57 protein-coding genes and 1 pseudogene (1 of these 58 cut by a window edge) are annotated in these 53558 nt (G+C 68.3%); 26 read left to right on the plus strand and 32 right to left on the minus strand.

Annotation, left to right across the window (positions count from 1 at the left end):
* The 6 genes from ACRARE_RS10300 to ACRARE_RS10325 form a co-directional block, all read left to right on the plus strand.
* Positions 1-113, plus strand: the end of a protein-coding gene (locus ACRARE_RS10300; protein ID WP_432656349.1) for a hypothetical protein. The gene continues 931 nt to the left of window position 1, outside the view; the window shows 113 of its 1044 coding nt (coding positions 932-1044); its start codon lies beyond the left edge, outside the window; the stop codon is at positions 111-113.
* On the plus strand, positions 76-2205 hold the full coding sequence (scpA, locus tag ACRARE_RS10305; protein WP_432656350.1) for a methylmalonyl-CoA mutase: 2130 nt from the start codon (positions 76-78) through the stop codon (positions 2203-2205). The genes ACRARE_RS10300 and scpA overlap by 38 nt, the downstream gene beginning before the upstream one ends.
* A 132-nt stretch (positions 2206-2337) precedes the next feature.
* The gene (locus ACRARE_RS10310) at positions 2338-2877 is read left to right on the plus strand and encodes an NADPH-dependent FMN reductase (protein WP_432656351.1); all 540 of its coding nucleotides are present in this window, start codon (positions 2338-2340) and stop codon (positions 2875-2877) included.
* Positions 2878-3004: 127 nt separating this feature from the next.
* Positions 3005-3499, plus strand: a complete 495-nt coding sequence (locus ACRARE_RS10315; protein ID WP_432656352.1) for a GNAT family N-acetyltransferase — start codon at positions 3005-3007, stop codon at positions 3497-3499.
* A gap of 100 nt (positions 3500-3599) precedes the next feature.
* On the plus strand, positions 3600-4286 hold the full coding sequence (locus ACRARE_RS10320) for a TerB family tellurite resistance protein (protein WP_432656353.1): 687 nt from the start codon (positions 3600-3602) through the stop codon (positions 4284-4286).
* A gap of 56 nt (positions 4287-4342) precedes the next feature.
* A complete protein-coding gene (locus ACRARE_RS10325; protein ID WP_432656354.1) occupies positions 4343-4750 on the plus strand; it encodes a hypothetical protein in 408 nt (135 codons plus the stop codon).
* A 156-nt stretch (positions 4751-4906) separates the two neighbouring features.
* On the opposite strand, the gene ACRARE_RS10330 is transcribed toward ACRARE_RS10325, so the two are convergent.
* From ACRARE_RS10330 to ACRARE_RS10345, 4 genes are all read right to left on the minus strand, one after another.
* A complete protein-coding gene (locus ACRARE_RS10330; RefSeq protein ID WP_432656767.1) occupies positions 4907-6460 on the minus strand; it encodes a Ppx/GppA family phosphatase in 1554 nt (517 codons plus the stop codon).
* 55 nt (positions 6461-6515) lie between these two features.
* The gene (locus ACRARE_RS10335; protein ID WP_432656355.1) at positions 6516-8696 is read right to left on the minus strand and encodes an RNA degradosome polyphosphate kinase; all 2181 of its coding nucleotides are present in this window, start codon (positions 8694-8696) and stop codon (positions 6516-6518) included.
* Positions 8697-8769: 73 nt separating this feature from the next.
* Complete coding sequence (locus ACRARE_RS10340) at positions 8770-9468, minus strand: P-loop NTPase family protein (protein WP_432656356.1); 699 nt, start codon at positions 9466-9468, stop codon at positions 8770-8772.
* A gap of 3 nt (positions 9469-9471) precedes the next feature.
* Complete coding sequence (locus ACRARE_RS10345; RefSeq protein WP_432656768.1) at positions 9472-10572, minus strand: AI-2E family transporter; 1101 nt, start codon at positions 10570-10572, stop codon at positions 9472-9474.
* A 136-nt stretch (positions 10573-10708) separates the two neighbouring features.
* Here ACRARE_RS10345 and proS point away from each other — a divergent pair, with 136 nt between their 5' ends.
* Positions 10709-12046, plus strand: a complete 1338-nt coding sequence (gene proS / locus ACRARE_RS10350; RefSeq protein ID WP_432656357.1) for a proline--tRNA ligase — start codon at positions 10709-10711, stop codon at positions 12044-12046.
* Between the two features lie 449 nt (positions 12047-12495).
* Here the strand turns inward: proS and ACRARE_RS10355 are convergent, their stop codons facing one another.
* The 13 genes and pseudogenes from ACRARE_RS10355 to ACRARE_RS10415 all read right to left on the minus strand — a co-directional run bounded on the left by ACRARE_RS10355 (position 12496) and on the right by ACRARE_RS10415 (position 20967).
* Complete coding sequence (locus tag ACRARE_RS10355) at positions 12496-13431, minus strand: 2-hydroxyacid dehydrogenase (protein ID WP_432656358.1); 936 nt, start codon at positions 13429-13431, stop codon at positions 12496-12498.
* A gap of 289 nt (positions 13432-13720) precedes the next feature.
* Positions 13721-14488, minus strand: a pseudogene (gene trmD / locus ACRARE_RS10360) (tRNA (guanosine(37)-N1)-methyltransferase TrmD); the annotation flags it as partial.
* A 144-nt stretch (positions 14489-14632) separates the two neighbouring features.
* Positions 14633-15160 (minus strand): ribosome maturation factor RimM, encoded by a 528-nt coding sequence (rimM, locus tag ACRARE_RS10365; protein ID WP_432656359.1) that lies wholly within the window; start codon positions 15158-15160, stop codon positions 14633-14635.
* 66 nt (positions 15161-15226) lie between these two features.
* A complete protein-coding gene (locus ACRARE_RS10370) occupies positions 15227-15358 on the minus strand; it encodes a hypothetical protein (RefSeq protein ID WP_432656360.1) in 132 nt (43 codons plus the stop codon).
* A 267-nt stretch (positions 15359-15625) separates the two neighbouring features.
* Entirely contained in the window at positions 15626-16003 is a 378-nt protein-coding gene (gene rpsP, locus ACRARE_RS10375) for a 30S ribosomal protein S16 (protein ID WP_432656361.1), read from the minus strand.
* A 146-nt stretch (positions 16004-16149) separates the two neighbouring features.
* Entirely contained in the window at positions 16150-16449 is a 300-nt protein-coding gene (locus ACRARE_RS10380) for a chorismate mutase (protein WP_432656362.1), read from the minus strand.
* Entirely contained in the window at positions 16442-17044 is a 603-nt protein-coding gene (locus ACRARE_RS10385; protein ID WP_432656363.1) for a GNAT family N-acetyltransferase, read from the minus strand. Before ACRARE_RS10385 ends, ACRARE_RS10380 begins: the two co-directional genes overlap by 8 nt.
* The gene (locus ACRARE_RS10390; protein WP_432656364.1) at positions 17041-17595 is read right to left on the minus strand and encodes a GNAT family N-acetyltransferase; all 555 of its coding nucleotides are present in this window, start codon (positions 17593-17595) and stop codon (positions 17041-17043) included. Before ACRARE_RS10390 ends, ACRARE_RS10385 begins: the two co-directional genes overlap by 4 nt.
* The gene (locus ACRARE_RS10395) at positions 17592-18143 is read right to left on the minus strand and encodes a GNAT family N-acetyltransferase (protein WP_432656365.1); all 552 of its coding nucleotides are present in this window, start codon (positions 18141-18143) and stop codon (positions 17592-17594) included. The genes ACRARE_RS10390 and ACRARE_RS10395 overlap by 4 nt, the downstream gene beginning before the upstream one ends.
* Position 18144: 1 nt before the next feature.
* Positions 18145-18699, minus strand: coding sequence for a GNAT family N-acetyltransferase (locus tag ACRARE_RS10400; protein ID WP_432656366.1), 555 nt, complete (start codon positions 18697-18699; stop codon positions 18145-18147).
* The gene (locus ACRARE_RS10405) at positions 18696-18893 is read right to left on the minus strand and encodes a hypothetical protein (RefSeq protein ID WP_432656367.1); all 198 of its coding nucleotides are present in this window, start codon (positions 18891-18893) and stop codon (positions 18696-18698) included. The genes ACRARE_RS10400 and ACRARE_RS10405 overlap by 4 nt, the downstream gene beginning before the upstream one ends.
* Before the next feature lies 1 nt (position 18894).
* The gene (ffh, locus tag ACRARE_RS10410; protein WP_432656368.1) at positions 18895-20424 is read right to left on the minus strand and encodes a signal recognition particle protein; all 1530 of its coding nucleotides are present in this window, start codon (positions 20422-20424) and stop codon (positions 18895-18897) included.
* Positions 20425-20793: 369 nt separating this feature from the next.
* The gene (locus tag ACRARE_RS10415) at positions 20794-20967 is read right to left on the minus strand and encodes a hypothetical protein (RefSeq protein WP_432656369.1); all 174 of its coding nucleotides are present in this window, start codon (positions 20965-20967) and stop codon (positions 20794-20796) included.
* 212 nt (positions 20968-21179) lie between these two features.
* Between ACRARE_RS10415 and ACRARE_RS10420 the strand changes: the two genes are divergently transcribed.
* Positions 21180-22067 (plus strand): LysR family transcriptional regulator, encoded by an 888-nt coding sequence (locus ACRARE_RS10420; RefSeq protein WP_432656370.1) that lies wholly within the window; start codon positions 21180-21182, stop codon positions 22065-22067.
* Positions 22064-23038: a DMT family transporter gene (locus tag ACRARE_RS10425; protein ID WP_432656371.1), complete on the plus strand. Its 975-nt coding sequence runs from the start codon at positions 22064-22066 to the stop codon at positions 23036-23038. The genes ACRARE_RS10420 and ACRARE_RS10425 overlap by 4 nt, the downstream gene beginning before the upstream one ends.
* Here the strand turns inward: ACRARE_RS10425 and ACRARE_RS10430 are convergent.
* Positions 23035-23397, minus strand: a complete 363-nt coding sequence (locus ACRARE_RS10430) for an ArsR/SmtB family transcription factor (protein WP_432656372.1) — start codon at positions 23395-23397, stop codon at positions 23035-23037. The two genes, ACRARE_RS10425 and ACRARE_RS10430, sit on opposite strands and share 4 nt — an antisense overlap.
* Before the next feature lie 316 nt (positions 23398-23713).
* On the opposite strand from ACRARE_RS10430, the gene ACRARE_RS10435 reads away from it, so the two are divergent.
* The 5 genes from ACRARE_RS10435 to ACRARE_RS10455 all read left to right on the plus strand — a co-directional run bounded on the left by ACRARE_RS10435 (position 23714) and on the right by ACRARE_RS10455 (position 26324).
* Positions 23714-24043, plus strand: coding sequence for an AtpZ/AtpI family protein (locus tag ACRARE_RS10435; RefSeq protein WP_432656373.1), 330 nt, complete (start codon positions 23714-23716; stop codon positions 24041-24043).
* 1 nt (position 24044) lies between these two features.
* Complete coding sequence (locus ACRARE_RS10440) at positions 24045-24809, plus strand: F0F1 ATP synthase subunit A (RefSeq protein ID WP_432656374.1); 765 nt, start codon at positions 24045-24047, stop codon at positions 24807-24809.
* Positions 24810-24885: 76 nt separating this feature from the next.
* Positions 24886-25122 (plus strand): F0F1 ATP synthase subunit C, encoded by a 237-nt coding sequence (locus ACRARE_RS10445; protein WP_010142019.1) that lies wholly within the window; start codon positions 24886-24888, stop codon positions 25120-25122.
* A gap of 93 nt (positions 25123-25215) precedes the next feature.
* Positions 25216-25758, plus strand: coding sequence for a F0F1 ATP synthase subunit B' (locus ACRARE_RS10450; RefSeq protein WP_432656375.1), 543 nt, complete (start codon positions 25216-25218; stop codon positions 25756-25758).
* A 5-nt stretch (positions 25759-25763) separates the two neighbouring features.
* On the plus strand, positions 25764-26324 hold the full coding sequence (locus ACRARE_RS10455; RefSeq protein ID WP_432656376.1) for a F0F1 ATP synthase subunit B: 561 nt from the start codon (positions 25764-25766) through the stop codon (positions 26322-26324).
* Between the two features lie 123 nt (positions 26325-26447).
* On the opposite strand, the gene ACRARE_RS10460 is transcribed toward ACRARE_RS10455, so the two are convergent.
* The gene (locus ACRARE_RS10460; protein WP_432656377.1) at positions 26448-27218 is read right to left on the minus strand and encodes a FadR/GntR family transcriptional regulator; all 771 of its coding nucleotides are present in this window, start codon (positions 27216-27218) and stop codon (positions 26448-26450) included.
* A gap of 152 nt (positions 27219-27370) precedes the next feature.
* Between ACRARE_RS10460 and ACRARE_RS10465 the strand changes: the two genes are divergently transcribed.
* A complete protein-coding gene (locus ACRARE_RS10465; protein ID WP_432656378.1) occupies positions 27371-27793 on the plus strand; it encodes a hypothetical protein in 423 nt (140 codons plus the stop codon).
* Here ACRARE_RS10465 and ACRARE_RS10470 read toward each other — a convergent pair.
* Genes ACRARE_RS10470 through ACRARE_RS10480 form a run of 3 tightly spaced genes read right to left on the minus strand, consistent with a single transcriptional unit; the run spans position 27790 to position 29002 of the window.
* The gene (locus ACRARE_RS10470; RefSeq protein ID WP_432656379.1) at positions 27790-28266 is read right to left on the minus strand and encodes a GNAT family N-acetyltransferase; all 477 of its coding nucleotides are present in this window, start codon (positions 28264-28266) and stop codon (positions 27790-27792) included. The genes ACRARE_RS10465 and ACRARE_RS10470 overlap by 4 nt on opposite strands.
* A 4-nt stretch (positions 28267-28270) precedes the next feature.
* Positions 28271-28741 (minus strand): GNAT family N-acetyltransferase, encoded by a 471-nt coding sequence (locus ACRARE_RS10475; protein WP_432656380.1) that lies wholly within the window; start codon positions 28739-28741, stop codon positions 28271-28273.
* 21 nt (positions 28742-28762) lie between these two features.
* A complete protein-coding gene (locus tag ACRARE_RS10480; protein ID WP_432656381.1) occupies positions 28763-29002 on the minus strand; it encodes a hypothetical protein in 240 nt (79 codons plus the stop codon).
* A gap of 306 nt (positions 29003-29308) precedes the next feature.
* Here ACRARE_RS10480 and ACRARE_RS10485 point away from each other — a divergent pair, with 306 nt between their 5' ends.
* Positions 29309-32764 carry a chromosome segregation SMC family protein gene (locus ACRARE_RS10485; protein WP_432656382.1) on the plus strand — a complete coding sequence of 1152 codons (3456 nt, stop codon included), beginning with the start codon at positions 29309-29311 and terminating at the stop codon, positions 32762-32764.
* Between the two features lie 328 nt (positions 32765-33092).
* On the opposite strand, the gene ACRARE_RS10490 is transcribed toward ACRARE_RS10485, so the two are convergent.
* From ACRARE_RS10490 to ACRARE_RS10500, 3 genes are all read right to left on the minus strand, one after another.
* Entirely contained in the window at positions 33093-34277 is a 1185-nt protein-coding gene (locus ACRARE_RS10490) for a lytic murein transglycosylase (RefSeq protein WP_432656383.1), read from the minus strand.
* Between the two features lie 87 nt (positions 34278-34364).
* Entirely contained in the window at positions 34365-35279 is a 915-nt protein-coding gene (gene cbiB / locus ACRARE_RS10495) for an adenosylcobinamide-phosphate synthase CbiB (protein WP_432656384.1), read from the minus strand.
* Positions 35276-36214, minus strand: a complete 939-nt coding sequence (locus tag ACRARE_RS10500; RefSeq protein WP_432656385.1) for a threonine-phosphate decarboxylase — start codon at positions 36212-36214, stop codon at positions 35276-35278. Before ACRARE_RS10500 ends, cbiB begins: the two co-directional genes overlap by 4 nt.
* Before the next feature lie 311 nt (positions 36215-36525).
* Here ACRARE_RS10500 and ACRARE_RS10505 point away from each other — a divergent pair, with 311 nt between their 5' ends.
* Entirely contained in the window at positions 36526-37002 is a 477-nt protein-coding gene (locus ACRARE_RS10505) for a hypothetical protein (protein WP_432656386.1), read from the plus strand.
* Positions 37003-37032: 30 nt separating this feature from the next.
* On the opposite strand, the gene ACRARE_RS10510 is transcribed toward ACRARE_RS10505, so the two are convergent.
* Positions 37033-38022: a glutathione S-transferase family protein gene (locus ACRARE_RS10510; RefSeq protein ID WP_432656387.1), complete on the minus strand. Its 990-nt coding sequence runs from the start codon at positions 38020-38022 to the stop codon at positions 37033-37035.
* 313 nt (positions 38023-38335) lie between these two features.
* Here ACRARE_RS10510 and ACRARE_RS10515 point away from each other — a divergent pair, with 313 nt between their 5' ends.
* Both ACRARE_RS10515 and ACRARE_RS10520 read left to right on the plus strand, forming a co-directional pair.
* Positions 38336-38689 (plus strand): hypothetical protein, encoded by a 354-nt coding sequence (locus ACRARE_RS10515; protein ID WP_432656388.1) that lies wholly within the window; start codon positions 38336-38338, stop codon positions 38687-38689.
* Between the two features lie 194 nt (positions 38690-38883).
* Entirely contained in the window at positions 38884-39378 is a 495-nt protein-coding gene (locus ACRARE_RS10520) for a MarR family winged helix-turn-helix transcriptional regulator (protein WP_432656389.1), read from the plus strand.
* Between the two features lie 338 nt (positions 39379-39716).
* Here ACRARE_RS10520 and ACRARE_RS10525 read toward each other — a convergent pair whose 3' ends face one another.
* Positions 39717-40553, minus strand: a complete 837-nt coding sequence (locus ACRARE_RS10525; protein ID WP_432656390.1) for a 3-oxoadipate:acetyl-CoA acetyltransferase — start codon at positions 40551-40553, stop codon at positions 39717-39719.
* A gap of 186 nt (positions 40554-40739) precedes the next feature.
* Here ACRARE_RS10525 and ACRARE_RS10530 point away from each other — a divergent pair, with 186 nt between their 5' ends.
* Entirely contained in the window at positions 40740-41315 is a 576-nt protein-coding gene (locus tag ACRARE_RS10530; protein ID WP_432656391.1) for a fasciclin domain-containing protein, read from the plus strand.
* A 113-nt stretch (positions 41316-41428) separates the two neighbouring features.
* On the opposite strand, the gene ACRARE_RS10535 is transcribed toward ACRARE_RS10530, so the two are convergent.
* The gene (locus tag ACRARE_RS10535; RefSeq protein ID WP_432656392.1) at positions 41429-41911 is read right to left on the minus strand and encodes an SH3 domain-containing protein; all 483 of its coding nucleotides are present in this window, start codon (positions 41909-41911) and stop codon (positions 41429-41431) included.
* A 212-nt stretch (positions 41912-42123) separates the two neighbouring features.
* Entirely contained in the window at positions 42124-43812 is a 1689-nt protein-coding gene (locus tag ACRARE_RS10540; protein ID WP_432656393.1) for an acyl-CoA dehydrogenase family protein, read from the minus strand.
* Between the two features lie 173 nt (positions 43813-43985).
* Here ACRARE_RS10540 and ACRARE_RS10545 point away from each other — a divergent pair, with 173 nt between their 5' ends.
* Positions 43986-44738, plus strand: coding sequence for a sulfite exporter TauE/SafE family protein (locus ACRARE_RS10545; RefSeq protein WP_432656394.1), 753 nt, complete (start codon positions 43986-43988; stop codon positions 44736-44738).
* A gap of 229 nt (positions 44739-44967) precedes the next feature.
* On the opposite strand, the gene rimK is transcribed toward ACRARE_RS10545, so the two are convergent.
* The 3 genes from rimK to ACRARE_RS10560 all read right to left on the minus strand — a co-directional run bounded on the left by rimK (position 44968) and on the right by ACRARE_RS10560 (position 48777).
* Positions 44968-46350 carry a 30S ribosomal protein S6--L-glutamate ligase gene (rimK, locus tag ACRARE_RS10550; RefSeq protein ID WP_432656395.1) on the minus strand — a complete coding sequence of 461 codons (1383 nt, stop codon included), beginning with the start codon at positions 46348-46350 and terminating at the stop codon, positions 44968-44970.
* Positions 46351-46552: 202 nt separating this feature from the next.
* Positions 46553-47173 carry a DUF3859 domain-containing protein gene (locus ACRARE_RS10555; protein ID WP_432656396.1) on the minus strand — a complete coding sequence of 207 codons (621 nt, stop codon included), beginning with the start codon at positions 47171-47173 and terminating at the stop codon, positions 46553-46555.
* 5 nt (positions 47174-47178) lie between these two features.
* Positions 47179-48777 carry a phosphoenolpyruvate carboxykinase gene (locus ACRARE_RS10560; RefSeq protein ID WP_432656397.1) on the minus strand — a complete coding sequence of 533 codons (1599 nt, stop codon included), beginning with the start codon at positions 48775-48777 and terminating at the stop codon, positions 47179-47181.
* A 461-nt stretch (positions 48778-49238) separates the two neighbouring features.
* On the opposite strand from ACRARE_RS10560, the gene ACRARE_RS10565 reads away from it, so the two are divergent.
* Genes ACRARE_RS10565 through ACRARE_RS10585 form a run of 5 tightly spaced genes read left to right on the plus strand, consistent with a single transcriptional unit; the run spans position 49239 to position 53536 of the window.
* Complete coding sequence (locus tag ACRARE_RS10565; RefSeq protein WP_432656398.1) at positions 49239-49940, plus strand: response regulator transcription factor; 702 nt, start codon at positions 49239-49241, stop codon at positions 49938-49940.
* A 12-nt stretch (positions 49941-49952) separates the two neighbouring features.
* Positions 49953-51692 carry a sensor histidine kinase gene (locus ACRARE_RS10570; RefSeq protein WP_432656399.1) on the plus strand — a complete coding sequence of 580 codons (1740 nt, stop codon included), beginning with the start codon at positions 49953-49955 and terminating at the stop codon, positions 51690-51692.
* A 1-nt stretch (position 51693) separates the two neighbouring features.
* Entirely contained in the window at positions 51694-52143 is a 450-nt protein-coding gene (locus tag ACRARE_RS10575) for an HPr kinase/phosphorylase (protein ID WP_432656400.1), read from the plus strand.
* A gap of 41 nt (positions 52144-52184) precedes the next feature.
* Positions 52185-53090, plus strand: coding sequence for an RNase adapter RapZ (gene rapZ, locus ACRARE_RS10580; protein ID WP_432656401.1), 906 nt, complete (start codon positions 52185-52187; stop codon positions 53088-53090).
* Positions 53091-53137: 47 nt separating this feature from the next.
* Positions 53138-53536, plus strand: coding sequence for a PTS sugar transporter subunit IIA (locus ACRARE_RS10585; protein WP_432656402.1), 399 nt, complete (start codon positions 53138-53140; stop codon positions 53534-53536).
* Positions 53537-53558: the final 22 nt, after the last annotated feature.

Raw genomic sequence — 53558 nt, forward strand, 5'->3', positions numbered from 1 at the left:
AGACAGGACCACATGGCGTGGCGCAGACGGGCAGGATAGACCCGCGCGCGCGCCTCAGGCAAAGAGGACAAGGCGATGACATCGAAGAAGGACGCATGGGCCAAGCGGGCTGAGAAAGAGCTGCGCGGTCGTCCGCTGGAGGATCTGACCTGGCATACGCTGGAGGGGATCGACATCAAGCCGCTTTACACCGAGGAGGACGTGAAGGACCTGCCGCACCAGGGCACCATGCCCGGCGAGGCGCCCTTTACCCGGGGTGTGCGCTCGACCATGTACGCCGGCCGCCCCTGGACGATCCGGCAATACGCGGGCTTCTCGACGGCAGAGGAATCCAACGCCTTCTACCGCCGCAACCTGGCTGCCGGTCAGCAGGGGGTTTCGGTGGCCTTCGACCTGGCCACGCACCGCGGCTATGACAGCGACCACCCCCGCGTGGTGGGCGATGTGGGCAAGGCCGGTGTGGCCATCGACTCGGTCGAGGACATGAAGATCCTCTTCGACGGCATCCCGCTGGACCAGGTCTCGGTCTCGATGACCATGAACGGCGCGGTGATCCCGATTCTGGCGAACTACATCGTCGCCGGTGAGGAACAGGGCGTCGACCGCGCGCTGCTGTCCGGCACCATCCAGAACGACATCCTGAAAGAGTTCATGGTGCGGAACACCTACATTTATCCGCCCGAACCCTCGATGCGGATCATCTCGGACATCATCGAATACACCTCGAACGAGATGCCGAAATTCAACTCGATCTCGATTTCCGGCTACCACATGCAGGAAGCGGGCGCGAACCTGGTGCAGGAGCTGGCCTATACCCTGGCCGACGGGCGCGAATATGTCCGCGCCGCCATCGAGGCCGGGATGGACGTGGACAAGTTCGCGGGCCGTCTGTCCTTCTTCTTTGCCATCGGCATGAACTTCTTCATGGAGATCGCCAAGCTGCGCGCCGCGCGCACCCTGTGGTATCGCGTGATGGAAGAGTTCGGGGCCAAGAACGACCGCTCGAAGATGCTGCGCACCCACTGCCAGACCTCGGGCGTGTCGCTGCAAGAGCAGGACCCCTACAACAACGTCATCCGTACGGCCTATGAGGCGATGTCGGCGGTCCTGGGCGGCACCCAGTCGCTGCACACCAACGCCCTGGACGAGGCGATCGCCTTGCCCACCGACTTTTCGGCCCGCATCGCCCGCAACACCCAGCTGGTGCTGCAAGAAGAGACCGGGGTGACCAAGGTCGTGGATCCCCTGGCGGGCTCTTACTACATCGAAAGCCTGACCGAAGAGCTGATCGAAAAGGCCTGGGCCCTGATGCAGGAGGTCGAGGAGATGGGCGGCATGACCAAGGCCGTCGCCTCGGGGATGCCGAAACTGCGCATCGAGGAAAGCGCGGCCCGGCGTCAGGCCGATATCGACCGCGGCAAGGAAGTCATCGTCGGGGTCAACAAGTACCGCAAGGACAAGGAAGACCCGATCGACATCCTGGATGTCGACAACGTCAAGGTCCGCGAAAGCCAGATCGCGCGGCTGGAACAGATCCGCGCCACCCGCGACGAGGCCGCCTGCCAGGCTGCCCTGGACGAGGTGACGCGACGCGCGAAGGAAGGCGGCAACCTGCTAGAGGCCGCCGTGGATGCCGCCCGGGCCCGGGCCTCTGTTGGAGAGATCAGCATGGCGATGGAGAAGGAATTCGGCCGCCACCAGGCCGAGGTGAAGACCCTCGCGGGCGTCTATGGCGCCGCCTATGAAGGCGACGAGGGCTTTGCCGCGATCCAGAAATCGGTCGAGGCCTTCGCCGAGGAAGAGGGGCGCCGCCCCCGGATGCTGGTGGTGAAGATGGGCCAGGACGGCCACGACCGCGGCGCCAAGGTGATCGCCACCGCCTTTGCCGACATCGGTTTCGACGTCGACGTGGGCCCGCTGTTCCAGACCCCGGAAGAGGCCGCGCAGGATGCCATCGACAACGACGTGCACGTCGTGGGCATCAGCTCTCAGGCGGCGGGGCACAAGACCCTGGCGCCGCAGCTGATCCAGGCACTGAAGGACAAGGACGCGGGCGATATCATCGTGATCTGCGGGGGCGTGATCCCGCAGCAGGATTACGAGTTCCTGAAAAATGCCGGTGTCGCCGCGATCTTCGGCCCCGGCACCAATATTCCCAATGCCGCCCAGGACATCCTGCAACTGATCCGCGCCGCCAAGGGCTGATCGCGCGTGGCGCCTGCGCCGGGCGGTCCGCCCGGCGTCGCGCCTTCGCGGCCTAAAACATCGGGGGCGGGCCTTGATCGGGCCCGCCCCCGCGCCATTCTTGAGGGCAGCCACCCTCAAGGAGACCTGCCCATGCCCCGTATCCTGGGACTTTCCGGCTCGCTGCGCCGCGCCTCGTTCAACGCCAGCCTGCTGCGCGCCGCCGCCCGCCTGGCCCCTGAAGGGACCGAGGTGGATGTGCGCGGCATCCAGGGCGTGCCCCTTTACGATGCCGACCTGGAGGCCCAGGGCACCCCGCAAGCCGTGCTGGACCTGCGCGCGGCCCTGGCAGAGGCCGACGGCCTGCTGCTGGTCTCGCCCGAGTACAACAACGGCATTCCCGGCCCCTTCAAGAACGCCATCGACTGGATGGCCTCGGGCGCCGGGGCCGATCTCTTCAAGGGCAAGCCGGTGGCCCTGATGGGCGCCTCGCCCATGGCCACGGGGACGATCCTGGCCCAGGATCACTGGCTGCCGGTGCTGCGCACCCTGGGCACCCGTCCCTGGTTCGAAGGCCGGCTGATGGTGGGCCGCGCGCCCGAGAAGTTCGACGATCACGGCGCCTTGACCGATGCCGACACGCGCAAGCGCCTGGGCGCCTTCATGGCCGGGTTTGCCGCCGCCCTGGGCTGACGCACGCGCGCGCCCGAAATGATCGCCCCGCAGGCAGTCGCGCCGCCATGCCCGTGCGACCGGCGTGCCGCCTCTTGCCTTCGGACCCCGGGCGCGGGACAAGATCGCGACCTGCCCGGAGCTTTCCATGACCCTGACCATCCGCCCCGTCGCCCCGCGTGACTATGCCCCCCTGGCCGAGATCTTCAGCCATTACGTGCGCGAAACCACCGTCTCGCTTAGCGCGGTCGAGAAGGACGCCGCCACCATGGGCGCCTATTTCGAGGCCCGCGCGGCCCTGGGCCGGGGCAGCTTTGTCGCCGAAGAGGGGGCCGAAATCCTGGGCTATGCCACCTATGACCAGTTCCGTCCCAATGACGGCTACCGCCACACGATGGAACATACTGTCATGCTGACCGCCGCCGCCGCCGGGCGCGGCGCGGGCCGGGCGCTGATGCAGGCGGTCGAGGATCACGCCCGCGCGGCGGGCCAGCATGTGCTGGTCGGCGCGATCACCGCCGACAATGCTGCCAGCATCGGCTTTCACCAGGCGATCGGCTTCGAGATCGTCGCCCGGATGCCCCAGGTGGGCCGCAAGTTCGATCGCTGGCACGACCTGGTGATCATGCAGAAGATCCTGTGACCAGGGGGCCCGGGCCGCGACGGAACGCCTCGCTGTAACACGCTTCAAATCCCCGCGGGGCCTCGGGACAATCGCCGCGAAGCAGGCTAGGATCGCGCCCATGTCCATCTGGTCCCGCATCATCGAGGCGCTTCAGGCGCTGGCCAAGGGCGAAGCGCTGTCGGCGGTCTTCGACCGGTTGCGCACGCCGCCCGAACGCTCTGTCGCCTTCACCATCGCGGTGATCGCCCTTGGCGCCAAGATGGCCAAGGCCGACGGGCTGGTGACCCGCAACGAGGTGACGGCCTTCCGAGAGGTCTTTCGCATCCCCCCCGAGGACGAGGCCGGGGCCGCGCGGGTCTTCAACATGGCGCGCCAGGACGTGGCCGGGTTCGAGGATTACGCGACCCGCATTGCCACCATGTTCGGCCCCGAAAGCCCGGTGCTTTGCGACCTGATGGAGGGGCTTTTCGCCATTGCCGTGGCCGATGGCGAATACCACGCGGCCGAGGATGCCTTCCTCAAACGCGTGGCCGAGATCTTCGGCCTCAGCGAGGGGCAGTTCCGCCGCGCCCGCTCGCGCTTCGTGCCCGATGCCCGCCCCGATCCCTACGCGGTGCTGGGCCTGCCCGGCGAGGCCAGCGTGGAAGAGGCCCGCGCCGCCTGGCGCGCGGCGGTGCGCGAAAGCCACCCCGACCGGATGATGGCCCGCGGTCTGCCCGAAGAGGCGGTGAAGATGGCCGAAAAGCGCATGATCGACATCAACGCCGCCTGGGAGGAGATCCAGGCGCGGGATCCGGCCCACTGACGCCCGCCCGCGTCGCGGGTCTTTGAGATGTTACCCGGCGCCCCTATATTCGGGCCATGAAACAGACCCTGCTTGCCCCGCTGCTTTGCCTCTCGCTGGCCGCCCCGCTGCCGCTGATCGCGCAGGACGCGCCGCCCGATCCCGCGCCCGAAGGCGAGGGCGACAATGGCGCGCTGATGCGCGAGGGGCTGCGGCTGCTGCTGGACGGGCTGTCGGGGGGTATCGACGAGACGCTGGACGGCATGGGCGAGGCGGCGGAAGAGGCGGCACCGAAGATCCGCGATTTCGTGCTGCGCATGGGCCCGGCGCTGGCCGAGGCCCTGTCGAAAGTGGGGGATCTGGCCAATTACGAGGCCCCGGTGGTGCTGCCCAATGGCGACATCCTGATCAAGCGCCGCGACGACGCACCGCAATACGCCCCGCCGGTGCCGGGCGAAAACCCCGACGGCTCCATCGACCTCTAAATTGCCGCGCCCCCAAGAGGGACAAGGCACCGTCCCTCCTCCCATTTTTTGGCCGGAAATGTTCTCGGGGGGTCTGGGGGGCAGAAAGCCCTCCAGCCTTTCCATCTGCACCTTCGGTCAAGTCCGATGGTGGCGGGGGCCGACAGCCCCGGCCCCTCAACTCCGCGACGGCCCCAGCTTCAGCGACACCTCGGCCTTCAGCGACGAGGCGAGGGAGCGGAAGCGCGCCTCGGCCACCTCGCCGAACAGCGGCCAATGGGCCTCTGCCATGCGCAGCTCCAGCACCTTTTTCTTCGGGAACCAGCGCAGCTCGCCGATCTCGCCGTCGCGCTCGGGCCAGAGCATGGCGCCAAAGCGCATGGCCTTGCCCAGGATCTCGGCCTGCTGCTGTTCCTCTTCGCTCAGTAGATCGTAGAGCTCTTCAAAGGCCGTGCCCTCGCGCCGGTTGCGGTAGCGATGCAGCAGGGCCAGGCCGAGGAAGACCCGTTCGGCGTGTTTCAGCCCGCCCAGGTTGGCGCGGGTGGCATTGTCGAAACAGACCTCGGCGCGATAGTCGGGGTGCGCCCGCCAGGTCACGTCGTGCAGCAGGCAGGCGGCCTTCACCAGGCGCAGCCGCTCGGGCTTGGCGGATTTGAACAGCGGCTGGATGAAATTATACAGCGTCCGGCCAAACCCCGGCAGGCGCGCGTCCTTCTGTTCCGCAAAGCGGCAGCTTTCGATCAACGGATCGCGGTCGCGCAGGTGCTGCGGCATCTGTTCATAGAGCAGCCCCTCGCGGATCCCGTAGGACGACACCGCGATGTCATGGGGCTTGTAGCGTTTCACCAGCTCCAGCAGCACTTCCGACGCCATGGGCACCAGCGCCATCCGGGTAGAGGACAGCGAGCAGCGCTTGCGCAGCGCCTCGGGGTCCTGCTTGGCGATCCAGGCGACGGTGTCGCGCACCGTCTTGGCGGTCATGCGGTATTCGTGCAGCACATGCAGCGGGTAGCCGCGCCGCTCCATGTCGATCCGCGCGATGGCCCGCCAGGATCCGCCCACCAGGAACAGGCGGTTGCGGTCGGCGGGGATCACCTCGGTCAGCTTGTCGATCTCGGCCTTGATATAGGCCTTGCGGCCCTTCTTGCCGCCCTTCACATCGGCCAGCTTCAGCGGGCCCAGGGGCGAGGTCTCGCGGTCGCCGACGCGGCCATCGTTGATCCGCGCCAGCTCCATGGACGAGCCGCCGATGTCACAGACCAGGCCATAAGAGCCGGGCCAGCCCAGAAGCACGCCCTGGGCCGACAGCCGGGCCTCTTCCTGGCCGTCGATCACATGCAGGCGGATGCCGGTCTGTCGTTCTACGGCCTCGGCGAAATCGGGGCCGTCCTCGGCGTCGCGCACGGCCGCCGTGGCCACGGCGGACAGGGGCGTGGCGTCCATGCCCTGCGCCAAGAGCTGGAAGCGGTGGATCGCCGCCAGCGCGCGCTTGCGCCCCTCGGGGTTCAGGCGGCCCGTCTCGGACAGACCGGCGCCCAGGCCGCACATGATCTTTTCGTTGTAGAAATAGGCCGGGCTGCGCGCGGCGCCGTCGAACACCACCAACCGGACCGAGTTCGAGCCCACGTCGACCACGCCGACACGGCTGAGTGCGCGCGCCTCGGGGTTGTCGAAAAGCGGGCGCCCGAACGGGCCCCAATCGGAAACACTTGGCTGGTTATCCCCATCCATCACTGGCGGACCCCCGGTCTGTCTGAATGTTTATGTGCAAAGCGGCGGGTCGGGGTCAACCGATCGCTGTCTCATGCGTCAATTGCGGCACATCCGAGGCCCCCGCCGATCCGCGCCCCGACAGCGACGGATTTTCCATGAAGAAGCGGTGACAGTTGAAGGCGGTGCCATCGGTGGGTCGGTCGGCGCGCAGGAAACGGCCATCGGGCTGCATCACCCAGCTTTGCGCGGTGTCATGCAGGTTGGCCGCCAGGATCTGGCGCACGATCTGGTCCTTCACCGTCTGGGTCTTGCATTCCACCAGGGTCTCGACCCGACGGTTCAGGTTGCGCCCCATCCAGTCGGCGGAAGAGAAGAACACCCGCGCCCCGTCGGACGGCAGGCCGCCGCCATTGCCGAAACAGACGATGCGCGAATGTTCCAGGAAGCGCCCGACGATGGATTTCACCCGGATGTTCGGCGACAGCCCCTCGATACCCGGGCGCAGCCCGCAGATGCCCCGGATCACCAGGTCGATCTTCACCCCGGCCTGGCCCGCGGCATAAAGCGCGTCGATCACATCCGGTTCGATCAGCGAGTTCATCTTGGCCCAGATCGCCGCGGGCCGCCCGGCGCGGGCATGTTCGGCCTCTTCGCCGATCATGCGGATCAGGTCGGATTTCATCGTCAGGGGCGAGATCGACAGGTTCTCCAGCTTCTCGGGCTGGGCATAGCCCGAGAGGTAGTTAAAGACCCGCGCCGCGTCGCGCCCCAGCCCCGCATCGCAGGTGAAGAAGGACAGGTCGGTGTAGATCCGCGCGGTGATCGGGTGGTAGTTGCCGGTGCCGTAGTGGGAATAGGTCACCAGATCCTGCCCCTCGCGGCGGACCACGGTGGAAATCTTGGCATGGGTCTTCCAGTCGACGAAGCCATAGACCACATGGGCCCCCGCGCGTTCCAACACGCGGCTTTGCTGGATATTGGCGGCCTCGTCGAAGCGCGCCTTCAGCTCGACCAGGGCGGTGACCGATTTGCCCGCCTCGGCGGCCTCGCACAGCGCATCGGTGATGGGCGAGTTCTTGGACGTCCGGTAGAGGGTCTGCTTGATCGCCACCACGTCCGGGTCCTGCGCCGCCTGGCGCAGGAAACGGACCACCATGTCGAAGGTCTCGTAGGGGTGGTGCAGCAGCATGTCCTTCTGGCGGATCGCCGCGAACATGTCGCCGTCGTGGTCCTGCACCCGTTCCGGCACCCGGGGGGTGAACTTGGGCCACAGCAACTCGGGGCGGTCGTCGGTGACCAGTTCCGACAGCGAGGCGATGCCGATCAGCCCCTCGACCTCGATCACCTCGTCCTCGATCACCCGCAGCTCGCGCTTGATCACCCGTTTCAGCGGCTCGGGCGCGCCCGCCGACATCTTCAGCCGCACCACCTCGCCGCGGCGGCGGCGTTTCAGGGCGGTCTCGAACTCGCGCACCAGATCCTCGGCCTCTTCCTCGATCTCCAGGTCGCTGTCGCGCAGCACACGGAAGGTGCAGTGGCCGGTGTCGCGATAGCCCGGGAACAGCCGGTCGAGGAAGACCAGCAGCACCTCTTCCAGCGGCACAAAGCGGATCTCGCCCTGGGGCGCGGGCAGGCGCAGGAAACGGTCGATCTGATGCGGGATCGGCAGCAGGGCTTGCAACGGGCGGCGGTCGCGCTTGCGTTCCAGTTGCAGGGCCAGGCTGAACCCGAGGTTGGGGATGAAGGGGAAGGGGTGCGCCGGGTCGATGGCCAGGGGCGACAGCACCGGGAAGATCCGGGTCAGGAAGATGTCACCCAGGTGGTCGCGGTCGGCATCGGTCAGGTCGTCGCGGCTGAGGATGTGGATCTCTTCCACCGCCATCAGGCGGCGCAGGTCCGACAGCACCTTCTGCTGATGCTCCAGCAGGCGGCGGGCGTCCTCGTTGATCTTCACCAGTTGTTCGGCGGGGGTCATGCCGTCGGCGGCGGGGTTGGTATTGCCCGCCTTTGCCAGCTCGCGCAGGCCCGCCACGCGGACGGTATAGAACTCATCTAGATTGTTGGCGCTGATCGACAGGAACCGCAGCCGTTCCAGCAGCGGCACCGAGGGGTTCTCGGCCTCTTCCAGCACTCGCCAGTTGAACCCCAGCCAGCTGAGCTCGCGATTGTAGAACCGGCCCGGGCCGGTCAGGTCAAGCGCGGGCATGGCCACGGGGGCGGGGGTCGGCTGGTTCAGGAAGTCTGCGTCGATCATGGCACCTGCATCAGGCAAAAGTGTAACGGTTTCATCGCGGAACGCGCGAAATAGTCAGCAATTTTGCCCAAGTCTAGGCGCGATCGCTGTCCTCCGCCAGACGCTCGAGGACGCGGGCGGCCATGGCGCGGGTCACCGGGCGCTGTTCGGCCAGCGATTGCGCATCCAGGGCGGCGGCAATGCGCCCGGCGGCGGTGAAGGACCGTTCGATCCGGCGCAGCAGGTAGGGAATGACATCGGGATGCGGGATCACCTGGCGGTCGGCAAAGAACTTGCCCAGAAGGGCGCCCAGCAGGGCGTCGTCGGGGGCGTCCAGCATCACCGCCGGGCAGGCCTGCATCCGGCTGGCCAGGTCGGGGATGACCAGCGGCCAGCGCGCGGGGGCTGTGTCGGCGGTGACCAGCAGCGAGTTGCCCTCGGCCAGCACCAGGTTGTGAAGGTGAAACAGCGCCTCTTCCGCTGCCCGGTTTCCGGCGATGCGCGGCACGTCCTCGACCGCGACAGAGCTGCGCGCCAGGGCCGGCACATCGGCGCGCGGCAGGTCGCGCGCATCCAGAAGAGGCGCGCCCGCGCGGGCGGCCCAGATATGCGCCAGGTGGGTCTTGCCCGCGCCACGCGGCCCGATCAGCGCCATCTTGCGCGCGCTCCAGCCCTCGGGCCAGCTGTCCAGCATGGCAAAGGCCATCTGATTGGGCCCGCCCAGGATGAAATCCTCACGGCGCATGAGGCCCTGCGGGATGCGCAGGTCCAGGGGCTTTTGCTCGTCGCTCATCGCTTAGCCCTGCTGGTCGTCCGCGGCGGCGGTGTCGCTGTCCCAGGGGTCGTCGCTGACCCCGCGATACAGCTTGCTCTGCCGGTACTGGCCGACGATGAAGCGGGCGATCACGCCGATGGCGGCGGCCAGGGGCACGGCGGCCAGCATCCCGACGAAGCCGAACAGGGAGCCGAAGACCGACAGGGCGAAGATCAGCCAGACCGGGTGCAGCCCGACCGAAGAGCCGACCAGTTTCGGGGTCAGCACATTGCCCTCGATCACCTGGCCCAGCACGAAGATGCCGGTGACCAGCCCGATGGACAGCCAGTCGCCCCAGAACTGGAACAGCGCCAGCCCGATGGCCAGCACGCCGCCGGTCAGCGCGCCCACGTAGGGGATGAAGGTCAGGATCCCCGCCACGGCGCCGATCACCAGGCCGAAATTCAGCCCCGCCAGCATCAGCGCCCCGGCGTAATAGGTGCCCAGGATCAGGCAGACCGAGCCCATGCCACGAATGAACCCGGCCATCGAGCGGTCGATGTCACGGGCCAGGGCGCGGATCGTGGGCGCATGGTCGCGGGGCAGCAGGCTGTCGACCTCGGCCACCATGTTGTCCCAGTCGTAAAGCAGGTAGAAGGCCACCACCGGCACGATCACGAAAAGCGTCACGATCGAGATCAGCGAACCCACCGAGCTGAGCGCGGTGTTCAGCAGCTCGCCGCCCTTCGACTGGATCGTCTCGCCCACGGCCGACAGCGACTGGCGCAGCACCGAGCCCTCTTCGGTCAGGTCGGGGAAGCGTTCGGTCAGGAAGGCCTGAAGGTTCTGGAACAGCTTCGGCGCCGTGTCGAACAGGTCCAGCGCCTGGTTGATCGCCATCGGCAGCACCAGCAGCGCGCCCAGGATGAAGATCAGCAGCGCGCCCAGGGTGATGATCGCGGTAGCCGCCGCGCGCGAGGCGCCCCAGCTTTCCAGCCGGTCGGCCACGGGATCCAGGAAATAGGCAATCGCCATGCCCAGCAGGAAGGGCATGATCACATCCCCCAGCCACCACAGGGCCAGCAGGAACACCGCCGCGGCGACGCCCCAGTACTTCATCTGTTTGCGCACGGGCAGGGCCAAGGTCATTCTCCGGCTGGGTCACGCCCATATCTCGCCCTGTGGGGGGCATTTTTCAAGCGCTGATCGGCGGGATAGGGCATTGCCCGGGCGGGCGGCATTCAATACACCATGGCGCGACCCAACCAAAGAGGCCAAAATGCGTCTGTCCCGCTATTTCCTGCCCGTCTTGAAAGAGACGCCCGCCGAGGCGCAGATCGCCAGCCACCGCCTGATGCTGCGGGCCGGCATGATCAAGCAGGCCAGCGCCGGCATCTATTCCTGGCTGCCCATGGGCTTCAAGGTGCTGCGCAAGCTGGAAAACATCGTCCACGAAGAGCAGCAGCGCGCGGGCCATATCCCGATGCTGATGCCGACGCTGCAATCGGCGGAACTGTGGAAGGAATCGGGGCGCTATGACGCCTACGGCCCCGAGATGCTGCGCATCCGCGATCGGCATGACCGCGACATGCTTTACGGTCCGACCAACGAGGAGATGATCACCGACATCTTCCGCAGCTACGTGAAGTCCTACAAGGATCTGCCGCTGACCCTCTACCACATCCAGTGGAAGTTCCGCGACGAGGTGCGCCCGCGCTTCGGCGTGATGCGGGGCCGCGAGTTCTTCATGAAGGACGGCTACAACTTCGACCTGACCAAGGAAGACGCGCTGCACGCCTACAACCGCCACCTGGTCAGCTATCTGCGCACCTACGAACGCATGGGCCTGCAAGCCATCCCGATGCGCGCCGACGGCGGGCCGATCGGCGGTGATTACACGCACGAGTTCCTGGTGCTGGCCGAAACCGGCGAATCGGAAGTCTTCTATGACAGCGAGATCACCGATCTGACCTTCGGCGACCGCCAGATCGACTATGACGATGTGGCAGAATGCGAGGCGGTGCTGGAAGAGTTCACCTCGCGCTATGCCCGCACCGATGAGACCCACGACGAGGCGGTCTTCGCCGAGGTCCCCGAAGAGCGCCGCCGCACCGCGCGCGGCATCGAGGTTGGCCAGATCTTCTATTTTGGCACCAAGTATTCCGAGGCCATGGGCGCCACGGTGCAGGGGCCGGACGGCAAGCCGGTCGAGGTCCACATGGGCAGCCACGGTATCGGCGTCTCGCGTCTGATCGGGGCCATCATCGAGGCCAACCACGACGACAAGGGCATCATCTGGCCCGAGGGCGTGACCCCCTTCCATGTGGGCATCGTCAACCTGAAGACCGGCGACGCCGAGGCGGATGCGGCCTGCGAGGCGATCTACAAGGCCTTCGAGGCCAAGGGGCTGGAGCCGCTCTACGACGACCGCGACGAGCGCGCGGGCGGCAAGTTCGCCACCATGGACCTGATCGGCCTGCCCTGGCGGATCACCGTCGGCCCGCGCGGCCTGAAGAACGGCGTGGTCGAGCTGACCTGCCGCCGGACGGGCGAGAGCGAAGAGCTGGCCCCCGAGGCGGCCATCGAGAAGGTCGCAGGGATCTACGCCAACCTCTGATGGGTCCGAAATCTGCGGCCGGGGATGCCTCCGGCGGGAGTATTTGGGGCCATCGAATGGAACAGGGGCGGTGCCGGGCTGGCGCCGCCCTTTCTCTTTGGTGGGCGGGCCGATAGCGGCAGATCGGCCCGTTTCCCGCAGCCCCGCGCGCCCGCAAGGCGCCCTAAGCGCCGCGCCCAGCCCTGATCGGCCCGTGCCGGGCCGATGCCTCCGGCGGGGATATTTTTGGCAATGAGAAACGCAAGGGGCAACCGTCCCTCGGCCGCGACGTAGATCAACAGGCGCGGCGCCGGGAGGGCGCGCCCGTTGGCGGACTTTCCAGCCGGGGTGCCCTAAAGGCTTCGCTGCGCCCCACCCCTCTCTATTTGTTGGCCAGAAATATCCCGGGGGGAATTGAGCCGAAGGCTCAAGGGGGGCAGAGCCCCCGCTCCCGTCCCGACGGCCCGAGCTCAGTACCCCTGGCTGCGGTCCACCAAGAAGAGGAAGGGCGCGCCGGTCTCGCCGCGCGCCACGTTCTCGGCGATGATGCGAGAGGCGGTCAGGGGGCGGGTTTCCGAAGCGATATGCGGGCAGACCGTGACCTGCGGATGGGCCCAGAAGGGATGCGCGGCGGGCAGAGGTTCGGTGCGGAAGACATCCAGCGTGGCATGGCGCAGGTGGCCTGCGTCCAGCGCGGCCAGCAGGGCCTCGTCGACGATCAGCGGCCCGCGTCCGGGGTTCAGGATCACCGCGCCCCGGGGCAGCTGGGCCAGGCGGGTGGCATCCATGAGATCGGTCGTTTCGGCGGTCAGCGGCAGCAGTAGCACCAGGATCTGCGCCGTGGACAGCGCCTGGGCCAGCCCCTCGGGGCCCGACAGGCAGGTCAGCCCCTCGATGTCCTTCGGGCTGCGCGACCAGCCGGTGACCGGAAAGCCCAGCTGGGCCAGCGCCTGGGCGCAGGCGGCGCCCAGCTCGCCCAGCCCCAGCACGGTGACGGGGCGTTCCTCGGCCAGCGGCGGGACCAGCTTGGCCGCGTCCCAGTCGCCGTCCTGATGGGCCAGGAAATGGTCGATATGCAGGTGATGGCGCAGCGCATGGCCCGTCACCCATTCCACCATGCCCCGGGTCAGCCCGTGATCCACCATGCGGCACAGAGGCCGGGTCAGGGTCTGGTTGCCGACGATGGCTTCGACCCCGGCCCAGAGGTTCAGAACCGCCTTGCAGCGGGTGTAGGGGGTGAAATCCTGCACCGGCGAATTGGGCGCATAGACGATGTAATCGACCGCCTCGGGCGGGAAATCGGTGCGCAGGTCCACCGCCAGATCGCGGGCGGCGAAGGCCTCGGTCAGCGGCGCGCGGTATTCCGTCCAGCGTTGTTCGGTGGCGGCGAAGAGGACGTTGATCATGGGCTTCCTTTCGGTGTCGCGCCAAAGCTAGCAGGGCGCGCTGCCGCTGCCAAACGGCCCGCGCCCCCGAAGAGGGACCGCAGGGACCGAAGCGGGCTCAGCCCTGCCGCTGGCGGATCAGCTGCGCCAGGGCGCGGTAGGGGTTGGCGGGCAGGGGGGCCTCTTCGCGCGGCGCCCGCAGCGTCTCGGCCAGATCCGCCAGGGCGGGCGCCTCGGCCTCAAGGAAGGCCGCCAGGCTGTCGGCGTCCTGCACGGCGCGCACCGCATCGTCCAGCAGCGGCTCGCGCGCGGCGGCCCAGAGGTCGGGGCGGCGGGCGCGGGTGATCGCCTCGGACATCTCGCGCCGCCACTTGGCAATCGCCCCGTGGTTGCCCGACATCACCACCTCGGGGATGGCGCGGCCCTGCCATTCCGGCGGGCGGGTATATTGCGGATGCTCCAGCAGGCCTTCGGAAAAGCTTTCTTCCTCGGTCGAGGCGGCATTGCCCAGCACCCCGGGCAGCAGGCGCACGGTGGCGTCCAGCATGGCCTGGGCGGCAGGCTCGCCCCCGGTCATGACGAAATCGCCCAAGCTGACCTCCTGGATGCCGAAATGCTCGATCACCCGCTCGTCCAGCCCCTCGAACCGGCCGCAGATCAGGGTCACCCCGTCGCCGCGCGCCCAGTCGCGGGCCATCTGCTGGTCGAAGCGGCGCCCGCGCGGCGAGAGGTAGACCAGCGGATGCGCCCCCCGCGCCCGGCCCCGCGCCTCGGCAATCGCGGCCTCCATCACATCGGCGCGCAGCACCATGCCCGCGCCGCCGCCCGCAGGCGTGTCATCGACGTTGCGATGCTTGCCCAGACCGTGTTCGCGCAGGTTGACCGTGTTCAGCTGCCACAGCCCGTCCTTCAAGGCCTTGCCGGTCAGGCTTTCGCCCAGAAGGCCCGGAAAGGCCTGGGGCAGCAGGGTAATCACCTGGGCGGTCCAGACACCGGCCAGGGTTTCCGGCTCGTCCATCAGGCTGCGCGGTTTCAGGGTGGCGCTGATGCTCTTGCGGCCATGGGATTTGAGGGTCATCGGCTCTCTCTCTAGGTCCGACCGTCTCTAGGCGCCGCAGGCCCGGGGATCAAGCGCGCCGGGGCCGCCCGCGCGCCGCGCTCTTCCCATTCGACGGCTAAAAATACTCACGGCGCGACGGCGGTCCGAGGTACACCGCAGGGGTCAGAAAAGCCCCTCGGGGGGATCGGCCACGATGCGGCCTGCCTCCAGATCGACGGTCGGCACCGCTTCGCGGGTGAAGGGCAGCAGGACGGTGGTGGATTGGCCCGGGGCCGCGATCTCCAGCAGGTCGCCCGCGCCATGGTCCATCACCGCGCGCACCTTGCCCAGCTCGGTGCCGCCGGTGTCGACCACGGTCAGGCCGATCAGGTCGGCGTGATAGAATTCGTCGTCGGGCAGGGCGGGCAGGCGGTCGCGCGGGGCATAAAGGCGCAGCCCCTTCAGGGCGTCGGCCTCTTCCTTGGTCTCGACCCCGGCCAGCCGCGCGGCAAAACCGTTCTTGATCGGCCGCGTCAGGCTGATGGAATAGCTTTGCGCGCCATCCTCCGAGGTCAGTGGGCTGTAGTCGGCGATCGCCTCGGGCTCGGCGCAGAAGCTTTTCAGCCGCAGCTCGCCGCGCACGCCATAGGCGCCGGCAATGGCGCCGAGGCAGATCAGATCGGAAGGGGTGTCGCGGGTCGTGTCGGTCATGCGCAGGTCACCTTGGCGAAAGTCCGGCCCGGCAGGCGGGCAGGCAGGGGCGGGACGCGCAGGATACTAGCAGTGGCTCTCGGCGAGAAGAGCCGCATTTGCCGTGCAGGCCTGCGCCACACGGTCGCGTTCGTAGACGATCCCCGCGAGGAAGGCGAGGCCGAGCAGGATCGGCAGGCGGAAGAGACGAAAGAGCATTCGAGGTCCCGGATCAGGGGTGGGCGGGCCATGGGCGGTCCCCTTGATGCTCTGCTAGGGCCAAAACGCGTCGGAAAAATGGCGATGTCGGAAAGACGGGGGCAAGGGCCGCGCACCGGCGGGGGTCCGCCGCTGGCGGGCCCGGGGGCTGCGGTTCTGATCGGCGGAAAAGGGGGCGGGCCGGGGCGTTTGCTGTCCTGGCGCGCGGCGGGGCAGGGCCCCGAGGGGACCCCGCGCCGGATGCGGCGCGGGGCATAGAGGCGCGAATTACTCCGCGGCTGCCTCTTCCGAGGCGGCTTCGGCCGCTTCGGCGGCCTTGGCGGCCTTGGCTTCGGCGCGTTCCTGAGCAGCCTTGCCCGGGGTGCCCTTCTTCAGGTTGGCACGCTCTTTCTTCTCCAGAACGCCGGCGGCTTCCAGGAAGCGCGACACGCGGTCGGTGGGCTGGGCACCCTGGCTCAGCCAGTACTGGATGCGGTCCATGTCCAGCTTGATGCGCTCTTCGCTGTCTTTCGGCAGCAGCGGGTTGTAGGTGCCCAGCTTCTCGATGAAGCGGCCGTCGCGGGGCATACGCGAATCAGCGGCGACAACGCGGTAGAAGGGGCGCTTTTTCGAACCACCACGGGCGAGACGGATTTTCATGGCCATTGGGTTTTCTCCTTCGAATGGCAGGTCGGCGCGGATGCGCCGGATGGGGTTGGGCGGCAGGGCCGCCGGGCTCGGGGGGACGGCGGGGCGCCGTCCGGGTCTTTCCGGGTGGGCGGGATTTCATCCTGCCGTTCCGGGTGGGCTGTTCAGCCCTGGTGCTGCCGGTGATGCCGGATCACCTCCTGAATGATGAAATTCAGGAATTTCTTCGCGAACTCGGGATCAAGATCCGCTTCGGTCGCGAGCTCTTCGAGGCGCGCGATCTGCGTCGCCTCGCGATTGGGGTCCGAGGGGGGAAGGTCGTGTTCGGCCTTCAGTTTCCCCACGGCCTGGGTGTGCTTGAACCGCTCGCCCAGGGTGTAGACCAGGATCGCGTCCAGACGGTCGATCGAGGCCCGGTGGCCCTTCAGCACCTCGGCGGCGCGGGCGACGACATCATCAGTCAAGGGCGTATCCTTTCGGTTTGAACAAGGGGTCCATGTAAGAGCGGATCTCCAGCTCTATCCCGTCGGCGATCTGGCTGTTGCGCAGCGCCGCCGGAGAGGGATGGCGGTAGCAATGTTCGTTGCCGTCCACCGTGGCCGCCTGGGTGTCGCGCTTGGCGCCCAGGCGTTCGCACAGGCGGATCGAGGCCAGGTTCTTGGGGTCCACGTAGGACACCGCGCCTTCCCAGCCCAGCTGGTCGTAGAAATAGCGCCGGGCCGCATGGGTCGCCTCCAGCGCATAGCCCCGGCCGGCGGTTTCGGGCCAGATGATCCAGGCCAGCTCGGCCTCGGGCCAGGTGGCGGGTTTCCAGCCGCCCGCCATGCCCAGGGGCGTATCGGTGGCGCGGTCGTGGATCATCCACATGCCATAGCCGCGGATCTGCCAGTGGCCGATCTCGGCGGCGTAAAGCATCCAGGTTTCGTAGGCGTTCAGCGGCCCGCCCATGAAGCGCGAGCGGTAGGAGCTGAAGGTGGCCTTGAAATCGGGGTAATCCTGCGGCTCGGGGCCGCGCAGGATCAGCCGTTCGGTCTCGATGACGGGGATCTGGAAGGTCATGCGCCCCCCTTCGCCACGGCGGGGTGGCGGTAGACCAGCACCGTGGTGCCGTAGAACTCGGTGCGTTCGCGCTCGACCCTGGCGCCCATCCGTTCGGCCAGGGCGCGCGAGCGGGTATTGGCCGGGTCGATGTAAGAGATCACCGCGTCCAGGCCGAAGTGATCGGCGGCATATTGGCGGGCGGCCAGGGCCGCCTCATGGGCATAGCCCTTGCCCTCGAAGCCGTCGAAGACATGCCAGCCGATTTCCGGCTCGTCCCATTGCAGATGATTGATAATGCCGACGCGGCCCACGGTCGCGCCGCTGGACTTCTCGGCCACCGTCCACATGCCGTAGCCGCGCCACATCCAATGGCCGATCACCGACAGGAAGCCGCGCCAGACCTGGTCGCGGTCGGTCACCGGCCCGCCGATATACTGCGAACGCTCGGCATCGGCCAGGAAGCTCTCGATGGCGTCGAAATCCTGCGGCGCGGGGCCGCGCAGGATCAGCCGCTCGGTCTCGATCACGGGGATCGGCAGTTGGGTGGCGCAGGTGGCAAGGGCGGTCATGCGTAGGCCTCCGCGCCGCCTTCGGCCAGGGCATCGGGGCCGGGGTGGCGATAGATCACCACCTCGTGGTCGTGCATGACAAAGGTGCCGTCGGGCGCGGCGCCCAGGCGGCGCGCGACGGCGGCCGAGCCGTGGTTTTCGGGATCCACCAGCGAGATGGCGGTGGACCAGCCCAGCACGTCATAGGCATAGGCGCGGGCGGCCTCGGCGGCCTCGGTGGCATAGCCGCGGCCCTCGTGGCCCTCGAACAGGTCCCATCCGATTTCCGGCTCGGGCCAGCCTTCGGGGTTCCACAGGCCGACCATGCCGACGGTTTCGCCGGTTGCGGTCACGTCCAGCATCCAGCGGCCATAGCCGCGCAGCACCCAATGGCCGATCTCGGTGCCCAGCTGGCGCCAGGCCTGGGCACGATCCTTCGGCCCGCCGACAAAGCGTGCGCGCTCGGTGGCGTAGAAGGCGATCAGCGCCTCGGCATCCTGCGGCCCGGGGGCGCGCAGGGTCAGGCGCGGGGTGTGCAGGGTGGGGATCGGGGCCAGGTCGGTGGTCATGTCAGATCCGCTCCATCAGTTTGCGCCCGGCGGCGGTGCGCGGCAGGTGGCGCCAGATGCGCATGTCGCCCGCCATGCGGTGGTGGAACATGCCCTCGGCGCGGGCGCCCAGCCGTTCGACCATGGCGACCGAGCGGTCGTTTTCCGGGTCGACCAGCGAGATGCAGGAGGCCCAGCCCTTGTCCTGGAACAGCCAGTGCAGCACGGCGCGGGCAGCCTCGGTGGCATAGCCCTTGCCCTCGGCCCCATCCAGCAGCTGCCAGGACAGTTCCGGTTCCGGCCAGCCGCGCGGATACCAGGGGCCGACCAGGCCGACGTCCAGGCCGGTCTCGCGGTCGATCACGGCGAAATGGCCGTAGCCGCGCAGGTGCCAGTGGCCAATGATCGTGGCGATCGACCACCAGGCGGCCTCTTCGTCGGGATGCTGATCGACGAAGCGGCGGGCGCCGGGCATCAGATAGGCGGCGGTGGCGTCGAAATCGGGGGCAGCGGGGCAGACCAGGCGCAGACGCTCGGTTTGCAGCTCGGGCCAGCGGGCAGGGGCGACGGCGATCATGCGGCGTCCTCCTGCGCGGGCCGGTCGGGACGCTGTGCCGCCTCCGGGGTCGCGTCGAGGCGCGGGTGGCGACAGGTGGCGGTGGCGCGCGGGTCATGGCTGGCGGGACGCAGACGCGCCTGCCGCGCCGCCCGGTGCGGGGCGACGAAAAGCGACGCGAAGATGTCGCTGGATATGAGGAGCGCGCCGCTCATCTCACTTCTTCTTGCCGAAGCCCGACAGGCCGCCGGGCAGACCGCCGCCCATGCCACCGAGACCGCCGAGGCCGCCCAGACCGCCAAGGCCGCCCTTGCCGCCCATGGCCTTTGCGGCTTCTTCCAGCTGCTTGGGGTCCATCTGCGAGGGGTCCATCCCCTCGGGCAGGCCGCCGCCCTTGCCCATCATCTGCTTCATGGCCTGTTTCATCATGCCACCCTTGCCCATCTTGCCCATCTTCTTCATCACATCGGCCATCTGGCGATGCATCTTCAGAAGCTTGTTCAGATCGGACACCTCAAGGCCGGCCCCGGCGGCGATCCGCTTCTTGCGGCTGGCTTGCAGCAGGGCAGGGTTGGCGCGTTCCTTCTTGGTCATCGAGTTGATCAGGGCGATCTGGCGGGTCAGAACCTTGTCGTCCATGCCCGCGGCCTGGGCCTGCTTGGCCATCTTGCCCATGCCCGGCATCATCCCCATGATCCCGTCCATGCCGCCCATCTTCATCATCTGCTCAAGCTGCATCTTCAGGTCGTTCATGTTGAACTGACCCTTGGTGAAGCGCTTCATCATGCGTTCGGCCTGTTCGGCCTCCAGCACTTCCTGCGCCTTCTCGACCAGGGCGACGATATCGCCCATGCCGAGGATGCGGCCCGCGATGCGGTCCGGCTCGAAGGTTTCCAGGGCCTCCATCTTCTCGCCCAGGCCGACGAACTTGATCGGCTTGCCGGTGATGGCGCGCATCGACAGGGCCGCGCCGCCGCGCCCGTCGCCGTCCATCCGGGTCAGGACCACGCCCGAGATGCCGATACGTTCGTCGAAGTTCTCGGCCGTGTGCACGGCGTCCTGGCCGGTCAGGCCATCGACCACCAGCAGGGTCTCGCGCGGGTTGGCGACATCGCGCACCGCCTCGACCTGGGCCATCAGCTCTTCGTCGATGGAAAGGCGGCCGGCGGTGTCCAGCATGTAGACGTCATAGCCACCCAGGCCCGCCTGGGTCTTGGCGCGTTTGGCAATGGCCACCGGGTCCTCGCCCTTGACGATGGGCAGGGTGTCGATGCCGATCTGGGTGCCGAGGATGGCCAGCTGTTCCATGGCCGCCGGACGGTTCACGTCGAGCGAGGCCATCAGGACCTTCTTGCCCTCGCGTTCCTTCAGGCGCTTGGCCAGCTTGGCGGTGGTGGTGGTCTTGCCGCCGCCCTGAAGGCCGACCATCAGGATGGGCGCGGGCGGGTTGTCGATCTTCAGCTTGCCGGGCTCGCCTTCCTCGCCCGCCAGCACGGCGATCAGCTCGTCATGGACGATCTTCACCACCTGCTGGCCGGGGGTCACCGACTTGGTGACCGCGGCGCCGGTGGCCTTCTTCTCGACCGCCTTGATGAAGTTGCGCGCCACCGGCAGCGAGACGTCGGCCTCAAGCAGGGCGACGCGGACCTCGCGCAGGGCGGTCTTCACATCGTCTTCGGAGAGCGCACCGGCCTTGGTCAGGCGGTCAAAGACGCCAGAGAGGCGTTCGGATAGATTTTCAAACATGCCCCGGCCCTCCTGCGGCCTCTGACTAGGTTACCCCCCAGATGGGTGGGGGCGGTGAACGGCTCAACCTCATGGCCCGAAAGGGCGGCGGGATGCGGCGCAAAGGCCAAGTGCACCAGTGGGCGCAACGCGCTGACTGGTGGCGATCCCCGCATAAGGCGATGGGACCGGAATCAACTTAGACTCCGGGATGTTGTCGCGCCGTTTACGCCGCAGGGGGGGCAGAGTCAACAGCGGCGGGGCAGGCGGGCCCTGTGGCACAAGGGGTTTCGCCACCGGGCAGCGGGGCCGCCCGGTGGGGGCTGGTCGGGGCTGTCCCAGGCACCGCCCCGGGGTCAAGACCGGGGCGGGATCCGGGCCGCGCCGGGATCAGACCGGCGTGCTGTGATAGGGGTGCTGACCGGGCTTGGCCATGTCGGATGCGTGCATCCCCTTCAGCAGCGCCGCGTTCATTTCCATCGCGGTCATCCAGAAGGTGACACCCGCCATCCAGCTGTAGGCGGCGGCCTGAGCGGGGGTGAAAGCCGGGTAAAAGGCAAACATGATACATTCCTCCCTTACGCCCGTGCAGGAGGGCCCTGGACGGGGAAGATCGCTATTATAGCACGATTGCAGCCTGTAACCTTGCGTCAGGTCAAATTGGCCTGCGGGCGGGGTGGTCTCGGGTCCCGTCGATTTGTCATTGCATTTCCGCACGGAACCGGCTCTGACTGGCGGCGCAGTTTTTGTGCGCACATGACTTCCGGAGTGGCAGAATGGACAATTGGGACGAGATCCGCACCGCCTATCAGGTCGCGCGCCTGGGCACCGTGTCCGGCGCGGCCGAGGTTCTGGGGGTGCACCATGCCACGGTGATCCGCCATATCGACGCGCTGGAGAAACGCCTGGGGGTGAAGCTGTTCCAGCGCCACACCCGGGGCTACACGGCGACCGAGGCCGGGCAGGACCTGCTGCGCGTGGCCCAGGCCACCGATGACCAGTTCAGCCAGCTGTCGGCCCGGATCAAGGGGCGCGGCAACGAGGTGTCGGGCGAGTTGGTGGTGACCACCATCGGCGGGCTCAGCCAGCTGCTGGTGCCGATCCTGGCGGGCTTCCAGGCGGAATACCCCGATGTGCAGCTGCGCTACCTGACCTCGATGCGCCTTTTCCGGCTGGAATACGGCGAGGCCCATGTGGCGATCCGCGCCGGCAGCCCGCCGCAGCAGCCCGACAACGTGGTGCAGCCCTTCCTGACGCTGAAATCGGCGATCTACGGCAGCCGCGACTATATCGAGCGTCACGGGATGCCCGATATTCCCAACCGCATGGCCGGGCACCGCTTCGTCGGCCTGGACGATCAGGCCAGCCGGGCGCCCTTCGCGCAATGGATGCGCGAAACCATCCCCTCGCACCAGGTGGTCTTCCGCTCGGGCGACACCCGCGCGGTGCGCCAGGCGGTGCTGTCGGGGGTCGGGATGGGCTTTCTGGGCACCTATGAAAGCAGCGAGGGCGGCGATCTGGTCGAGGTGCACCCGCCGCTGGAGGAATGGGAAAGCCGGTTGTGGCTGGTCACCCACATGGACCTGCACCGCACCACCAAGGTGCAGGCCTTCCTGAAATACCTCAAGGATCATACCGAGCACCTGCGGGACGAGGTCGAATGACCCAGGCCGAGCTGGGCGCCGCGCGCGGCGCCGGTCCGGGCGCCGGTCCAGCAAGCACGGGGCGCCCGGCGGCGCGCGCCGACCTGCGCGGGTCGCCGGGCGAGCGGCGCAAGGGGCATCTGGCGATGCTGGCCTTCTCGGCCATCGTCGCGGGCAGCTTCCCCCTGGGCGGTCTGGCCGCGCCCCATGTGGATCCCGCGGCGCTGACCGCGTTGCGGCTGGTGCTGGCGGCAGCGGTGGTGGGCGGTGTCGCCCTGGCCGGGCCGGGCCTGCACCGGGCGCAGTTCCGCGCCCCCTGGCGCTATCTTCTGCTGGGCGCGCTCTTCGGCGCCTATTTCGCCCTGATGTTCGAGGGGCTGAAGACCGCCGAACCGGTGGCGACCTCGGCGGTCTTTACCCTGGTGCCGCTGCTCTCGGCGGGCTTCGGCTGGATGCTGCTGCGCCAGCGGATGACCGCGCGGCTGGCCCTGGCGCTCGGCATCGGCGCCCTGGGAGCGGTCTGGGTGATCTTTCGCGGCGATCCCGGCGCCCTGCTGGGCTTCCACCTGGGCCGGGGCGAGCAGATCTACTTTCTGGGCTGCGTGGCCCATGGGCTTTACACGCCGCTGGTGGCGCGGCTGAACCGGGGCGAACCGGCGGTGGCCTTTACCTTCGGGACGCTTTTGGCGGGGGCGGGGCTTATGTGCCTTTGGGCCTTCCCCTCGATCCTGGCCACCGACTGGCTGTCGCTGCCGCCGATCGTCTGGGTCACGCTGCTATATGTCGGCGTCTTCGCCTCGGCGGTCACCGGGGTGCTGCTGCAATTCGCCTCGCTGCGCCTGCCCGCGGCCAAGGTCATGGCCTATACCTATCTGACCCCCAGCTGGGTGATCGCGTGGGAAGTGATGCTGGGCCGGGGCCTGCCGCCGCTGATGCTCTTCGGGGGCGTCGGGCTGACCGTGGTGGCGCTGCTGATCCTGCTGAAGGACTAGGCCGCGCCCTCTTCGGTCCCTGCCGGTCCCGCCTCGGGGGGCGCCAGCTCGGTCTCCAGGAAGCGTTCGAAGGCATCCAGGTTGATCGCCTCGAACTGGCCGAACCCCTGCATCCAGATGCTGGCGGCGCGCAGGGCGTCAGGCTCCAGCTTGCACCATTTCACCCGGCCGCGCTTTTCCTGGGTGATCAGCCCGGCATTGGCCAGGATCCCCAGATGCTTCGACACCGCCGCCAGCGACATCTCGAAGGGCTCGGCCACATCGGTGACCGCCATGTCGTCTTCCAGCAGCATGGACAGGATCGCCCGACGGGTCGGATCCGAAAGCGCGGCAAAGATGGTGTCGAGCGAGGCGGCCATGGCTTGGCCTACGCCGCGCCCGGGCCCCGGTCAACGCCAAAGCTCAACCGCGCAGTTAAGCGTTCGGGGTCCGCGCCGCGCCCCGAAATCCCCGGAAAACGCCCGAAATCCATGTTCAACCGCCCGGTTGAGAATGCCCTTTCGGCCCCATTTCGGGCGCTCGGCCGGACATTTCCTTGAATCCTCCTGCATTCACCGGGCCAAAAATACTCAAAATCAACGGCTTGCACCCGGCGCCGCGCCGCGATCACAAGCCGTTGACTCAGGCCCCGCCGCCGCTTAGCAAACCGTCAACCAACGCGGGGTTCCCTCTGCCATGACCGACCCGGACCACCGGAAGCGCCTTTCGGATCTCGAAGCCCGGATCGCGGCAGCCAAGGGCGGCAAGACAGAGACCTCGTATGGACAGGATCATTACTCCGCGGCCCAGGTGGGCTGGAGGATGGTGACGGAACTCGTGGCCGGGCTCTTGCTTGGCTTCGGCATCGGCTACGGCCTCGACTGGCTTCTGGGCATCGCGCCCGTGCTGATGATCACCTTCACCCTTCTCGGCTTCATCGCCGGAGTGAAGACCATGCTCCGCTCCGCTCAGGAGCTACAGGACAAACCGACCGGCCAAACCGCCGGTGACGATGACGAGGGATAAGATGGCGACTGAAGCAGCGCACGGTGCAGAGGAAGGTTCCAGCCTGGTCTTCCACCCGATGGACCAGTTCATCGTGAAGCCGCTGTTCGGCGGCACCGAGGTGCATTGGTACACGATCACCAACGTGACCCTGTGGATGGGCCTGACCATCCTGGCCGTTCTGGCGCTGATGGTGCTGGGCACCTCGGGGGCCAAGCGCATCCCGTCGCGCGGCCAGTCGATGGCGGAAATGGCCTACGGCTTCGTCTACAAGATGGTCGAGGACGTCAGCGGCAAGGACGCGGTGCGCTTCTTCCCCTACATCTTCACCATTTTCATGTTCATCGTCTTTGCCAACGTGCTGGGCCTGATCCCGATGTCCTTCACCACGACCTCGCATTTCGCGGTCACCGTGGTGCTGGCGCTGGCGGTCTTCCTGGGCGTGACCATCCTGGGCTTCGTGCTGCACGGCACCCACTTCCTCGGCCTGTTCTGGGTCAGCTCGGCCCCCGGTCCGCTGCGTCCCGTCCTGGCCGTGATCGAGGTGATTTCCTACTTCGTGCGCCCCGTCAGCCACTCGATCCGTCTTGCCGGTAACGTCATGGCAGGCCACGCGGTGATCAAGGTCTTCGCCGGCTTCGCAGCCATCGCGGCGGTCTCGCCGGTGTCGATCATCGCGATCGTCGGCATGTACGGCCTCGAAGTGCTGGTGGCCTTCATTCAGGCCTATGTCTTCACGATCCTGACCTGCGTGTACCTGAAGGACGCGCTGCATCCGGCTCACTAAGAACATCCGCGGGGTCGGGCGGCGACGCCTCCCCGCGATCCTATCCAAGCCAATTCCAACGTAAGGAGAAAACGAGATGGAAGGCGATATCGCAGAACTGGGCAAGTACATCGGTGTTGGTCTGACCGCCATCGGCATGGGCGGCGCAGCCATGGGTGTGGGCAACGTGGCAGGTAACTTCCTGTCGGGCGCGCTCCGCAACCCCTCCGCCGCTGCCTCGCAGACCGCCACGCTGTTCATCGGCATGGCCTTCGCAGAAGCCCTGGGGATCTTCTCGTTCCTCGTCGCTCTGCTGCTGATGTTCGCCGTCTAAGACTGCCGGAACAGATCCTTACGCGCGGGTGGGCCCCTTTGGGCTCACCCGTGGTAACTTGACTACAGATCCAGTTCCCGGGAGTTCGCAGAGATGGCGACCGAAACGCACGAAGCCGTGGAAGGCGCTGCCCACGCAGCGGAATCCGCAGGTATGCCGCAGCTCGACTTTTCGACCTGGGGCAACCAGATTTTCTGGCTGATCGTCACGCTCGTCGTGATCTACCTGATCCTGTCCAAGATCGCGCTGCCGCGCGTCGGTGCCGTGCTGGCGGACCGGGCGGGAACGATCGCCAATGACATCGCCGCAGCGGAAGAGCTGAAGCAGAAGGCCGAGGCCGCGGAAGCCGCCTATGACAAGGCCCTCGCCGATGCCCGCGCCGAAGCCTCTCGTATCGTCGAGGCCACCAAGGCCGAGATCAACGAAGAGCTGAAGGCCGCCACCGCCAAGGCCGATGAAGAGATCGCCGCCAAGGCCGCCGAAAGCGCCAAGGCCATTGACGAGATCCGCGCCGGTGCCAAGCAGGCCGCGGAAACCGTCGCTAAGGATACCGCCGCCGAGCTGGTCGCCGCCCTGGGCTTCGCGCCCAAGGACGACGAGATCGCGGGCGCCGTCTCCGAGCGTCTGAAAGGATGAGCCCGATGAAGAAACTCGCCCTTCCCGTTGCTCTGAGCCTGGCCGCCACCCCGGCCTTCGCGGCCACCGGCCCGTTCTTCTCGCTCGGCAACACGAACTTCATCGTGCTGATCGCCTTCATCGTGTTCATCGCGGTGCTGGTCTACTTCAAGGTCCCCGGCCTGATCGGTGGCCTGCTGGACAAGCGCGCCGAAGGCATCAAGTCCGAGCTGGACGAAGCCAAGGCCCTGCGTGAAGACGCCCAGGCCCTGCTGGCCTCCTACGAGCGCAAGCAGAAGGAAGTTCAGGCTCAGGCGGATCGCATCGTCGAAGGCGCCAAGGCCGAAGCCGCCGCTGCCGCCGAACAGGCGAAGGTGGATCTGAAGGCTTCGATCGCGCGCCGTCTGGCCGCCGCCGAAGAGCAGATCGCCTCGGCCGAGGCCTCGGCCGTGAAGGATGTGCGCGATGCCGCCGTCACCGCTGCCGTCGCCGCCGCCCGCCAGGTCATCGCCAAGCAGATGACCGACGCCAAGGCCGCCGAGCTGACCGACCGCGCCATCGAAGAGGCCAAGGGTCGCCTCAACTGAGCCGCCCGCTTCGCTGACAGTCTTCGAAACCCCCGGCCCCGCGCGGGGGGTTTTGCTTTGCCCAGGGCCCGTGGAACCGCCCTGCTCTGCTCTGACTGCCAGAGATACTCCGGGGGCGTCCGCTCAGCCCCGCGCCGTTTCCCGGTCCAGCCGCATCTGTGCGATCTCGGCCCGCCGCGCCGCGTCCAGATGCGCCTGATAGGCGGCGCGGACGTAATCCAGATGCGCCTCGACCGCGGCCCGGGCCGCCGCCGGATCGCGCGCCTGGATCGCCTCGTTGATCGCCCGGTGCTGGTCCAGCAGCCGCTCGGCGGTGGCCGAGCCGTTGAACATGATGTCGCGGTTGTAGAACACGCCCGAGCGCAGCAGATCCAGCATCGAGCGCATCATGTGCAGCAGCACGATGTTATGCGAGGCCTCCAGGATCGCCATGTGAAAGGCTGCGTCCAGCCGCGCCTCTTCCGCCGCATCGACCTTGCCATGGGCCGCCTCCATCTTGGCGAATGTGGTCTCGACCAGGGCCAGTTCGGCGGGCAGACCGGCGCGGGCGGCGCGTTCGGCGGCCTGCCCCTCCAGGTCGCGGCGGAACGAGATGTAATCCAGCACCGCCTCGCCATGGCGTTGGAACAGCGCCACCAGGGCGGGCGAGAAGGCTGCGCCCAGCACATCGGCCACATAGACACCGGATCCGGCCCGCGCCTCCAGCAAGCCGCGCGTTTGCAGATCGGCCAGGGCCTCGCGCAGGGATGGGCGCGAGACCTGCATCCGTTCCGCCAGTTCGCGCTCGGCCGGCAGGCGTTCGCCGGGGCGCAGGATGCCGCGCAGGATCAGCAGCTCGATCTGGCGGGTCACCGCATCGGCGCGTTTCTCGGGGGGGATCGGCTGAAAGGGCATGGGGCCTCCGCTGGATTGGTCAGAAAATATGACCGCCACCCGCAAGGCGCAAGCCTTGTGGGCGGGCGGGGGGCAAGCCTTGCGCGCGGGGCCGGGCTGGCGCCCGGGCGGGTCTTAAACCTGCGTTAACCAATCCCGCGCCAGTCTGGGCCATGCAGTCTGCCCTGATCCTTCTGGCCTGTCTGGCCCTGCCGCTTGGCGGCTGCGCGATGCCCGACCCCTATTTCCGCCACAGCCCGGCGGTCGGGGTCACCATCGGGTCGGACCGTTTCGTGGTGCGCCAGCGCGGCCGCCTGGCCGAGGCGGTGCGCGTCAACCCGCGCTACGCCCCCCGGCTGGGCCCCGTGGGGCGCCGCGCCGCGCTGGCGATGACCCGGGCCACGGGCTGCCGGGTGACCGAGATTCGCGGCGATGCCTCGATGATCCTCGGTCTGCTTTCCTGTTCCGAGGAGGCGCCGACAGGGGCCGAGGAGGACCGCCGCAAGCTGCCCCCCGAAGACTGCGAGATCCTCCACCGCTGGCGCCAGATGGGCGGCCAGGAATTGGCGCTGGTGCTGGATTGCACCCGGATCTAGCCGCGCGGCGGGACGGGGCGGGCAAAGGTCAGGCTGGTCGGCCGGTCAAAGCCCGGATGGGCGCTCTGCCCGATCTCCGTAAACCCCAGGCGGGCAAAGGTTGCGTGGTTCTGGGTCAGCTCGACCCGGGCTTCCAGCCGGATCTCGCCCAAGCCCAGGGCCTGGGCCCGCGCCTCGGCCAGCCCGATCATCTGCCGCGCCAGCCCGGCGTCGCGCTGTGTGGGTGTCACCGCCAGTTTGCCCAGGTACAGGTGATCGGCCTTCGGCGTCAGCAGGACGCAGGCCAGGGGCGCGGCAGGGGGCGGCAGGATCCACAGCTCGGCCCGCCCGGCCTCGGCGGCCAGCGCCTCGGGGCCCATGCGGGTCAGCGACGAGGGCGGGTCGATCCGCCCTTCCATATAGGCGAAACTGGCGCGCAGCAGGGCCAGGACAGGCCCCATGTCATCGCGTGGGTCCAGGCGCAGCGGGCACATCGTCTCAGACCGGCGCCGGGGCCAGGGTCTTGGACATGAAGACCGAGACGCCATTGTCGTCATAGTCGCCAAAGACCCCGCAGCGGGCAAAGCCGTTGGCCTCATAGAGGCGGCAGGCGGCGGCCAGGGCGTCGCCGGTCTCCAGCTTCAGCGCGGTCAGCCCCTCGGCGCGGGCCGTCTCCTCGATCTGCCGCAGCAGCGCCGTGCCCACGCCCCGCCCCCGCGCCGCCTCGGTCACGAAAAAGCTTTTGACCTCGCCGTAGCCCTCCTTGATCTGCAAGGCGCCGCAGCCCAGGGTCTCTTCGCCGCTGCGGGCCACGAAGAAGCGGACCGAGGGGGCGCACAGCGCCTCATGGCTGAGGAAGTTGTTTTCTTCAGGCTTGTAAAGCTGCCGCATCAGCGCCTGCGAAGCGTCCAGCAGGGCCGAGGCCTCGGGGTCGAGCGGCGAAGCGAGAGAGAGGGTCAGGTCGGTCATGGGATCAGTCGTTCTTTGATGTCAGTCGCTGTCGGGGGTCACCGGGGCAGGCGCGGAGCCGGGCTGTGTCGTCTCGGGGCGCGTCGTATCGGGCTGGGGCACCGGGCCGTCGCCCAGGATCTGCTCGCGGAAGCTGCGCAGGGTCACGATCTCATCCGGGCTGTAGGGGGTGGGTTTCGGCCCCAGGCTGGTGCCCAGCAGGTAGCCAAAGCCGGTGCCCAGGACCAGGCCGAAGACAAGCATGAAAAGGGCGCGGCGCATGGAACCTCCGGTGACACTGGGCGCACCCATACTGGCGGCACCGGGGCCGGGGTCAAGCCATGGCGCGCGCCCCGGGCGCCCCGGCGGCGCCGTCGTGCGCCCTGCCGGGCCAGTTTGCCGCTTGGATCCGCAATATCTTGTGGAAAACCGCCGATCCCCTCCCAGATGCTGCGGGCGGGGCGTTGACTCACCCTGCCTGCCTTCGCACCATTCCTGTTCAGGGCGGAATCACCCCGGGGCCAGGCCCAGGGGCGGCCCCGCCCGGCGGAACGGCACGTAACCAGGACCCAGGAACAGGCGCGCGCATTGCATTTCTCCAGGCTCAGACTGACCGGCTTCAAAAGCTTCGTCGACCCGACGGACCTGATCATTCATCAGGGCCTGACCGGGGTCGTGGGGCCCAATGGCTGCGGCAAGTCGAACCTGCTGGAGGCGCTGCGATGGGTCATGGGCGAGAACCGTCCGACCGCCATGCGCGGCGGCGGCATGGAGGATGTGATCTTCGCCGGGGCCGCCACCCGACCGGCGCGCAACTTCGCCGAGGTCAGCCTGCATATCGACAACTCCGACCGGCTGGCGCCCGCGGGGTTCAACGATGAGGACCAGATCGAGATTATCCGCCGCATCACCCGCGACGTGGGCAGCGCCTACAAGGCCAACGCCAAGGACGTGCGGGCCCGCGACGTGCAGATGCTGTTCGCCGATGCCTCGACCGGCGCGCATAGCCCCGCGCTGGTCCGGCAGGGCCAGATCTCTGAACTGATCAACGCCAAGCCCAAGGCGCGGCGGCGGATCCTGGAAGAGGCGGCGGGGATCTCGGGCCTCTATCAGCGGCGGCACGAGGCCGAGTTGAAGCTGAAGGGCGCCGAGCAGAACCTGACCCGGGTCGATGACGTGGTCGAACAGCTGGCCGGGCAACTGGCCTCGCTGGAACGGCAGGCTCGGCAGGCGGCGCGTTATCGCGCCATCGGGGCCGAGCTGCGCCAGGCCGAGGGGATGCTGCTCTACCGGCGCTGGCGCGAGGCCGAAGAGGCCCGCAACACGGCGCTGGCCGAGCTGCGCGAGCGTTCCACCGGCGCCTCCCAGGCGGAACGGGTGGCGCGCGAGCTGGCGGCGGCGCGCCAGGCGCTGGAAGACGCCCTGCCGCCCAAGCGCGAGGAAGAGGCGATTGCGGCGGCGGTGCTGCAACGGCTTAGCGTGCAGCGCGACAGCCTGGGCGCCGAGAAGGAACGCGCCATGCAGGCGATCCTGACCCTGCAAAGCCGGATCGAACAGCTGTCGCGCGACCGCGAGCGCGAGGCCGGGCTGAACAAGGATGCGGGCGAGACCATCGAACGGCTGGACTGGGAGGCGCGCGAGATCGCCCGCGCCCATGATGGCCACGAAGAGCGTCTGGCCGAGGCCGCCGAACTGGCCACCGAGGCCGCCAGCGTGCTGTCGGACCGCGAGGCCGATCTGTCGACCCTGACCGAGGACGTGGCCCGCCTGGCCGCGCGGCACCAGTCGGCGCAGCGCCTTCTGGCCGACAGCCGCAAGGGTGCCGAGCGCAGCGAGGGCGAGGCCGCCCGCGCCCGCGAGGCCGTGGCCGAGGCGCGCGGCAAGACCCAGGCCGCCGAAGAGGCCTTCGAGGCCGCCGAAGAGCACGAGGAAATGGCCCGCGCCCAGGTCGAGACCGCCGAGGAAACCCTGGCCGAGGCCGAGGCCGCCCGGGCCGAGGCGCAGTCGGACGAATCCGATGCCCGCGCCGCGCTGTCCTCGGCCGAGGGCGAGGCCAAGGCCCTGCAGGCCGAGGTCGGTGCCCTGGCGCGGCTGGTCGAGCGGGATGCGGGCGAGGGCAAGCAGCTGCTGGATGCCCTGCGCGTCGATCCCGGCTTCGAGAAGGCCCTGGGCGCCGCCCTGGCCGATGATCTGCGCGCCCCCGTGGTCGGTGCGGGCGAGCTTTCGGGCTGGGTCGAACTGCCCGGCTACGACGCGCCCCAGGCCCTGCCTGCGGGCGCCGCGCCCCTGGCCGCCCATGTGCGGATGCCCGGCGTGCTGGACCGGCGCATGGCACAGATCGGCGTGGTCGAGGCGGGGCAGGGCGCCGCCCTTCAGGTGCAGTTGAAACCCGGCCAGCGCCTGGTCAGCCCCGAGGGCGACCTGTGGCGCTGGGACGGCTACCGGGCGGGCGCCGAGGATGCCCCCTCGGCCGCCGCCCTGCGCCTGGAACAGATGAACCGCCTGGAAGAGCTGCGCGGCGACCTGGCCTGTGCCGAGGAACGCGCCGAGGCCGCGCGCGAGGCCCATGGCGACCTGGCCGAGCGCCTGTCGCAGCTGACCGCCGCCGACAAGGCCGCGCGCCAGGCCCGGGCCGAGGCCGACCGCCAGCTGGCCGAGGCCAGCCGCGCCCTGTCGCGCGCCGAAAGCGACCGCAGCCTGGCCGCCAGCCGGGTAGAGAACCTGCGCATGGCCGTCACCCGCCACGAGGAAGAGGCCCTCTCGGCCCGCGCCCAGGTCAAAGAGGCCGAGGCGGCGGTGGCCGGTCTGGAAGACCTCGACGAGGCCCGCGCCGGGATCGAACAGATCCGCATGGCGGTCGAGGCCGCGCGCATGGCGATGATGTCGCGCCGCGCCGCCCATGACGAGATCCGCCGCGAGGGCGATGCCCGCACCAAGCGCCGCCAGGAGGTGCAGAAAGAGGTCTCGGGCTGGCGCCACCGCCTGGAAAGCGCCGACCGCCGCATCGCCGAACTGGACGAGCGCCGCGCCGAGGCGGAAGAGCAGCTGGAAGAGGCCCGCGCCGAGCCGGAAGAGCTGGAGGCGCAGCGCGAAGAGCTGACCGAGGCGATCGACGAGGCCGAGGCCCGCCGCGCCACCGCTGCCGACGCTCTGGCCGAGGCCGAAAGCGCCCTGCGCGAGGCCGTGGCGGGCGAGCGCGACGCCGAGCGCACCGCCTCGGAGGCCCGCGAGGCCCGCGCCCGCGCCGAAGGTCACGCCGAAAGCGCCGCCCAGGCGGTGACCCAGGCCGCCGAACGCATCGCCGAGGCGATGGAGATGACGCCGAAACAGCTGCTGGAAAGCCTGGACATGGCGGTCGAGGACATGCCCCCCGCCGACCGGGTCGAGGCCGACGTGAACCGTCTGAAGCGCCAGCGCGACGCCCTGGGCGCGGTGAACCTGCGCGCCGAGGAAGACGCCGCCGAGGTGCGCGGCGAACATGACACCCTGGTCAGCGAGAAGGCCGACCTCGAAGAGGCGATCCGCCAGCTCCGGAACGGCATCGCCGGGCTGAACCGCGAGGGCCGCGAACGGCTGCTGACCGCCTTCGAGCAGGTCAACGCCAACTTCTCCAACCTGTTCCGGCACCTCTTCAACGGCGGCGAGGCCAACCTGGTGCTGGTGGAAAGCGACGACCCGCTGGATGCGGGGCTGGAGATTATGTGCCAGCCGCCGGGCAAGAAGCTGTCGACCCTGTCGCTTCTGTCAGGGGGCGAACAGACCCTGACCGCCATGGCGCTGATCTTCGCCGTCTTCATCGCCAATCCGGCGCCGATCTGCGTGCTGGACGAGGTCGACGCGCCGCTGGACGATGCCAACGTCACCCGCTTCTGCGATCTGCTGGACGAGATGTGCCGCCGCACCGAGACCCGCTTCCTGATCATCACGCACCACGCGGTGACCATGGCGCGCATGGATCGCCTGTTCGGGGTGACGATGCAGGAGCAGGGGGTCAGCCAGCTGGTCTCGGTCGACCTGAAGAAGGCCGAACAGCTGGTCGCCTGAGTCCGTGGCGAAGATGTATCGCCCGTGCCGGGCGATGCCTCCGGCGGGGATATTTCTGGCAATGAGAAAAGCAAGGGGGGCACCTGAAAGCCCCGACCGCCCCCCGGCTGCAACGTAGGCCAACCGGGCGCGGAGCTTTCGTTGGCGGACGTTCCAGCCGGGGCGCCGCCTGGGCTTTGCTGTGCTCCGCCCCCTTGTGTTTCTCATTGCCCAAAATATCCCGGGGGGAATTGAGCCGAAGGCTCAAGGGGGGCAGCGCCCCCTTTTTCCCCGCCATCTGTCGCCATCCGGCGACGGGGGGGGCAGAGCCCCCGACCCCCTGCGCCCCCTAGAGCCGGTTCAGCAGCTCCGCCGTGGGCCAGCCATCCACCGGCAGGCCCAACTCGGCCTGCACCGCGCGCACCGCCGCCCGGGTGCCCGCGCCCAGGATGCCGTCGATCTCGCCCACGTCATGGCCACGCGCCGCCAGCTTTTCCTGCAAGCGCTTCATCTGCGCCCCGTCCAGGCCCGGCGCCGGATTGCCGGGATCGAAGACCGGCGCCCCTTCCAGGCGGGTGGCGAAATAGGCCGCGGTCAGCACGTAGGTAAAGCTTTGGTTCCATTCGAAGAGGGTCGAGAAATTCGGATAGGCCAGGAAGGCCGGGCCGTCCTTGCCCTGGGGCAGGATCAGCGAGGCGGGCAGATCCGCCTGCCAGCCACCTGCGCGCGGCGCCACGCCCAGGGTCTGCCACTCGGTGGGGGGCAGCGCCGTGTCCAGCCCGGCGCGGGACCAGTCCATCTGGGCAGGCAGGGTGACCTCTTGCAGCCAGGGCTGGTTCGGCGCCCAGCCAAGGGCGCGCAGCATCTTCGCCCCCGACATCAGCGCATCGGGCGCCGAGGTCTTCAGCCGCACATGGCCGTCGCCATCGCCGTCGACGCCGTTCTCCAGGATGTCGGCGGGCAGCATCTGCACCTGGCCGATCTCGCCCGCCCAGGCGCCGGTGGTCGTGGCGGGGTCGAAATCGCCATGGGCGTAAAGCTCGAGCGCGGCGAAGATCTGCGGCCGGAACAGCTCGGGGCGGCGGCAATCATGGGCCAGGGTCACCAGCGCATTGGCGGTGTTGAAATCCCCCTGGTAGCCGCCGTAGTCGGTCTCAAACGCCCAGAAGGCCAGCAGGATACCGCGCGGCACGCCCATCTCTTGCTCGATCCGGTCGAAGACGGCGGCCCATTGGCTGGCCTTGGCCTGGCCGGTTTGGATTCGGTTTTGCGAGATCAGGCGGCGGGCGAAACTGGTGAAATCCAGCTGGAACACCCCCTGGCGGCGGTCGGCGGCGATGACCTTCGGATCCTGCCGGACCCCGGCGAAGAAGCGCTGCACCAGCGCCGGGTCATGGCCACGCGCCACCGCCTCGTCGCGCAGCCCCTGGACGAAACCGGCGAAACTGCCGCCGCAGCTTTGCGCCAGGGCGGGCAGGGGGGCTGTGGCAATCGCCAGGGCAAGGGCCAGGGCGCGGGGGGCGGGGCGGAGCATGGGCGGTCCTTTCGTCATCTCTGCGTCGAAGGTAGCAGGGCGGGGGGCCCGGGCAATGGGCAGAAGGACCTATGGCGCCGGGCGGCGTCAGCCCGCGATCACCGCCAGCAGGGCCGATGCGGCCAGCAAAGCCCCCCAGAGCCGCCACAGCCAGGCGCAGGCGGCCTCGATCTCGGCCGGGCCGGGGTGGCGCCGCCCCGAAGGGTGAACGAAGGGATAGTCGCGCAGCACCCCGTCATAGCGGCGTGGGCCGGACAGGGCCACGTCCAGCGCCCGGGCCATGGCGGCCTCGGGCCAGCCGGCATTGGGCGAGCGGTGGCGGCGCGCCTCGGTCACGATCGCGCGCCAGGACGAGAGGTGACCGGAGAGCGCGGCGAGGACCAGCGCGGTCAGCCGTGCCGGGATCAGGTTCAGCAGGTCATCGCTGCGCGCCGCCGCCCAGCCGAAGGCCTGGTGCCGGGGGGTGCGGTAGCCGATCATCGAATCGGCGGTATTGACCAGCTTGTAGATCATGATCCCGGGCAGCCCGGCGACCAGGAACCAGAAGGCGGGCGCCACTACCCCGTCCGAGGCATTCTCGGCCCCGCTTTCGATGGCGGAACGGGCCACCGCCGCGTCCCCCATCTGGCCGGTGTCGCGGCTGACGATCATCGCCACCGCGTGGCGCCCCTGGGGCAGCCCCTGGCGCAGGCCCGTGGCCACGGCGCGGACGTGATCGACCAGCGAGTGTTGCGCCAGTAGAACCGCTGCCACCAGCACCTGGGGCAGCCAGCCGAAGGCGGCGATGGCGCTGCCAAGGGCCCAGCCCAGCCCGACCAGCCCGATCAAAAGCGCGACTCCCCGCGCGCGTCGGGCAGGGCCGGTGTTGAACCGCGCGTCGGCCCAGCCGATCAGCCGGCCGGCTAGCACCGCCGGATGGGGCAGGCGCGACCACAGCCAGCGCGGCTCGCCCAGCGCCGCATCCAGCAGCAGGGCCAGGCAAAGCATCAGCGCGGTACTCATGCCAGGGCGCCTTCCAGTTGCGCCCAGCCCCCGGCGGGGGGCAGGCCAAGTCGGATCCAGCGGCTGGAATAGGGGAAGGTCCGCGACCAGATGCGGTGCCGGGCCAGCCGGGTTTGCAGCGCGGCGGCGTTTTCGACTTCGTAAAGGCGGAACAGCGCGGTGCCCCCCGCCAGCGCGGCGCCCGCGCCTTGCATCGCCGCGTCCAGCCGCGCGGCGTCACGGGCCAGGCGCAGCCGGGTGGCCTCGGCCCAGGCGGGATCGGACAGGGCGGCGGTGCCCGCCCGCAGGGCCGGGCCGGACACCGGCCAGGGCCCCAGCATGTCCGCAAGCCGCGCGACGGTGCCCGGCGCGCCGATGACAAAGCCCAGGCGCAGCCCCGCCAGCCCCCAGAACTTGCCGAAGCTTTTCAGCACCAGCAGGTCGGGCCGGGGGCAAAGCGCCACATGGCTTTCACCCGGGGTGACGTCGCAAAAGCTTTCGTCGATCACCGTCAGCCCGCGCGGCGCGGGCGCCGGGTGCAGCTGCCCGGTGGGATTGTTGGGATGCACCAGCACCAGGCCGCGCGCGGGCCCATCGGGCGTGACCTGCCAACGGTGGCGGGCAAAGGCGGCGGCATGTTCGTTATAGGTGGGCTGCGGGATCTCGACCCGGCCCGGCGGCGCCAGGCGGGGGATCTGCGCGATGGCGGCCGAGGCGCCGGGCACCGCCAGCACCGCCGCCCCCTCGGGCACCTGCCAGAAGCGGCGGGCCGCGGCGATCAGCGCGGTCTGGGCGCTGGCATCGGGCAGCGCGGCCCAGTCGGCGGGCGAAAGGGCGGGCAGCGGGTAGGGCTCGGGGTTGATCCCCGTCGACAGGTCCAGCCAGTCGGCACGGGCGCCGCCAAAGCGGGCCATGGCCGCGTCAAGGTTGCCGCCGTGGTCGCGCGCGCCGCTCATCGGTGGGGCCTGTCGGGGCGGGCCGTTTCGGGGGGGCGGAAGGGGCAGAGGGGGGCACGCGGCATCGGGGCACCTGCGGTCAGTCAACGTCGGCCCGTTTCATCACATCGCGGGGCAAAAGCAAATGCCGCGGTGCTGCTGGCCGCCCGCCGCGCCGCATCCGGGCCATCGGCGGATCCGGGCGCAGCTTAACCCCGCCGGGCATTTGTTAGGACTTTGTTAAAGTTTGAGCCGCTAGGATTGTTCGTAATTCAAAAAACTGCCGCCCTCAGCTGCCGCCCGGGGCTGGCCCAAGTGGTAAGAGGCGCGTTGTGGGCAGCGTAACCGATATCAGCACCCGTGTTCCCCATCCACGGGAAGAGCTAGCGGCATGGTCTGACGGGCGCATCCATGCCCTGATCGTCGAAAGCGAGGCCAACCTGGGCTGGCTGTGGAAACGGCACCTGGACCGGATGGGCGTCGCCACCTGCCTGGCCCATGGCCAGGAGGCCGCCGCCGCCTTCCTGCACCGGGTGCCCTTCGACGTGATCGTGCTGGATCTGGTGCTGGAACGGGGCTCGGCGCTGGCGATCGCCGACCTGGCCAGCTACCTCCAGCCCGAGGCGAAGGTGATCTTCGTCACCAACACCAGCTTCTTCTCGGACGGGTCGATCTTTCGCTATGCCACCAATGCCTGCGCGTTGATGAACTCGGCCGCGCCACCCTCGGACCTGGCGGCCCTGGTCGAACACTACGGCAGCGCCCCCCGGATGCAGGCGGCGCGCAAGGCGGAAGGCGCGGGCGCCTAGGCGCCCTTTCCCCGGGGATCCGCCCGCCGCTCAGGCCGCGGGCAGGGCGTCGCGACCATGCGGCGCGGTCAGGTCCAGATCGGGGGTGATCGGTACGATGCGATGCGGATTGATCGTGTCGTGGCTGTAGTAATAGTGCCGGGTGATATGGTCGAAATGCACCGTCCCGGCCACGCCGGGCATCTGGTACAGCTCTTTCACATAGCCCCAGATCGCCGGGTAGTCGACGATGCGCTTCAGGTTGCACTTGAAATGCGTGTGATAGACCTTGTCGAAGCGGATCAGCGTGGTGAAGAGGCGCCAGTCGGCCTCGGTCACCCGCTCGCCCAGCAGATAGCGGTTCTCCGACAGGATGCTTTCGATCCACTCCAGGCTGTCGAACAGCGGGCCCACGGCCTCGTCATAGGCCTCCTGGCTGGTGGCGAAACCGGCCTTGTAGACGCCGTTGTTGACCGTGTCGTAGATCCGCGCGTTGATATCCTCGATCGGCTCGCGCAGCTCTTCGGGCCAGAAATCCTGGGTGTCGCCGGTGATCCCGTCGAAGGCGGAATTCAACATGCGGATGATCTCGGCGCTTTCGTTCGAGACGATGCGGCCGGTCTTCTTGTCCCACAGCACCGGCACGGTGACCCGGGTGGTCAGCCCCGGCTGGGCCTTCAGATAGACCTCGCGCAGGTAGTCGAAGCCGAACAGGTCGTCGCCGGTGGCGCCGTCGAAATCGCGGCGGAATTCCCAGCCTTCGGACAGCATGTCGGGATGCACGACCGAGACGGTGATGTGATCCTCAAGTCCTTTCAGGGCGCGGAAGATCAGGGTGCGATGCGCCCAGGGGCAGGCGTATGAGACATAGAGGTGGTAGCGCCCGCTTTCCGCGGCAAAGCCGCCCTCGCCCGAGGGGCCCGCTTGGCCGTCTGCGGTGACCCAGTTGCGGAACTGTGCCTCGGTGCGGACGAATTTGCCGCCGGTGCTTTCGGTGTCGTACCAGCTGTCTTTCCAGGCGCCGTCGATGAGCAGACCCATGGCTGCGCTCCTTTCTGTCGGGGCCGGGCGGCGGACGCCCGGCGGTTGACTACAGAGCTAGAGCGAGAGGGCCCGTCCGCCTAGCCCGATGGTCGCGCAGGAAACGTGCGGGGCTGCACAGGCGGGCCATTCTGGGGCGCTGGCCGCGCTTTTTCGCAAGGGGTGCCGGGGGTGGGGGGCTGCGCGGTGCTGCGGCGCGGCGTATCTGCGCCAAGATTTCCCTGTCACCACGGTGACTTCATGGTTAACCTGATCGCAAGACTCTTCGGGCCATCTGTCGGCGCGGAGCGGGACGGGATCGCCGGGGCAAAAGATGACGACATTTCTTCCGAAGGATCTGGCCGAGGGGCTGGAACAGGCCCGCAAGCAGCGGGCGCGCAAGGCGTCGCGCCTGCGGATCGAGGCCGATGGCACCAGCTATCCGGTGCTGCGCCGCTGGCAGGACGGCTTCTCGGTCGAGGCCGAACTGGCGCCGCGCCTGCGTGGCCATGTGGATCTGTTCGAGGGCAGCCGCTTTCTGGCCACCTGCCTGATCGTCGCCTCTGCCGAAGAGGGCGGCGAGATGCGCTATGAGTTCAAGCGCGCCACCCCGGCCCGGGATCGCGCCCCGCTGGATTTCTCGCAGGACGAGGATGCGCCGGTGGCGCTGATCGCCCGCCCGGACTGATCCGGGGCCCACTACAAGGCGATCCTGCATCCGGCCCGGCATCGCCCGCGCCCCTCCTTGCCGTGCGGCGCCCGCCAGGGGCCGGTTCCCGCCGACAGGCCCGTCAGAAGGGGCACCCCAGGCCCGCAGGGCTTTTCCAGGGCGCCCGGGCCGCTTACCATCGGGTCGGTTGCTGAGGGATAGGAGGATCCGCCATGGGCCGCCGGGCAAAGTGCGGGGAAGGCCCCGCAGAGACGCTCTTTCGTCAGCGCCTGCTGGGGCCAGCGCTGAAACGCGCCCATGTGCATCTGCAATCGGACCTCTCGCGTCGGCTGGAACCGCTGGGGCTGCGCGGCGCCACCTATGGGGCGCTGTCAGTGCTTTGCGACCGGCCCGGGCTGCGCCTCAGCCAGCTGGCCGACCTGCTGGGGGCGGAACGGTCGAACACCCAGGTGGCGGTCGAGGCGCTGGAACAGGCCGGTCTGATCCGCCGCGAGCGGGAGGCCGAGGACAAGCGCGCCTTCGCCCTCTGGCCGACTGCGCCGGGACAGGCGCTTTGTGCCCGGGCCAATGCCCTGGTGGCCGAGGGAGAGGACGCGGCCCTGCACCGGCTCAGCGCGCGCGACCGCAGGCAGCTGGGCGCCCTGCTGCAAAAGCTCTCGCCCCAGCCCGAGGCAGAGGACAGGGCAGGCCCGCCGCGTATCCCCTAGGCGCGGGCCCCTTTATCGCCCTGACGGGCGATGCCTCCGGCGGGGATATTTTTGGCAATGAGAAAGGCAAGGGGGCAGCACACCAAAGCCCCGATGGTCGCCCGGCTGCGGTGTGGGCCAACCGGGCGCAGGGCGCCTTGTTGGCGGACTTTGCAGTCGGGGGGCGGCCCGGGCTTTCAGGCGCCCCGCCCTTCTCTTCTCTTCTCTTTTGCCAGAAATATCCCGGGGGCTGAGCGGCGTCTCGGAAATCGTCCGGGGGACGATTTCCGCCGCGAAGGAGCCCGCGAGGGCTCAAGGGGGCAGAGCCCCCCCGCTTTTCTTGACGCGACGACCTGCGCTCAGCCGCGCAGGGGCAGGTCGAGCATCTCGCGCGCCTGCTGCCAGCTGGCTACCGGGCGTTCGTATTTGTCGCACAGATCGGTAACCCGTTTCACCAGCGCGGCGTTCGAGGGCGCCAGGGTGGTCCGGTCCAGGCGGATGTTGTCCTCCAGCCCGCAGCGGGCATGGCCGCCGCTGGCCACCACCCATTCGTTCAGCACCAGTTGCCCGGCGCCGATGCCCGCCGCGCACCATTCGCTGTCGGGCAGCAGCCGGGCCATGGTGGCGCGGTAGTAGTCAAAAACGTCGCGGTCCACCGGCATGGCGTTCTTCACCCCCATGACGAACTGCACATAGGGCGATTTTTCCAGCCGCCCGTCGGCATACATCTTAGCCGCCTGGTGGATGTGAGACAGGTCGAAGGCCTCGATCTCGGGGCGCACACCATAGGTTTTCATCTCGCCCGCCAGCCAGTCGACCAGATCCGGCGGGTTCTCGTAGACCCGGGTGGGGAAGTTGTTCGAGCCCACCGAGAGCGAGGCCATGTCGGGCGACAGCGGCAGCATCCCGCCCCGCGTCTGCCCCGCGCCGGAACGCCCGCCGGTCGAGAACTGGATGATCATCCCGGGGCAGTGCTTCTCCAGCCCTTCCTTCAGGGCGGCGAATTTCTCGGGGTCCGACGAGGGGCTTTCATCATCGTTGCGCACATGGGCGTGGACGATGCTGGCGCCTGCCTCGAAGGCCTCCTGGGTGGATTCGATCTGTTCCGCGACGGTCACGGGGACCGCCGGGTTGTCGCTCTTGCGGGGCAGCGAGCCGGTGATGGCCACGCAGATGATGCAGGGTTTGGGATCCATGGGGGCAGTTAGGCGGCTGGTTCCAGAGCTGTCAACTGCGCCGCGCGGCGCCGCTCACGGGGTGCTCACGCACAGGTGACCGGCGCGGCGCCTCCCAAAAAGAACCACTCGGCGATCCGCCCCGTAACTCCTGTGACGCTGCCCCGGAGGAGAGGGGCGGCGCACCACTCAAACGGAGGAAATTCCATGAAACGCATCCTGACCCTGAGCACCGCCCTGTTCTGCGCCGCCACCCTGCCGGCCCTGGCCGATGACCACATGGCGGGCGAGAACCCGATGGTCGGCGGCGCCGAGATGTTCGCCGACAAGACCATCGCCGAAAACGCCTCGGCCGCGCCCAACCTGACCACCCTGGTGGCCGCCGCCCAGGCCGCGGGCCTGGTCGACACGCTGATGAGCGATGGCCCCTTCACCGTTTTCGCCCCCACCGATGACGCCTTCGGCATGATCAAGGAGGACAGCCTGAACGCCCTGCTGCAACCCGAGGCCAAGGCGCAGCTGACCCAGATCCTGACCTGCCATGTGGTCGCCGCCGAGGCCTTTTCGACCGACATCATCGGCATGATCCAGGACGACGGCGGGATGCACGCCGTGCCCACCGTCGGCGGCTGCACCCTTCAGGCCTATATCGAGGACGGCATGGTCAAGCTGAAGGACGAGAACGGCCGCGTGGCCACGGTGACCACCGCCGATGTGGATCAGTCCAACGGCGTGGTCCATGTGATCGACCGGGTGATCCTTCCGGCCGGCCAGGCGGGCTGATCTCCTCCGCTCTCTCGGGCCGCTGGTCCGGGCCGGTGCGGGTCGCCCCTCGGGGCGGCCCGTTTTCCGTTTGGCACGGGCGGCCGTCTCCGGGCAGGCCGCCGGCGGCGGGGTCAATCGGGCAGGCCGGGCAGGAAAGAGATCCCCTGCACCGGGATCCAGCCCCGGTGCGTGGCCCGCATCTCGCGTTTCTCCTGGGCGCCGCAGACTTCGCGGTTGTGGCCATAGGCGATGCCTGCCCAGGGGCCGCGATATTCGAAGACCAGGAAGGTGTCGCCATGGCTCAGCACGCTGCGCTGGCGGTACTGGGGGCCCGGGCCCGCGCGCACCACCAGCTGTTCCGTGGCCGGATCGCTGAGGTCCAGAAAGACCGCCGGGTCACAGTTGCGCGCCGTGTCGCGCGGGTATTCGTAGATCGCCACGTCCGGCGGGCCGCCCAGATCGGAGAAGAGCGGCGGCAGCAGGCCGCGCGCCCCGGCCAGCAGCACCCCGCCCAGGGTCAGGCAAAGCAGGGACAGCGCCAGGACCAGCCGGGGCAGGCGCGACCGGGGCGTGGGGGAAGAGACGGGCCCGGGGGGCAGGGGCGCAGGGGGCATTTTGGCCTCCGGGCGGGGTATCCGCCGCCCCGTAGGCTAGCGTGGCGCGCCCGGGCCGGTCACGGGAAATGCCCCTGGCATTTGAGGCAATTGCCCGGGATCCCCTTGGTCCCGTCGTGCGCGGCTGAATGGAAAAGGCCCGCCCGGCGCCGCAGGGGCGCCCGGACGGGCCGGGGCCTGGCCCCGTGGAGGACCGGGCCGGAGGGAAACCCTCAGGCCAGCAGGCGCCGGGCGATCACCTGGGCCTGGATCTCTGCCGCGCCTTCGAAGATCGACAGGATCCGCGCGTCGCACAGCAGCCGCGAGGCGGTGTATTCCAGCGCGAAACCGTTGCCGCCGTGGATTTGCAGCGCATTGTCGGCGCAGCCCCAGGCGATCCGCGCGCCCAGAAGCTTGGCCATGCCCGCCTCCAGATCGCAGCGGCGGTCGTTGTCCTTCTCGAAGGCGGCGAAATAGGTCAGCTGACGCGCCACCATGATCTCGACCGCCATCATGGCGAGCTTGCCCGAGACCCGGGGGAACTGGATCAGCGGCCCGCCAAAGGCCTTGCGGTCGAGGGCATATTGCAGGCCCACGTCCAGCGCCGCCTGGGCCACGCCGATGGCCCGGGCCGCGGTCTGGATCCGGGCCGATTCGAAGGTCTGCATCAGCTGCTTGAAGCCCTTGCCCTCTTCGCCGCCCAGAAGGTTCTCGCCCTTCACGTGGAAGCCGTCGAAGCCCAGCTCGTATTCCTTCATGCCGCGATAGCCCAGCACCTCGATCTCGCCGCCGGTCATGCCGGGGGTGGGGAAGGGATCTTCGTCGGTGCCGGGGATCTTCTCGGCCAGGAACATCGACAGCCCGCGATGGTCGGTGCTGTCGGGATCGGTGCGGGCGAGCACGGTCATCACATGGGTCCGCGCCGCATGGGTGATCCAGGTCTTGTTGCCGGTCAGGGCATAATCGCCGTTTTCACCCTTCACCGCGCGGGTGCGCAGGGCGGCCAGGTCCGAGCCGGTGTTGGGTTCGGTAAAGACTGCCGTGGGCAGGATCTCACCCGAGGCCAGCTTGGGCAGCCAGTGGCTTTTCTGCTCGTCCGTGCCGCCACACAGGATCAGTTCGGCCGCGATCTCCGAGCGGGTGCCGAGCGAGCCGACACCGATATAGCCGCGCGACAGCTCTTCCGAGACCACCACCATGGAGGCCTTGCTGAGGCCGAAGCCGCCGAGGTTTTCCGGGATGGTCAGGCCGAAGACGCCCATCTCGGCCAGTTCCTCGATCACCGACATCGGGATCAGCTCGTCCTTGAGGTGCCATTCATGGGCGAAGGGGGCGACCTTTTCGGCGGCATAGCGGCGGAACTGGTCGCGGATCATCTCCAGCTCTTCGTCCAGGCCGGTGGTGCCGAAGATCCCGGCGCCCTGGCGTTCGACCATCAGCTCGGCCAGGCGCGTGCGGGCGGCCTGGCTGTTGCCACTGGCAATCAGCGTGGCGACGGGTCCTTGGGCGAAATCGGCGCCCGCGCTGGCGGGCAGGCCCAGGTCATGCAGGCGCAGGATCTCTTGCTGCGACATCTGGATGCCGCCGGCGATCTGGCCCAGGTATTCGCCAAAGGCGATCTGCTGGATCAGTGCCTCCAGCTCGCCGAAAGTGCCCTCGGCCTCCAGCTTTTCGGCCCAGGCCTGCATCTGGCGCAGGGCCTCCACATAGGTGGCCAGCCAGGCCAGGCCGTGGGTGGCGGTCTGCTCGGCCTCGACGGCCCGGGCGGAGACGCGATCGCCCTCGACCACGCGGGCACGTACCGCATCGCGGGCGCTGGCCAGCAGGCTTTCTGCGGGGGCGATGGCGGCGCCGGTCAGGCGCAGCAGCTCGGGCAGAATCGGGGTCTCGGTCATCTTCGGGTCCTGTCCGTCATGGGGCATGGGGGCAGCTCCTCCTCCGGGGTGCGTGTCTTGCTGCCCGTCCTAATCCCTTTGCAGGTGCGGCGCAATATGTTTGCGTATGGCATCTTCTTTTGGATCTATAATTACGTCACGGATTTTGCATCGCCCCGCCGTCGTGGCGGGTGTAGGCAGGCAGGATGATGGATCTAGGCATGATGGGGCCCTGGGCCTGGGCGGCGGTGGTCGCGGTGGCGCTGCTGGCGGGGCTGGTGAAGGGCATGGTGGGCTTTGCCATGCCCATGATCATGGTGTCGGGCCTGGGCAGCATCGTCGGCCCCGACTGGGCGCTGGCGGGGCTGATCCTGCCGACGCTGGCGACCAATGGCTGGCAGGCCCTGCGCCTGGGCCCGGCGGCGGCCTGGGCAGTGGTGAAACGGTTCCGGGTCTTCCTGGGGGTGGCACTGGTGGCGCTGATGGCCTCGGCGCAGCTGGTTTCGGTGCTGCCGCAGCGGGTGATGTTGCTGATGATCGGTGCGCCCATTGTCCTGTTTGCCCTGACCCAGCTGATGGGTCGCCAACTGCGCCTGGCGCATCCGCCGAAACGGGCGGTGGAGCTGACGGTGGCGCTGGTGGCGGGGTTCATCGGCGGCTTTTCCGGCGTCTGGGGGCCGCCCACGGTGGCCTATCTGACGGCGCTGGAGACACCCAAGCGCGAGCAGATCCAGGTGCAGGGGGTGATCTACGGTCTGGGGGCCGTGTCGCTTCTGTTTGCCCATCTGGGGTCGGGCGTTCTGCGGGCCGAGACGCTGCCCTTTTCGCTGATCATGGTGCCCCTGGCGCTGGCGGGCATGTGGGTCGGGCTGCGCCTGCACGACCGGATCGACCAGGCCACGTTCCGCCGCGCCACGCTTGTGGTGCTGCTGGTGGCGGGGCTGAACCTGCTGCGCCGGGCGTTGCTGGTCTGAGGGAGGGGTGCCTTGCCCCCGCCGTGGTAGCGGAGATTTGGAAGAAAGAGGGGGCTTTGCCCCCGTCTCCGTGCCGGAGACTCCCCCAGAGTATTTTCAGCCGCCGAATGAGAGAAAGAGGGCGCCCGGGGACGCTGTCGCTCTCTTTCTATTCGATGGCTGAAAATACTCCCGCCGGAGGCATCCGACGCTGGCCAGAGGCGCTGGCAGAGGGAACCGGGCGCGGCGCCTAACCCTTGCGTTTGCTGCGCGGGCTGCGGGGCGCGACCTTGGCCTCGATATGTTGCAGCACCAGCGCGGCGATATCCTTGCCCGAGACCTTTTCGATGCCTTCCAGGCCCGGAGAGGAGTTCACCTCCAGCACCTTGGGGCCATCCTCGCCGCGCAGCAGGTCGACGCCCGCCAGGTCCAGTTTCATCGCTCGGGCGGCGCGCAGGGCGGTGTCGCGTTCGGTCTTGGTGATCCGCACGGGTTCCGCCGTGCCGCCCTGGTGCAGGTTCGAGCGGAAATCGTCCGGCGCGCCCCGGCGGCGCATGGCGGCGACCACCTTGCCGCCCACCACCAGACAGCGGATATCCTCGCCGGCCGCTTCCTTGACGAAGCTTTGCACCAGGAAATCGGCCTTCAGGCCCCGGAAGGCCGAGATCACCGATTCCGCTGCCTTCTTGGTTTCCGCCAGTACGACGCCCTTGCCTTGCGTCGATTCCAGCAGCTTCAGCACCAGTGGCGCGCCGCCCACCAGTTGGATCAGGTTACCCGAATCCTTGGGGCTGCGGGCGAAGGCGGTCGTGGGCATCCCGATCCGGTGCCGCGCCAGCACTTGGTGGGCGTGCAGCTTGTCCCGCGACACGGCGATCCCTTCTGAACCGGCCAGGGAATAGGTGCCCATGCTTTCGAACTGGCGCACCACCGCCGTGCCATAGTTGGTGATCGAGGCGCCGATGCGCGGGATCACCGCGTCGTAATGGGGCAGGCGGCGGCCATCGTAGTGCACCTCGCCACCGACCGCGCGGATGTTCATGTAGCAGCGCGAGGTGTCGATCACCTCGAGCGTATGGCCGCGCGCCTCGGCCGCCTCGATGAAGCGTCCGGTCGAGTAGTTCTCGGGCTCGCGCGTCAGGATCGCCAGACGCAGGGCGCGGCGGTGCTGTTTCAGCCGGGGGGTGTCGCGGTAGCTGTCGAAAGAGAGTTCCGGCTGGCAGAAGCTTTGCGCGGGCGAGACGATCATGTCCTCGCCGATCGCCCCCCGCCCCAGCAACATGCGGTAGGCCATCGAGCCGCGATCGGTCAGGGTGACCTCGATCGGCCAGCTGCGCTTGCCCATGCTGACCTCGGTCTCGATGACGAAGCGCAGCTCGGTCTCGCCATTGGAGGAGGTCACCTCGCGGCGGTCCTTCAGCGGCGCCGAACAGATGATTTCCAGCGACTCGTCGGACGGGTCGGGATGGATGGCGAAACGCACCATCGGCTTGTCCGAGGGGCCGAAGGGTTCGATGGCGAAGGCGTGCAGGGCCGAGGTCTTGGCGCCGGTATCCACCTTGGCGCGGATCGCGGGCAGGCCCAGGGCGGGCAGCGACAGCCATTCTTCCCAGCCGAGTGTGAATTGCGGCATGTCAGGTCCTTCTTGAATGCGGGCAGGAGGGCGGGGCGGAATCGCCGGGGGCTCGGGGCGAGCTTAACAGGCGCACTAGCCAATCAAACCCGCCGGGTGCAATGGCCTTGTGACAGAGCGGCGGCAAGCGCGGGCCTTTGCTGTTTTCTTGCCGAAAATACCCCCTTGCGCGGCCCGGGCCGGGGGTGAGGGCGCAGCGCCGTCAGGAGACGAAGCTGTTGCCGAAACAGATGTCGATGGCGGCGGGGGCCTGCATGGCGGGCACCACCTCGAAGCTTTGCCGCAACAGCAGCTCGTCGCCCTGATGCACCTCGAAGCTCCAGGTGCCGGGGACAAGTTCGCGGTCGAACTCGAAGTTGAAGCTGCGCACGCCCCAGTTGGACGAGAGCGCCGGATCCCAGCTTTCGACGGTGACCTGGCGCGGGCCGACGGGCGGGTGCCGCACGGTGAAGATATAGGGGCCGGGTGGCGTGCCCGGGGCCAGGCGGATGCGCAGGCCGAAGGACAGGCCGATGTAGGCGGGCACCACGCGGCTGGTCAGGGCCAGCTGGGGGTTGCCCTCGGTCAGCAGGATATAGCCCGATTCCGTGTCCGGTGCGGGTTCCTTGCTGACATGGTCGGTGGGGCAGTAGATGCCTGCCTCGTCCATTTCCAGCGGCGCGTGGATCAGGTCGCCGCCGGGGGCCTCTGCCGTCTGGGCCAGGGCCAGGGCCGGGGCAGCGGCCAGCAGCAGGGCGGCCAGCAGCGGGGCAAGGCCCCGACGTGCAGACGCCCCGCCGGGTCGGGCGGGGCGCTGCGGGGATATGAGCGAGAGGGTCTGCATCGCCCTCAGCCGATCGCGGCGGCTTTCACGTCGTCGTCGATGTAGGGCAGGTATTGCTCGAAGTTTTCCGAGAACATGCCGACCAGCTTCGCCGCCTGGGCGTCGTAGGCATCCTTGTCGTCCCAGGTCTGGCGCGGGTCCAGCAGGGCATCGGCCACGCCCGAGACGGAGACCGGAACGTCGAAGCCGAAGTTGGCGTCCTTGCGGAATTCGGCCTCGTTCAGCGAGCCGTCCAGGGCGGCGGTCAGCAGGGCGCGGGTGGCACGGATGGGCATCCGGGATCCGGTGCCGAAGCCGCCGCCGGTCCAGCCGGTGTTCACCAGCCAGCAGGTGGCGCCGTGCTTGGCGATCTTTTCGCGCAGCAGGTTGCCGTATTCCTCGGGGCGACGGGGCATGAAGGGCGCGCCGAAGCAGGTCGAGAAGGTCGGGATGGGTTCCACAACGCCGCGTTCGGTGCCCGGGGTCTTCGAGGTGAAGCCCGAGAGGAAGTGGTACATGGCCTGCGCGGGCGTCAGCCGCGCGATCGGCGGCAACACGCCATAGGCGTCACAGGTCAGCAGGATGATGTTCTTCGGATGGCCGCCAAGAGCGGTGTCCGATGCGTTGGAGATCGCCTCCAGCGGGTAGGCGCAGCGCATGTTCTCGGTCAGCGAGCTGTCCTCGAAGTCGAGCTCGAAGGTCTCTTCGTCGTAGACCATGTTCTCGATCACCGTCCCGAACATCGAGCAGGTGGCGTAGATCTCGGGCTCGGCCTCGGCCGAGAGGTTGATGGTCTTGGCGTAGCAGCCGCCCTCGAAGTTGAAGGTGCCGCGGTCGGACCAGCCGTGTTCGTCGTCGCCGATCAGCACGCGCGCCGGGTCGGCGGACAGGGTGGTCTTGCCGGTGCCCGACAGGCCGAAGAAGATCGCGGTATCGACCGGGTTGCCCTTGGCGTGGTTGGCCGAGCAGTGCATCGGCATCACGCCCTTCTCGGGCAGCAGGTAGTTCAGCAGGGTGAAGACCGACTTCTTGTTCTCGCCTGCGTATTCCGTGCCGCCGATCAGGATCATCTTCTTGGCGAAGTTCAGCGCGATCACGGTTTCGCTGCGGCAGCCGTGCTTTTCGGGATCGGCCGAGAAGCTGGGGCAGTTGATGATGGTGAAATCGGAGACGTAGTCGTTCAGCGCCTCACGGTCGGGACGGCGCAGCAGGTGACGGATGAACAGGTTGTGCCAGGCCAGTTCCGACACCACGCGGACGTTGATCGCATAGGCCGGGTCGGCGCCGCCCACCAGGTCCTGCACGTAGTAGTCGCCGCCCTTCATGTGGGCCAGCATGTCGGCGTAAAGCACGTCGAAGGCCTCGGGGGACATCTCGGCGTTGTTTTCCCACCAGATCTTGTCGGCCACGTCGGGGGTCTTCACGACGTGTTTGTCCTTGGGCGAACGGCCGGTGAACTTGCCGGTGGTGACCAGGAAGGTGCCGCCCTTGCCCAGCGTGCCTTCGCCCTTTTTCAGGGCGGCTTCTATCAGCGCGGGCTCCATAAGGTTGTAATAGACATTGCCGAGCCCTTCGATCCCCTGATCTTCGAGCCGGAAGTGCGGGTTCACCCGTCCAAATGCCATATCTTAACACTCCTGTAGCCGCTCAGGCGCGGCGGTCCTCTCATCCGTCGCCGTCCTTATGCACCTGGGTGCAGGCGGCGGAACCGGGGCGGGACGCCTCGATATCCGGCCTCATATCATGTCGCGTTCGGATGTGAACAGGGCGCTCGGGGGAGGTTAGCGCAACCATCCTGCGTTTAGCGCAACCACACGCGGGAACCGGCCTGTGGTGGGGCAGCCCTCTGTCGCGCAAAGGAAAATTCATCCGCGCATAAGACATTTTCGCCACAATTCAATCTTTGCACGCGGCGCGATTCGCGTTTCGCCATTGCCTGATCGGTGCGGAGCGGCGATTATTGCGGCAAAATCATGTCGATAAGACTCCCAGTCAGGTCCAAGGATGCGGGCCCGGTTTTGCCAGCAAAGGTGGGCCGGGCGACAGACAGCCAGGACCGTAACGAGCAGTTTAGAAGGGAAGCCAAATGTCCAAGATCGCACTCGTGGACGACGACCGGAACATCCTGACCTCTGTGGCCATCACGCTGGAGGCCGAGGGGTTCGAGGTGGAAACCTATTCCGACGGCCAGGCCGCGCTGGAGGCCTTCAACAAGGCGCTGCCGGACATGGCGGTTCTGGACATCAAGATGCCCCGCATGGACGGCATGGATCTGCTGCAACGGCTGCGCCAGAAAACCACCATGCCGGTGATCTTCCTGACCTCGAAGGACGATGAGATCGACGAGGTTCTGGGCCTGCGCATGGGCGCCGACGACTACGTCAAGAAACCCTTCAGCCAGCGCCTGCTGGTGGCCCGCATCCGCGCCCTGCTGCGCCGCCAGGAAGCCCAGTCGGGCGAGGTGGTGGCCGACAGCGACGATACCAAGGTGATGGAACGCGGCCATCTGCGCATGGACCCGCTGCGCCACTCGGTGACCTGGAAGGGTCAGGATGTGACCCTGACGGTGACCGAATTCCTGCTGTTGCAGGCCCTGGCACAGCGTCCCGGTTTCGTCAAAAGCCGCGACCAGCTGATGGATGTGGCCTATGACGATCAGGTCTATGTCGACGATCGCACCATCGACAGCCATATCAAGCGCCTGCGCAAGAAGCTGCGCTCGGTCGATGACGACTTCTCGGCCATCGAGACGCTCTACGGCATCGGCTATCGCTACAACGAAGAGTAACGGGCCAGGCCCATGGCGCTTGCCGAAGGGATCAGGGTGCAGGACGACACGGCCAGGTCACGACGGGGCAGCGGCGGCGCGAAGGCGCACCGCGGCGATGTCGTGCTGGGCGAAGAGTTCGAGGCGCCGGGGGCGGTCGTGGACGATGAGTTCCGCGAACGGCGGGAAAAGCGTGGCCTCTTCGCGCTGAAGGCCTCGCCGCTGACGCGCAAGATCATCATCTTCAACCTGATCGCGCTGAACGTCCTGGTGGCGGGCATCCTCTATCTGAACTCGTCGCGCGACAGCCTGCTGGCGCAGCGCCAGGCGGCGCTGGTCAGCGAGGCGGATCTGGTGGCCGATGTCTTCGAGGCGCAGATCGCGCCCGGGGCCGAGGTCGACCTGCGGGCGCGCCGTGGCGTCGATGTGGCCGGCACCCTGGCCGGGCTGGACCTGCGCAGCGGGCTGACCCTGCTGGTCTTCGACGCCGAGGGCGAACTGGTGGCGCGCCGCGCCGGGGCCGCGCCCGAGGGCGCCCCGGCCGCAGAGCCGCCGACCTATGTCACCGATTTCCTGACCGCGATCTGGAACGGCATCACCACCGTCTTTTCCTCGGGCCGGGTGCCCCTGCCCACGGTCGGGATCGAGGAAGAGGCCCGGCGCTTGCTGGCCGATCATGGGGTCGGCGCGGATGAGACATCGACCGCGCGCGGCGCCGAGGGGCGGTTCCATACCGCGCTGTCCCCGATCGAGGCGGGCGGCCAGATCGTCGGCGCCGTGGCTCTGGCAGGCTCGGTGGGCGAGATCGACACCATGGTGCGCCAGGAACGTGAGCGGGTGTTGCAGATGTTCATCATCGCCACCCTGGTCTCGGTGGGCCTCAGCCTGGTGCTGGCCTCGACCATCGCCAACCCGCTGTCCGATCTGGCCGCCGCCGCAGAGCTGGGCGGCGACCGGGGCAATACCCGGCCCAAGCCAAGCCGCGTGCGCATCCCCGACCTGACCGCGCGCCCCGACGAGATCGGCCGGCTGTCCGGCGCCCTGCGCGGCATGGTCAGTGCCCTTTACGATCGGATCGACGCCAACGAACAGTTCGCCGCCGATGTGGCCCATGAGATCAAGAACCCCCTGGCCAGTCTGCGCTCTGCCGTGGGCACCCTGCGGGTGGCCAAGCGCGACGATCAGCGCGAACAGCTGATGGACGTCATCGAACACGACGTGCGCCGCCTCGACCGGCTGGTCAGCGACATTTCCAACGCCTCGCGGCTGGATTCGGAACTGGTGAAGGAAGAGGAAGAGGAATTCGACCTGCTGCGGATGCTGGGCAGCCTGACCGACTATCTGGGCGAACAGGCGGCGGGCAAGGGCATCGACTTCATCACCGACCTGCCGCAAGAGGAACTGGTCCTCAGCGGGCTGGAGGCGCGGCTGGCGCAGGTCTTCGTCAACCTGATCACCAATGCCATCAGCTTCTGCGAAGAGGGCGATGCGATCCGCGTCTGGGCCCGGCGGCGCGAGAACCGCGTGCTGGTGGTGGTCGAGGACACCGGGCCGGGCATTCCCGACCAGTCCTTGCAGAAGATCTTCAAACGCTTCTACTCGCACCGCCCGGCGTCGGATTTTGGCAATAACTCGGGTCTTGGTCTGGCGATCTCGAAACAGATCGTCGAGGCCCACGGCGGGGTGATCTGGGCCGAGAACATCCGCCCCACCGATGCCGACATCACCTCGGATCCGCTGGGCGCGCGTTTCGTCGTCGGCCTGCCGATCTGAGATGACAGCCGGGGCGGGTCAGGCAGAGGGGCAGGGGCCAGAGGTCATCCATGCCAGTTGCGTGGCGCAGGGCGGGCGCGCGGTGCTGATCCGGGGCGCTTCGGGGGCGGGGAAATCTTCGCTGGCGCTGGAGCTGATGGCGCGGGGGGCCGAGCTGGTGGCCGATGACCGGGTGATCCTGACCCGCGAGGGCAACGCACTGATCGCCCGGGCGCCCGAGACGCTGGCGGGGATGATCGAGGCGCGCGGAGTGGGGATCCTGAACGCCCGGCCCGCCGGGCCCGCCCCGGTGGCGCTGGTGGTCGATCTGGATCATCTGGAAACAGACCGTTTGCCGCCGCAGCGCAGCACGAATTTGCTGGGGGTTTCCTTAACCTTGCTTCACAATACTGACACCGCGGCTTTCGCCGCGGCGATTCTGCAATATCTGCGGGAAGGACGTCGCGCGTAGACACGCGGGGCGCGACTTTTCGCCCAAACCCGACGGCAGCCATGGCCACCGCCGATACCCAGACCCGACAGAACTCCCGGCTTGTCCTCGTGACGGGCCCGGCCGGTGCAGGCCGGTCCACCGCCATCCGCGCGCTGGAGGATCAGGGCTTCGAAGCTATCGACAACCTGCCCCTGTCCCTGCTGCCGCGCCTGCTGGAAGGGCCGCCGCTGGTCCGCCCGCTGGCCCTTGGCCTCGACACCCGCAACCGCGACTTCTCGACCGAGGCGCTGATCGAGGCCCTGGACCGGCTACGCCAGTTGCGCGGGGTGCCGCTGGAACTGCTCTACGTCGATTGCCGGGCCGAGGTGCTGTCGCGCCGCTTCAGCGAGACCCGCCGCCGCCACCCGATGGCCCCCGAGGGCACCCCGGAAGAGGGCATCGCGCGCGAGTTCGACCTGCTGGGCCCGATCCGCGCCCGGGCCGATATCCTGATCGACACCTCGGACCTGACCGTGCACGATCTGCGCGCCGAGGTGGACGGCCATTTCGCCCCCCAGGGCGGGCAGGGCGGTCTGGCGGTGTCGGTGCAGTCCTTCAGCTACAAACGTGGCCTGCCGCGCGGGCTGGACATGGTGTTCGACGTGCGCTTCCTGGCCAACCCCCATTGGGAGCCGACGCTGCGCCCGCTGGACGGCACCAGCGCCGAGGTCCAGGCCTTCGTCGCCCGCGATGCGCGCTTCGCCCCCTTCCTGAAGCAGGTCAGCGACCTTATCTTGATGTTGCTGCCGGCCTACCGGGAAGAGGGCAAGGCCCATCTGGCCATCGGGTTTGGCTGTACCGGCGGTCAGCACCGTTCCGTCACTTTGGCGGAAAGGCTGGGCGGGGCCCTTGCGGAGGCTGGCTGGCAGGTGTCAATTAGGCATCGCGAACAGGAACGGCGCCGGGCCGCCGAGGGGGCTGCATGAGCACCTCTGCTGCGGTCTCTGCGCGCATACCCGAGGGAAGACCGGCCTTGATCGGAATCGTCATCGTCGCCCATGGCGGGCTGGCACGGGAATACAAGGCCGCGGTCGAACATGTGGTCGGCCCGCAACCGGGCATCTCTGCGATCTCGATCGACGCCAACTGCGACCGCCTGACCAAGGAGCGCGAGATCTGTTCCGCCGCCGAGGATGTGGACCAGGGCCAGGGCGTTGTGGTCGTGACCGATATGTTCGGCGGATCGCCCAGCAACCTGTCGCTGATGGCCTGCCGCCCCGATGATCGGCGGATCCTCTACGGCGTCAACCTTCCGGCCTTGATCAAACTGGCCAAGTCGCGGCATAAAACCCTGCCGGAGGCGGTGCGCGTGGCCACGGAAGCCGGGCGCAAGTATATCGACAGCCGCAATCTGAGCGCCGGGTCCGCCTGAGGGCCGACCGGGCTTTGGGACG

This window comes from Pseudooceanicola aquaeponti, assembly GCF_050897975.1.
Taxonomy (GTDB): Bacteria; Pseudomonadota; Alphaproteobacteria; order Rhodobacterales; family Rhodobacteraceae; genus Pseudooceanicola.

What these genes read in the sequence shown, in the direction of transcription:
- scpA (WP_432656350.1), top strand. Translation starts at nt 76, where the DNA reads ATGACATCGAAGAAGGACGCATGGGCCAAGCGGGCTGAGAAAGAGCTG.
- ACRARE_RS10310 (WP_432656351.1), top strand. Translation starts at nt 2,338, where the DNA reads ATGCCCCGTATCCTGGGACTTTCCGGCTCGCTGCGCCGCGCCTCGTTC.
- ACRARE_RS10315 (WP_432656352.1), top strand. Translation starts at nt 3,005, where the DNA reads ATGACCCTGACCATCCGCCCCGTCGCCCCGCGTGACTATGCCCCCCTG.
- ACRARE_RS10320 (WP_432656353.1), top strand. Translation starts at nt 3,600, where the DNA reads ATGTCCATCTGGTCCCGCATCATCGAGGCGCTTCAGGCGCTGGCCAAG.
- ACRARE_RS10325 (WP_432656354.1), top strand. Translation starts at nt 4,343, where the DNA reads ATGAAACAGACCCTGCTTGCCCCGCTGCTTTGCCTCTCGCTGGCCGCC.
- ACRARE_RS10330 (WP_432656767.1), bottom strand. Translation starts at nt 6,460, where the DNA reads ATGGATGGGGATAACCAGCCAAGTGTTTCCGATTGGGGCCCGTTCGGG.
- ACRARE_RS10335 (WP_432656355.1), bottom strand. Translation starts at nt 8,696, where the DNA reads ATGATCGACGCAGACTTCCTGAACCAGCCGACCCCCGCCCCCGTGGCC.
- ACRARE_RS10340 (WP_432656356.1), bottom strand. Translation starts at nt 9,468, where the DNA reads ATGAGCGACGAGCAAAAGCCCCTGGACCTGCGCATCCCGCAGGGCCTC.
- proS (WP_432656357.1), top strand. Translation starts at nt 10,709, where the DNA reads ATGCGTCTGTCCCGCTATTTCCTGCCCGTCTTGAAAGAGACGCCCGCC.
- ACRARE_RS10355 (WP_432656358.1), bottom strand. Translation starts at nt 13,431, where the DNA reads ATGATCAACGTCCTCTTCGCCGCCACCGAACAACGCTGGACGGAATAC.
- rimM (WP_432656359.1), bottom strand. Translation starts at nt 15,160, where the DNA reads ATGACCGACACGACCCGCGACACCCCTTCCGATCTGATCTGCCTCGGC.
- ACRARE_RS10370 (WP_432656360.1), bottom strand. Translation starts at nt 15,358, where the DNA reads ATGCTCTTTCGTCTCTTCCGCCTGCCGATCCTGCTCGGCCTCGCCTTC.
- rpsP (WP_432656361.1), bottom strand. Translation starts at nt 16,003, where the DNA reads ATGGCCATGAAAATCCGTCTCGCCCGTGGTGGTTCGAAAAAGCGCCCC.
- ACRARE_RS10385 (WP_432656363.1), bottom strand. Translation starts at nt 17,044, where the DNA reads ATGACCTTCCAGATCCCCGTCATCGAGACCGAACGGCTGATCCTGCGC.
- ACRARE_RS10390 (WP_432656364.1), bottom strand. Translation starts at nt 17,595, where the DNA reads ATGACCGCCCTTGCCACCTGCGCCACCCAACTGCCGATCCCCGTGATC.
- ACRARE_RS10395 (WP_432656365.1), bottom strand. Translation starts at nt 18,143, where the DNA reads ATGACCACCGACCTGGCCCCGATCCCCACCCTGCACACCCCGCGCCTG.
- ACRARE_RS10400 (WP_432656366.1), bottom strand. Translation starts at nt 18,699, where the DNA reads ATGATCGCCGTCGCCCCTGCCCGCTGGCCCGAGCTGCAAACCGAGCGT.
- ACRARE_RS10405 (WP_432656367.1), bottom strand. Translation starts at nt 18,893, where the DNA reads ATGAGCGGCGCGCTCCTCATATCCAGCGACATCTTCGCGTCGCTTTTC.
- ffh (WP_432656368.1), bottom strand. Translation starts at nt 20,424, where the DNA reads ATGTTTGAAAATCTATCCGAACGCCTCTCTGGCGTCTTTGACCGCCTG.
- ACRARE_RS10415 (WP_432656369.1), bottom strand. Translation starts at nt 20,967, where the DNA reads ATGTTTGCCTTTTACCCGGCTTTCACCCCCGCTCAGGCCGCCGCCTAC.
- ACRARE_RS10420 (WP_432656370.1), top strand. Translation starts at nt 21,180, where the DNA reads ATGGACAATTGGGACGAGATCCGCACCGCCTATCAGGTCGCGCGCCTG.
- ACRARE_RS10425 (WP_432656371.1), top strand. Translation starts at nt 22,064, where the DNA reads ATGACCCAGGCCGAGCTGGGCGCCGCGCGCGGCGCCGGTCCGGGCGCC.
- ACRARE_RS10430 (WP_432656372.1), bottom strand. Translation starts at nt 23,397, where the DNA reads ATGGCCGCCTCGCTCGACACCATCTTTGCCGCGCTTTCGGATCCGACC.
- ACRARE_RS10435 (WP_432656373.1), top strand. Translation starts at nt 23,714, where the DNA reads ATGACCGACCCGGACCACCGGAAGCGCCTTTCGGATCTCGAAGCCCGG.
- ACRARE_RS10440 (WP_432656374.1), top strand. Translation starts at nt 24,045, where the DNA reads ATGGCGACTGAAGCAGCGCACGGTGCAGAGGAAGGTTCCAGCCTGGTC.
- ACRARE_RS10445 (WP_010142019.1), top strand. Translation starts at nt 24,886, where the DNA reads ATGGAAGGCGATATCGCAGAACTGGGCAAGTACATCGGTGTTGGTCTG.
- ACRARE_RS10450 (WP_432656375.1), top strand. Translation starts at nt 25,216, where the DNA reads ATGGCGACCGAAACGCACGAAGCCGTGGAAGGCGCTGCCCACGCAGCG.
- ACRARE_RS10455 (WP_432656376.1), top strand. Translation starts at nt 25,764, where the DNA reads ATGAAGAAACTCGCCCTTCCCGTTGCTCTGAGCCTGGCCGCCACCCCG.
- ACRARE_RS10460 (WP_432656377.1), bottom strand. Translation starts at nt 27,218, where the DNA reads ATGCCCTTTCAGCCGATCCCCCCCGAGAAACGCGCCGATGCGGTGACC.
- ACRARE_RS10465 (WP_432656378.1), top strand. Translation starts at nt 27,371, where the DNA reads ATGCAGTCTGCCCTGATCCTTCTGGCCTGTCTGGCCCTGCCGCTTGGC.
- ACRARE_RS10470 (WP_432656379.1), bottom strand. Translation starts at nt 28,266, where the DNA reads ATGTGCCCGCTGCGCCTGGACCCACGCGATGACATGGGGCCTGTCCTG.
- ACRARE_RS10475 (WP_432656380.1), bottom strand. Translation starts at nt 28,741, where the DNA reads ATGACCGACCTGACCCTCTCTCTCGCTTCGCCGCTCGACCCCGAGGCC.
- ACRARE_RS10480 (WP_432656381.1), bottom strand. Translation starts at nt 29,002, where the DNA reads ATGCGCCGCGCCCTTTTCATGCTTGTCTTCGGCCTGGTCCTGGGCACC.
- ACRARE_RS10490 (WP_432656383.1), bottom strand. Translation starts at nt 34,277, where the DNA reads ATGCTCCGCCCCGCCCCCCGCGCCCTGGCCCTTGCCCTGGCGATTGCC.
- cbiB (WP_432656384.1), bottom strand. Translation starts at nt 35,279, where the DNA reads ATGAGTACCGCGCTGATGCTTTGCCTGGCCCTGCTGCTGGATGCGGCG.
- ACRARE_RS10500 (WP_432656385.1), bottom strand. Translation starts at nt 36,214, where the DNA reads ATGAGCGGCGCGCGCGACCACGGCGGCAACCTTGACGCGGCCATGGCC.
- ACRARE_RS10510 (WP_432656387.1), bottom strand. Translation starts at nt 38,022, where the DNA reads ATGGGTCTGCTCATCGACGGCGCCTGGAAAGACAGCTGGTACGACACC.
- ACRARE_RS10515 (WP_432656388.1), top strand. Translation starts at nt 38,336, where the DNA reads ATGACGACATTTCTTCCGAAGGATCTGGCCGAGGGGCTGGAACAGGCC.
- ACRARE_RS10520 (WP_432656389.1), top strand. Translation starts at nt 38,884, where the DNA reads ATGGGCCGCCGGGCAAAGTGCGGGGAAGGCCCCGCAGAGACGCTCTTT.
- ACRARE_RS10525 (WP_432656390.1), bottom strand. Translation starts at nt 40,553, where the DNA reads ATGGATCCCAAACCCTGCATCATCTGCGTGGCCATCACCGGCTCGCTG.
- ACRARE_RS10530 (WP_432656391.1), top strand. Translation starts at nt 40,740, where the DNA reads ATGAAACGCATCCTGACCCTGAGCACCGCCCTGTTCTGCGCCGCCACC.
- ACRARE_RS10535 (WP_432656392.1), bottom strand. Translation starts at nt 41,911, where the DNA reads ATGCCCCCTGCGCCCCTGCCCCCCGGGCCCGTCTCTTCCCCCACGCCC.
- ACRARE_RS10540 (WP_432656393.1), bottom strand. Translation starts at nt 43,812, where the DNA reads ATGCCCCATGACGGACAGGACCCGAAGATGACCGAGACCCCGATTCTG.
- ACRARE_RS10545 (WP_432656394.1), top strand. Translation starts at nt 43,986, where the DNA reads ATGATGGGGCCCTGGGCCTGGGCGGCGGTGGTCGCGGTGGCGCTGCTG.
- rimK (WP_432656395.1), bottom strand. Translation starts at nt 46,350, where the DNA reads ATGCCGCAATTCACACTCGGCTGGGAAGAATGGCTGTCGCTGCCCGCC.
- ACRARE_RS10555 (WP_432656396.1), bottom strand. Translation starts at nt 47,173, where the DNA reads ATGCAGACCCTCTCGCTCATATCCCCGCAGCGCCCCGCCCGACCCGGC.
- ACRARE_RS10560 (WP_432656397.1), bottom strand. Translation starts at nt 48,777, where the DNA reads ATGGCATTTGGACGGGTGAACCCGCACTTCCGGCTCGAAGATCAGGGG.
- ACRARE_RS10565 (WP_432656398.1), top strand. Translation starts at nt 49,239, where the DNA reads ATGTCCAAGATCGCACTCGTGGACGACGACCGGAACATCCTGACCTCT.
- ACRARE_RS10570 (WP_432656399.1), top strand. Translation starts at nt 49,953, where the DNA reads ATGGCGCTTGCCGAAGGGATCAGGGTGCAGGACGACACGGCCAGGTCA.
- ACRARE_RS10575 (WP_432656400.1), top strand. Translation starts at nt 51,694, where the DNA reads ATGACAGCCGGGGCGGGTCAGGCAGAGGGGCAGGGGCCAGAGGTCATC.
- rapZ (WP_432656401.1), top strand. Translation starts at nt 52,185, where the DNA reads ATGGCCACCGCCGATACCCAGACCCGACAGAACTCCCGGCTTGTCCTC.